The sequence below is a fragment of the Mucilaginibacter lutimaris genome, from assembly GCF_042676625.1.
GTDB classification, from domain to species: domain Bacteria; phylum Bacteroidota; class Bacteroidia; order Sphingobacteriales; family Sphingobacteriaceae; genus Mucilaginibacter; species Mucilaginibacter lutimaris.
The window spans coordinates 345,379-403,049 of the sequence record NZ_JBHTIA010000009.1 but is presented as its reverse complement, the minus strand read 5'-3'; the positions used below and the strand labels follow the sequence as shown (position 1 = coordinate 403,049).

44 protein-coding genes and 1 tRNA gene (2 of these 45 only partly in view) are annotated in these 57,671 nt (G+C 43.5%); 12 read left to right on the top strand and 33 right to left on the bottom strand.

Annotated features, from left to right (window positions below):
• A protein-coding gene (gene ettA, locus ACFQZI_RS14450; RefSeq protein ID WP_377143617.1) for an energy-dependent translational throttle protein EttA crosses the window boundary here: on the bottom strand, nucleotides 1-465 show its 5' end (the start). Its footprint begins 1,218 nt before the window's first position; only the first 465 of its 1,683 coding nucleotides appear in the window; its start codon is at nucleotides 463-465; the stop codon falls past the left edge of the window.
• A gap of 126 nt (nucleotides 466-591) precedes the next feature.
• On the opposite strand from ettA, the gene ACFQZI_RS14445 reads away from it, so the two are divergent.
• Both ACFQZI_RS14445 and ACFQZI_RS14440 read left to right on the top strand, forming a co-directional pair.
• The gene (locus ACFQZI_RS14445) at nucleotides 592-1,464 is read left to right on the top strand and encodes an FkbM family methyltransferase (protein ID WP_377143615.1); all 873 of its coding nucleotides are present in this window, start codon (nucleotides 592-594) and stop codon (nucleotides 1,462-1,464) included.
• Between the two features lie 450 nt (nucleotides 1,465-1,914).
• Nucleotides 1,915-4,446, top strand: coding sequence for an ATP-dependent Clp protease ATP-binding subunit (locus ACFQZI_RS14440; RefSeq protein ID WP_377143613.1), 2,532 nt, complete (start codon nucleotides 1,915-1,917; stop codon nucleotides 4,444-4,446).
• 57 nt (nucleotides 4,447-4,503) lie between these two features.
• Here the strand turns inward: ACFQZI_RS14440 and ACFQZI_RS14435 are convergent, their stop codons facing one another.
• Both ACFQZI_RS14435 and ACFQZI_RS14430 read right to left on the bottom strand, forming a co-directional pair.
• Nucleotides 4,504-5,568: a carboxypeptidase-like regulatory domain-containing protein gene (locus tag ACFQZI_RS14435; protein WP_377143611.1), complete on the bottom strand. Its 1,065-nt coding sequence runs from the start codon at nucleotides 5,566-5,568 to the stop codon at nucleotides 4,504-4,506.
• Between the two features lie 13 nt (nucleotides 5,569-5,581).
• Entirely contained in the window at nucleotides 5,582-6,661 is a 1,080-nt protein-coding gene (locus ACFQZI_RS14430) for a carboxypeptidase-like regulatory domain-containing protein (RefSeq protein WP_377143609.1), read from the bottom strand.
• Nucleotides 6,662-6,864: 203 nt separating this feature from the next.
• Here ACFQZI_RS14430 and ACFQZI_RS14425 point away from each other — a divergent pair, with 203 nt between their 5' ends.
• On the top strand, nucleotides 6,865-7,248 hold the full coding sequence (locus ACFQZI_RS14425) for a hypothetical protein (protein ID WP_377143607.1): 384 nt from the start codon (nucleotides 6,865-6,867) through the stop codon (nucleotides 7,246-7,248).
• 124 nt (nucleotides 7,249-7,372) lie between these two features.
• Here the strand turns inward: ACFQZI_RS14425 and ACFQZI_RS14420 are convergent, their stop codons facing one another.
• The 4 genes from ACFQZI_RS14420 to ACFQZI_RS14405 all read right to left on the bottom strand — a co-directional run bounded on the left by ACFQZI_RS14420 (nucleotide 7,373) and on the right by ACFQZI_RS14405 (nucleotide 13,075).
• Nucleotides 7,373-8,185, bottom strand: coding sequence for an enoyl-ACP reductase FabI (locus tag ACFQZI_RS14420; protein ID WP_377143605.1), 813 nt, complete (start codon nucleotides 8,183-8,185; stop codon nucleotides 7,373-7,375).
• Between the two features lie 584 nt (nucleotides 8,186-8,769).
• Entirely contained in the window at nucleotides 8,770-10,425 is a 1,656-nt protein-coding gene (recN, locus tag ACFQZI_RS14415; protein WP_377143604.1) for a DNA repair protein RecN, read from the bottom strand.
• 149 nt (nucleotides 10,426-10,574) lie between these two features.
• On the bottom strand, nucleotides 10,575-12,629 hold the full coding sequence (locus ACFQZI_RS14410; RefSeq protein ID WP_377143603.1) for a M56 family metallopeptidase: 2,055 nt from the start codon (nucleotides 12,627-12,629) through the stop codon (nucleotides 10,575-10,577).
• 68 nt (nucleotides 12,630-12,697) lie between these two features.
• Nucleotides 12,698-13,075, bottom strand: coding sequence for a BlaI/MecI/CopY family transcriptional regulator (locus ACFQZI_RS14405; protein ID WP_377143601.1), 378 nt, complete (start codon nucleotides 13,073-13,075; stop codon nucleotides 12,698-12,700).
• A 206-nt stretch (nucleotides 13,076-13,281) separates the two neighbouring features.
• Here ACFQZI_RS14405 and ACFQZI_RS14400 point away from each other — a divergent pair, with 206 nt between their 5' ends.
• Complete coding sequence (locus ACFQZI_RS14400; RefSeq protein ID WP_377143600.1) at nucleotides 13,282-14,052, top strand: MBL fold metallo-hydrolase; 771 nt, start codon at nucleotides 13,282-13,284, stop codon at nucleotides 14,050-14,052.
• On the opposite strand, the gene ACFQZI_RS14395 is transcribed toward ACFQZI_RS14400, so the two are convergent.
• The 5 genes from ACFQZI_RS14395 to gcvP form a co-directional block, all read right to left on the bottom strand.
• Nucleotides 14,049-14,468 (bottom strand): response regulator, encoded by a 420-nt coding sequence (locus ACFQZI_RS14395; protein ID WP_377143598.1) that lies wholly within the window; start codon nucleotides 14,466-14,468, stop codon nucleotides 14,049-14,051. The genes ACFQZI_RS14400 and ACFQZI_RS14395 overlap by 4 nt on opposite strands.
• A 375-nt stretch (nucleotides 14,469-14,843) precedes the next feature.
• Complete coding sequence (locus ACFQZI_RS14390; protein ID WP_377143596.1) at nucleotides 14,844-15,419, bottom strand: Crp/Fnr family transcriptional regulator; 576 nt, start codon at nucleotides 15,417-15,419, stop codon at nucleotides 14,844-14,846.
• A 15-nt stretch (nucleotides 15,420-15,434) separates the two neighbouring features.
• The gene (locus tag ACFQZI_RS14385; protein ID WP_377143594.1) at nucleotides 15,435-15,788 is read right to left on the bottom strand and encodes a hypothetical protein; all 354 of its coding nucleotides are present in this window, start codon (nucleotides 15,786-15,788) and stop codon (nucleotides 15,435-15,437) included.
• 2 nt (nucleotides 15,789-15,790) lie between these two features.
• Entirely contained in the window at nucleotides 15,791-16,147 is a 357-nt protein-coding gene (locus ACFQZI_RS14380; protein ID WP_377143592.1) for a nuclear transport factor 2 family protein, read from the bottom strand.
• Nucleotides 16,148-16,311: 164 nt separating this feature from the next.
• Nucleotides 16,312-19,221 carry an aminomethyl-transferring glycine dehydrogenase gene (gcvP, locus tag ACFQZI_RS14375; RefSeq protein WP_377143590.1) on the bottom strand — a complete coding sequence of 970 codons (2,910 nt, stop codon included), beginning with the start codon at nucleotides 19,219-19,221 and terminating at the stop codon, nucleotides 16,312-16,314.
• Between the two features lie 298 nt (nucleotides 19,222-19,519).
• Between gcvP and ACFQZI_RS14370 the strand changes: the two genes are divergently transcribed.
• Together ACFQZI_RS14370 and ACFQZI_RS14365 are read left to right on the top strand one after the other, a co-directional pair.
• A complete protein-coding gene (locus ACFQZI_RS14370) occupies nucleotides 19,520-19,702 on the top strand; it encodes a hypothetical protein (RefSeq protein ID WP_377143588.1) in 183 nt (60 codons plus the stop codon).
• Nucleotides 19,703-19,889: 187 nt separating this feature from the next.
• Entirely contained in the window at nucleotides 19,890-23,381 is a 3,492-nt protein-coding gene (locus ACFQZI_RS14365; protein ID WP_377143586.1) for a gliding motility-associated C-terminal domain-containing protein, read from the top strand.
• Here the strand turns inward: ACFQZI_RS14365 and ACFQZI_RS14360 are convergent.
• Complete coding sequence (locus ACFQZI_RS14360) at nucleotides 23,378-24,094, bottom strand: pyridoxine 5'-phosphate synthase (RefSeq protein ID WP_377143584.1); 717 nt, start codon at nucleotides 24,092-24,094, stop codon at nucleotides 23,378-23,380. The genes ACFQZI_RS14365 and ACFQZI_RS14360 overlap by 4 nt on opposite strands.
• A 116-nt stretch (nucleotides 24,095-24,210) precedes the next feature.
• Between ACFQZI_RS14360 and ACFQZI_RS14355 the strand changes: the two genes are divergently transcribed.
• Nucleotides 24,211-24,396 carry a hypothetical protein gene (locus ACFQZI_RS14355; RefSeq protein ID WP_377143582.1) on the top strand — a complete coding sequence of 62 codons (186 nt, stop codon included), beginning with the start codon at nucleotides 24,211-24,213 and terminating at the stop codon, nucleotides 24,394-24,396.
• 275 nt (nucleotides 24,397-24,671) lie between these two features.
• On the opposite strand, the gene ACFQZI_RS14350 is transcribed toward ACFQZI_RS14355, so the two are convergent.
• Nucleotides 24,672-26,276 carry an aminopeptidase P family protein gene (locus tag ACFQZI_RS14350; protein WP_377143581.1) on the bottom strand — a complete coding sequence of 535 codons (1,605 nt, stop codon included), beginning with the start codon at nucleotides 26,274-26,276 and terminating at the stop codon, nucleotides 24,672-24,674.
• A 132-nt stretch (nucleotides 26,277-26,408) separates the two neighbouring features.
• Between ACFQZI_RS14350 and ACFQZI_RS14345 the strand changes: the two genes are divergently transcribed.
• Complete coding sequence (locus tag ACFQZI_RS14345) at nucleotides 26,409-26,813, top strand: DUF5655 domain-containing protein (RefSeq protein ID WP_377143579.1); 405 nt, start codon at nucleotides 26,409-26,411, stop codon at nucleotides 26,811-26,813.
• 489 nt (nucleotides 26,814-27,302) lie between these two features.
• Here ACFQZI_RS14345 and ahcY read toward each other — a convergent pair whose 3' ends face one another.
• The 4 genes from ahcY to ACFQZI_RS14325 form a co-directional block, all read right to left on the bottom strand.
• Nucleotides 27,303-28,619, bottom strand: coding sequence for an adenosylhomocysteinase (gene ahcY / locus ACFQZI_RS14340; RefSeq protein WP_377143577.1), 1,317 nt, complete (start codon nucleotides 28,617-28,619; stop codon nucleotides 27,303-27,305).
• A gap of 134 nt (nucleotides 28,620-28,753) precedes the next feature.
• Complete coding sequence (locus ACFQZI_RS14335; protein ID WP_377143575.1) at nucleotides 28,754-29,140, bottom strand: hypothetical protein; 387 nt, start codon at nucleotides 29,138-29,140, stop codon at nucleotides 28,754-28,756.
• A complete protein-coding gene (locus ACFQZI_RS14330; protein ID WP_377143573.1) occupies nucleotides 29,141-29,323 on the bottom strand; it encodes a hypothetical protein in 183 nt (60 codons plus the stop codon).
• 134 nt (nucleotides 29,324-29,457) lie between these two features.
• Nucleotides 29,458-30,309, bottom strand: a complete 852-nt coding sequence (locus ACFQZI_RS14325) for a peptidoglycan DD-metalloendopeptidase family protein (protein WP_377143571.1) — start codon at nucleotides 30,307-30,309, stop codon at nucleotides 29,458-29,460.
• 212 nt (nucleotides 30,310-30,521) lie between these two features.
• Between ACFQZI_RS14325 and ACFQZI_RS14320 the strand changes: the two genes are divergently transcribed.
• Entirely contained in the window at nucleotides 30,522-30,932 is a 411-nt protein-coding gene (locus ACFQZI_RS14320; RefSeq protein ID WP_191177382.1) for a BrxA/BrxB family bacilliredoxin, read from the top strand.
• A 122-nt stretch (nucleotides 30,933-31,054) separates the two neighbouring features.
• On the opposite strand, the gene ACFQZI_RS14315 is transcribed toward ACFQZI_RS14320, so the two are convergent.
• The 5 genes from ACFQZI_RS14315 to ACFQZI_RS14295 form a co-directional block, all read right to left on the bottom strand.
• A complete protein-coding gene (locus ACFQZI_RS14315; protein ID WP_377143569.1) occupies nucleotides 31,055-31,687 on the bottom strand; it encodes a hypothetical protein in 633 nt (210 codons plus the stop codon).
• 4 nt (nucleotides 31,688-31,691) lie between these two features.
• Complete coding sequence (locus ACFQZI_RS14310; protein WP_377143567.1) at nucleotides 31,692-33,155, bottom strand: serine hydrolase; 1,464 nt, start codon at nucleotides 33,153-33,155, stop codon at nucleotides 31,692-31,694.
• 6 nt (nucleotides 33,156-33,161) lie between these two features.
• Nucleotides 33,162-35,564 (bottom strand): ABC transporter permease, encoded by a 2,403-nt coding sequence (locus ACFQZI_RS14305; protein ID WP_377143565.1) that lies wholly within the window; start codon nucleotides 35,562-35,564, stop codon nucleotides 33,162-33,164.
• A gap of 734 nt (nucleotides 35,565-36,298) precedes the next feature.
• Entirely contained in the window at nucleotides 36,299-37,675 is a 1,377-nt protein-coding gene (locus ACFQZI_RS14300; RefSeq protein ID WP_377143563.1) for a 3-keto-disaccharide hydrolase, read from the bottom strand.
• 21 nt (nucleotides 37,676-37,696) lie between these two features.
• The gene (locus ACFQZI_RS14295) at nucleotides 37,697-39,022 is read right to left on the bottom strand and encodes a Gfo/Idh/MocA family protein (RefSeq protein ID WP_377143561.1); all 1,326 of its coding nucleotides are present in this window, start codon (nucleotides 39,020-39,022) and stop codon (nucleotides 37,697-37,699) included.
• Nucleotides 39,023-39,189: 167 nt separating this feature from the next.
• Here ACFQZI_RS14295 and ACFQZI_RS14290 point away from each other — a divergent pair, with 167 nt between their 5' ends.
• The gene (locus ACFQZI_RS14290) at nucleotides 39,190-41,679 is read left to right on the top strand and encodes a M1 family aminopeptidase (protein WP_377143559.1); all 2,490 of its coding nucleotides are present in this window, start codon (nucleotides 39,190-39,192) and stop codon (nucleotides 41,677-41,679) included.
• A 159-nt stretch (nucleotides 41,680-41,838) separates the two neighbouring features.
• A complete protein-coding gene (locus ACFQZI_RS14285) occupies nucleotides 41,839-42,225 on the top strand; it encodes a hypothetical protein (RefSeq protein WP_377143557.1) in 387 nt (128 codons plus the stop codon).
• On the opposite strand, the gene cdaA is transcribed toward ACFQZI_RS14285, so the two are convergent.
• Both cdaA and ACFQZI_RS14275 read right to left on the bottom strand, forming a co-directional pair.
• A complete protein-coding gene (gene cdaA / locus ACFQZI_RS14280) occupies nucleotides 42,226-43,017 on the bottom strand; it encodes a diadenylate cyclase CdaA (protein ID WP_377143555.1) in 792 nt (263 codons plus the stop codon).
• Nucleotides 43,018-43,138: 121 nt separating this feature from the next.
• Nucleotides 43,139-44,110 carry a polyprenyl synthetase family protein gene (locus tag ACFQZI_RS14275; protein WP_377143552.1) on the bottom strand — a complete coding sequence of 324 codons (972 nt, stop codon included), beginning with the start codon at nucleotides 44,108-44,110 and terminating at the stop codon, nucleotides 43,139-43,141.
• Nucleotides 44,111-44,369: 259 nt separating this feature from the next.
• On the opposite strand from ACFQZI_RS14275, the gene ACFQZI_RS14270 reads away from it, so the two are divergent.
• Nucleotides 44,370-44,460, top strand: a tRNA-Ser gene (locus ACFQZI_RS14270).
• Nucleotides 44,461-44,595: 135 nt separating this feature from the next.
• Here the strand turns inward: ACFQZI_RS14270 and ACFQZI_RS14265 are convergent.
• The 8 genes from ACFQZI_RS14265 to ACFQZI_RS14230 form a co-directional block, all read right to left on the bottom strand.
• Nucleotides 44,596-47,805 carry an error-prone DNA polymerase gene (locus tag ACFQZI_RS14265; protein WP_377143550.1) on the bottom strand — a complete coding sequence of 1,070 codons (3,210 nt, stop codon included), beginning with the start codon at nucleotides 47,803-47,805 and terminating at the stop codon, nucleotides 44,596-44,598.
• Nucleotides 47,806-47,807: 2 nt separating this feature from the next.
• A complete protein-coding gene (locus ACFQZI_RS14260) occupies nucleotides 47,808-49,304 on the bottom strand; it encodes a Y-family DNA polymerase (protein ID WP_377143548.1) in 1,497 nt (498 codons plus the stop codon).
• A 3-nt stretch (nucleotides 49,305-49,307) separates the two neighbouring features.
• Nucleotides 49,308-50,033 (bottom strand): ImuA family protein, encoded by a 726-nt coding sequence (locus tag ACFQZI_RS14255; RefSeq protein WP_377143546.1) that lies wholly within the window; start codon nucleotides 50,031-50,033, stop codon nucleotides 49,308-49,310.
• A gap of 487 nt (nucleotides 50,034-50,520) precedes the next feature.
• On the bottom strand, nucleotides 50,521-51,735 hold the full coding sequence (locus tag ACFQZI_RS14250; protein WP_377143545.1) for a glycoside hydrolase family 76 protein: 1,215 nt from the start codon (nucleotides 51,733-51,735) through the stop codon (nucleotides 50,521-50,523).
• Between the two features lie 6 nt (nucleotides 51,736-51,741).
• Nucleotides 51,742-54,108, bottom strand: coding sequence for a GH92 family glycosyl hydrolase (locus ACFQZI_RS14245; protein WP_377143543.1), 2,367 nt, complete (start codon nucleotides 54,106-54,108; stop codon nucleotides 51,742-51,744).
• A 38-nt stretch (nucleotides 54,109-54,146) separates the two neighbouring features.
• The gene (locus ACFQZI_RS14240) at nucleotides 54,147-55,370 is read right to left on the bottom strand and encodes a glycoside hydrolase family 76 protein (RefSeq protein WP_377143541.1); all 1,224 of its coding nucleotides are present in this window, start codon (nucleotides 55,368-55,370) and stop codon (nucleotides 54,147-54,149) included.
• A gap of 66 nt (nucleotides 55,371-55,436) precedes the next feature.
• On the bottom strand, nucleotides 55,437-56,555 hold the full coding sequence (locus ACFQZI_RS14235) for a SusE domain-containing protein (protein WP_377143539.1): 1,119 nt from the start codon (nucleotides 56,553-56,555) through the stop codon (nucleotides 55,437-55,439).
• A gap of 22 nt (nucleotides 56,556-56,577) precedes the next feature.
• Nucleotides 56,578-57,671 carry the 3' portion of a RagB/SusD family nutrient uptake outer membrane protein gene (locus ACFQZI_RS14230; protein ID WP_377143538.1) on the bottom strand. Its footprint extends 538 nt past the window's final position, so the window shows 1,094 of its 1,632 coding nt (coding positions 539-1,632); its start codon lies beyond the right edge, outside the window; its stop codon occupies nucleotides 56,578-56,580.

Sequence of the window (57,671 nt, the reverse complement as noted above, 5' to 3'; positions counted from 1 at the left end):
CATAGCACGTTCCAATTTTACGTCAAGTTCCCAGGCGTTTACCGCATCTATCTGGTCCTGCAATTCACCCTGGCGGGCCATCAGCTTATCCATTTTATCGGCATCGCTGTAATATTCCTCTAAACCGAATTTTTCGTTTATCTCTTCGTATTCTTTTAACAGCGCGTTAGTTGCGGCAACACCTTCCTCTACAATTTCTTTAACGGTTTTATCGGGGTCAAGCTCAGGCTCCTGGCTCAGGTAGCCTACGGTATAGCCCGGCGAAAATACCACTTCGCCAATGTTGGTCTTATCAATCCCGGCAATGATTTTCAACAATGATGATTTCCCCGAGCCGTTTAAACCTATAACGCCGATTTTAGCTCCGTAAAAAAACGACAGGTAAATGTTTTTTAATACTGTTTTTTGAGGTGGGTAAACTTTGCTTACCCCTGCCATTGAAAATATAATCTTTTCGTCTGCCATTGTTGGTTATAATTTTAGAGGTAGCAAATATCATCTAAAAACCTAAATAATGCTACGGCATATCATTTTTTTGCCCCGTGTTATTTATGTTTAACAAACAATTGCTATAAAGTTCTATTTTGCACTATGCAACGCACAATAAAATTTGTTTTAAACCATCCATTTACCAAAGGGCGACCTATTGCTGCACTTGCTAAGCTGTTTAAATGGCAGTTATTATCACGTTTGAACAAAAGGCCGGTTATACACCAATTTACAAAAAACAGTAAACTATGGGTGTGGAAAGGGCTTACAGGCGCAACGGGCAACGTTTATTGCGGCTTGCATGAGTTTGAAGATATGGCGTTCCTGTTACACCTTTTACGCCCCGGCGACCTCTTTATAGACATAGGCGCAAATATTGGCAGCTACACCATATTGGCATCTGCTGAGGTAGGGGCACATTCAATTGCAATAGAGCCTGTTCCGCAAACCTTTACATACCTTACACAAAACATCCAACTCAATAGTATCGAAAATAAGGTAACAGTCTTAAATATTGGTTTAGGTAAAGAAAGTGGTTCACTAACTTTCACTAAAGGCTTTGATACCGGCAACCAGGTAGCAACAGCCGAAGATACAGATGTGATAAATGTAGCCGTTGATACGCTCGACAACATCCTCGATTACCAAACGCCATTATTATTAAAAATTGATGTGGAAGGCTTTGAGACAGAAGTATTGAACGGCGCTGCCCATACTTTAGCCTCACCCGGTTTAAGGGCCATAATTATAGAATTAAACAGTGCGGGTGATAAATACGGTTTTAATGAAGATGATATACACCAATTGCTAATAAGCCATGGCTTTAAAGTTGCCGGTTACCTACCGTTTAAAAGGGAACTAATTGATGCTACCCGTAAAACCGAACACAATACGCTGTACATAAGAGATGAGAATTTTATAAGATCCCGCTTAAATGCTGCCGGTAAAATATATGTACAAGGCAGGAAAATATAACGCCGGGGCGTTATTAACAGCATGTGCGTAATTTTCACCACAAATTCATCTTATAACTTGTATCTTTCAATGTAAATCGCTTGGTTTGTTAAAAGCGTTTATAACAGGCAAACATTTCTACAGTGTATGCCGTATTGTCATAACAATGACTATTTGCCTTGCTCAAAGCAGGCATTTACAAATTATTCGCAATAGGTTTAAACCATTTGGGCACCGGCCTATCAAATTGTGAGGGTTTAACCGTTTAATATTAGTACTCAAGCGTTTTGTAGTTCTGAAAAGCAAAATTGCGGCTCTTTCAATCTTATTTTAACAGGCCATATATCATAAAATTGTCTGTTTAACGTAAAGCAAAAAAGTTGGCAATATTGTTGATAAATGTTACAACAATCGTCTTGACAGATAAAAACAAATTTATAGATTAGGACGATCATAATCAGAAAGGTATATATGGAAGCTAAATTTTCGCCACGGGTTAAGGATGTGATACAATACAGCAGGGAAGAGGCGTTACGCCTTGGGCATGATTATATTGGAACCGAACACCTTCTTCTTGGCCTTATTCGCGATGGCGATGGTGTGGCAATTAAACTATTGAAAGGGCTAACCGTTGATACCGCTAAATTACGCCGCGCTGTTGAAGATGCTGTAAAAGGCACCATTGGCACTAACGTACATATTGGCAGCATCCCGTTAACCAAACAAGCCGAAAAGGTTTTGAAGATAACTTACCTTGAAGCTAAAATATTTAAAAGCGATGTGATAGGTACTGAGCACCTGCTGCTGTCTATCCTGCGCGACGAGGATAACATCGCATCACAAATACTGATGCAGTTTAATGTAAACTACGAGGTATTTAAAAGCGAGGTAGAATCAAACAAAAATGATGTTACCGACGAAATGCCGGGATCATCAACAGGTGGCGACGACGATTTTAAAGAGGACGACACCTTTAGCCAGCCTAAGAAAGTATCAGACATAAAATCCAAAACGCCTGTACTTGACAATTTTGGCCGCGACCTCACCAAAGCTGCCGAAGATGGTAAACTTGACCCTATTGTAGGCCGCGAAAAAGAAATAGAACGCGTATCGCAGATCTTATCGCGCCGTAAAAAGAACAACCCTATCCTGATAGGTGAGCCGGGGGTTGGTAAAAGCGCTATTGCCGAGGGCTTAGCCCTGCGCATAGTACAGCGTAAAGTATCCCGTGTATTGTTTAACAAACGCGTGGTTACCTTAGACCTTGCTTCGTTAGTGGCAGGTACAAAATACCGTGGCCAGTTTGAGGAGCGTATGAAAGCCGTGATGAACGAGCTGGAAAAATCTCCGGATGTGATCCTGTTCATTGATGAGATCCATACTATTGTTGGGGCAGGGGGCGCATCGGGCTCGCTGGATGCCTCAAACATGTTTAAACCGGCTTTGGCCCGTGGCGAGATCCAATGCATTGGCGCAACCACACTTGATGAGTACCGCCAATACATCGAAAAAGATGGCGCTTTAGACCGCCGTTTCCAAAAGGTAATGGTAGAACCTGCCACACCTGATGAAACTGTAGAGATACTTAACCGTATTAAAGAAAAGTACGAAGAGCACCACGGTGTAACTTATACCGAAGAAGCCATAAATGCCTGCGTTGCCTTAACTACCCGTTATATTACAGACAGGTTCTTACCGGACAAAGCTATCGATGCTTTGGACGAATCGGGTTCTCGTGTGCATTTGACCAATATCCACGTTCCGCAGGACATACTGGATATTGAGCAAAAAATTGAGCAGATCAAACTGGAGAAGAACAAAGTTGTACGCAGCCAGAAATACGAGGAAGCGGCTAAACTGCGCGATACCGAGAAACATTTGCTTGAAGAGCTTGAACAGGCTAAAGCCGTATGGGAAGCCGAAACAAAATCTAAACGTTACACCGTTACCGAAGATAATGTTGCTGAAGTAGTAAGCATGATGACCGGTATACCGGTACAACGCGTAGGCCAGGCAGATAGCGCTAAGCTATTGGCTATGGGCACTACCATATCTGGCAAAATTATTGGCCAGGATGATGCTATTAAAAAGCTTACCCGTGCTATACAACGTACCCGTGCAGGGTTAAAAGACCCTAAAAAGCCAATTGGTTCGTTCATATTCCTGGGCCCTACCGGTGTTGGTAAAACCGAATTGGCCAAAGAGCTTGCACGCTTTATGTTTGATACCGAAGATGCGCTGATACAAATTGATATGAGCGAGTACATGGAGAAATTCGCGGTATCACGTTTAGTGGGTGCGCCTCCGGGCTACGTGGGTTACGAAGAAGGCGGACAACTTACTGAGAAAGTACGCCGTAAACCATACGCTGTAGTATTGCTGGATGAGATAGAAAAAGCTCACCCCGATGTATTCAACATATTGCTACAAGTATTGGATGAAGGTCAATTAACCGACTCATTAGGCCGCAAGGTTGACTTCAGGAACACCATCATCATCATGACATCTAACATTGGTGCACGCCAGTTAAAAGATTTTGGTCAGGGTGTAGGCTTTACTACCAATGCTAAAACAACACAGGCTGAGCAACACTCACGCGGTGTGATAGAAAACGCCTTGAAACGCGCTTTCGCCCCTGAGTTCCTGAACCGTATTGATGACGTTATCGTGTTTAACTCTTTAGGTAAAGACGAGATCTTCAAAATTATCGATATCGAACTTTCATTCCTGTTTGGCCGTGTAAACAGCCTGGGTTACAAAATAGAGCTTACTTTGGCTGCCAAAGAGTTTATTGCCGAGAAAGGTTACGACTCGCAGTTTGGTGCAAGGCCGCTTAAACGCGCCATCCAGAAATACCTGGAAGACCCAATTGCCGAAGAGATCCTGAAAGGTGAAATGACCGAAGGCGACACCCTAATGGTTGACTACGACAAAGAAGCCGACCAGATAAAAGTGATCGACAAAAAGAATGAAGCTAAACCTGAAGAAGAAGAACAAAAATAACTTTTTCGGAAACGGATAACTTAATCCCCGCTTGTGATACAAGCGGGGATTTTTATTTCACTCCCTCTCCGGCGGCCAATAATCTGCAGGCAACAATTCAACTACTCTTATATTACCCCACATGAGGCCAAAGGTTACGGCCGAACGATTAAGTATTGTTGCGTTGGTATCAAAATAAAGATATTTATCATTGAAGATGATAGTAGCAACTTGCATCCCTGATACTTTACCGGTATACAACGGCGACAAATGGAGTGGGTTGTGTTGAACTAAAAATACCGTTAGATCGGCGCTGCTGCCCATTGCGTATATGCCTTTTTTTTCGGTTAGATGAATATACTGGGCCATACGCAACGTGTCATAAAATAGTTTGTTAGCTTCATTACGATGTTGCAGTACCAGAAAATTACTGTCGGCTCTATCAGCTAATACTTCACGCAAAAAATAAGTAGGCGTACGTATGTAGGCGTTTTGCCTGTATTTTCTCCAGCGGGCTTTTTGCAAATCAGACGTACTGATTTTCTCCTCAAAGCTTACCGAACCCTGGTAAGAAACCGTCCCTGCCTTTTTATCAAACACAAAATCATCCAACAAATACTTGACCTTGTAGCCAAGTATTTTATTGTCGATTTCTATCAATCCGTTTGATTTTGCGGTGAGGATCTGCTCGTTAGAACTGTAGTTCAACTCCAATACTTCCGGATTAAGGATTTTACATTCGCCAACCGCCAAATGGAAAGAGCCCATAAATTGCTCTGTAAACTCTTTCAACTTCCTTTTCCATTTAGGGTCGCTGCCTATTTGCACCTCTTTCATTATGGTTGTTTTGGGCAGCATTTTTATAGCGGGCACTGTGAGGTTGCCATTTACGGCTATGGTTTGGCGATGGGTTTGATAGCCTATTACACTCACTATCAGCTCGCACTGTCCGGTTGCTGATCTGTAAATGGCGAAACTTCCGTCACTCTCTGCTTTGGTGCCTATGGTGGTATTGTTGATAAATACGCTGGCATCAGGTATAGGTTTCCCGGTATCGGCATCAACAATTTTACCCTCAATTTTTAATTGGGCAACTGACGCTATCGGTATCAGAAAGAAAAGTAACAGGCTTAAATATTTCATTAACGTCCACAGGTTATTTCTCGTCCGGCCAGTAATCTATCGGCAGCAATTGGGCTACTCGGGTTACTGCCCAAGCGTTGTTAAAGCTGGCTCCCATGGGGTTTAATATAGTGCCGTTGCTGTCGAAGTATAAAAACTTGTCTATAAAACTGATGCCCGATCGCGAACTGTGGCCTGTAAACCTGGCTTTAGACTTTGCCCTGCCATAACGCCTGGTGGGGTAGTAACTTATAAAAAAGCTTCCTTCGTAGCCCATGGCATAAATACCGGGTCTTTCTGTGGGGTGGATATAATCCTTAACTTTTAGCGGTTTGGTGGTATTAGTTACCGAGAACGACTTGCTACCGCCACCGCCAGAGCGTGTGGATGATGACAAAACTTCTACCGAGTAACTGCTATCTACCCTGTTAGCCAATATCTCGCGCAAAAAATGTAAAGGCGAGCCAAAGTAAACATCGCGGCGGTTCCTGGCCCATTGCTCCTTTTGCTCTTCGGTGCCGGGCATCTCTTCAAACAATACATACCCCTCGTAGGCCACACGATCGCTGTCGCGATTTAGGGAGAAGTTGGATAACAAGTATTTTAGCTTATAACCTAAAGCGTTGTTAGCTATCTCTAAAAAATCATCTGCTTTACCGTTAAGTATCCCGCTGCTACGGCCATATTTAAGGTCTAAAACTTCGGGATTTATGATCTCGCATTGCTTGGCATATTGCGATGATCCGAGGAACTGCTCTGCAAACTCCTTAAGGGCTTTTTCCTTTTTTGGGTTGTAGGCAACCTTTAATTCGGCAAGCATGGTAGTTTTCAGCACGAGGTCAATATCGCCCAAAGCCAGATCGGCATTTACCATAAAAGTTTGATGGTATGTTTTAAACCCTACCATGCTTATAATAAGATCGTGCTGGCCTGCACTTAAGATACGCAGGGTGAATGTACCATCGTTAGCGCTTTTAGTGCCGATAGTTTCGTTATTTAAAAACACGCTGGCATCAGCCACAGGTTTGCCATCGTTTACAATACGCCCTGTAATTCTCAGCTGTGCTAAACAGGCAAGCGGGGCTAATAAAAGTATGAGTAAAAAGTATTTCATAATAGCCGGATGCTTAAATATACAAAACACTTTTTACTGAGGGGGTGCTGCTTATGAATTGATTACCTGCTTAGTTTATGTGTAAATTTTAAATTCATGTTAAACCTTTTCCGTTTTTTTTGTTCTTAGATATATAAAACTATCATAAATACGTTATGAATATGATCATGGCTTAGTTTATGGTTTAAAAAAAACAATCTTATATGAAAAAATTATTATCTATTATTTGTCTGTTTACCGTGGTGCTTACAGCAGCATCTTGTAAAAAAGAAACTATTGTTGGCCCGGGTGCCCAAACAGTATTTACTAAAGCCAATAATTGGGTTACTACCGATGGCGGCCGTACTTACACTGCAGATGTTGCTATGCCAGAAATTGACAGCTACTTTGACAACAACGGCGCCGTTTTAGTTTACAATGACCTTGGCAGCGGCGAGTACGAGCAATTGCCAAGCGTTTTTGAAGGTGTAACTTACAGGTTTACCTACACCGGTGGCCATGTTTATATTGATGCGCAAAGCAGCGATGGTACCGGAACTATCACCGTGCCCCCAACGCTTAACTTGAAAATTGTTTTGGTAGACTAAAAAAAATCAAGACCTACAAAAAAGGCCTCCGGAAATCCGGAGGCCTTTTTTGTATCCTTATCAGTGTCTGTCAAAGGTTTAGCATGCCAATGTTTCGACGGGCTCAACATGACAAATTGTTATATTATTTTTCCATTTGCTCTATCACAGCGGCAGTTACGCCGGTGAAAGAAAAACCACCATCGTGGAACAGGTTCTGCATGGTAACCATTTTGGTTAGGTCGCTAAACAGGCTTACGCAGTAATCGGCACATTGGTCGGCATCGGCATTACCAAGCGGACTCATTTTTTCGGCATAGTTTATAAAACCATCAAAACCTTTTACGCCGCTACCCGCAGTAGTGCGTGTTGGCGATTGCGATACGGTATTAACGCGTACGTGCTTTTTAACACCATATTGGTAACCGAAATTACGCGCTATGCTTTCCAAATATGCTTTATTATCGGCCATATCGTTATAGTCAGGAAATACACGTTGGGCGGCAATATAAGTAAGCGCCACAACAGACCCCCACTCGTTTATGGCATCAAGCTTCATGGCTGTTTGCAATACGCGGTGAAAGCTAAGTGCAGATATATCAAGGCCCTTGTGGGTAAATTCATAATTATTTTCGGTGTAGTGGATGCCTTTACGTACGTTAACACTCATACCTATAGAATGCAGTATAAAATCTACACCGCCGCCAAAATGCTCCATGCTTTTGGTAATGAGGTTGGTAACATCCTCATTGCTGGTAACATCCGCCGGGATAACAGGGGCATTACATTCCTCTGCAAGTTTATTTAGTTCGCCCATGCGTAAAGCCAGCGGCGAGTTGGTTAAAACTATTTCGGCACCTTCTTCATGGCAGCGTTGCGCTACTTTCCAGGCAATAGATTGCTCGTTAAGCGCACCAAAAATAATTCCCTTTTTACCTTTTAATAAATTGTAAGCCATTGTTTTTAGTTTTATAAGTGTGGCAAAGTTATAAAATTAGTTTGCAGTTTACAGTGGGTAGTTTGCAGTTAGTTTGTTGGCAGTTGGTGTTTATAGATTGGCTGGTTTAAAAATTTGGTAACCGCCAACTTGATACTGCCAACTTAATTTAGGGCGTTCCCGTTAGCCAACGGGCGGGCTATCCGCTCATACTGCACAGGCCTTAGCCACCGGCCGGTATCCGCTTCTACCCCTAACGCATTTGTCTGAACCAGGATTTATGGGATTAAAAGATTGACAGGATTTTTAAAAAGCGTTGGCCAAACGTCAAAGCGTGCGGGCCGGGAGTTGGCGGGAATGTCGGTTTAGCTTTCGAACTCGCGATAGCGGGAGAAAGCGTTAAGAACCGGCGGGGCGGGCGGAAGCATTCGCTTTGACTTGGCCTTTTCTTTTGGTTCGTTTTCTTTGTGGCTAAGACAAAGAAAATGAACTTCCACAGGCTAAGTATAAAATACCGAACCATTCCTAACGAAGAACTAATTACAGACTTGGCTCATCTAACAAGATTTCTCCTTGTACCTCGTTCATAGGATGACAAGTTGGTGTTACCCCGCCAACAGCTCCCTCGCGTTTTGCAACGCGCTTTCGCCGGGATTATCGCCGCTTAACATTTTAGCAATTTCGGTCACTCGTTCAGTATCGCTAAGTTTTTTAATGCGTGTTTTAGTAACAGATTCGCTGTCGTCCTTATAAACAAAATAGTGGCTTTTGCCCTTGCCGGCAATTTGTGGCAGGTGGGTTATAGTGATTACCTGCAGGTTTTGTGACAAGCGCTCCATTACCTGCCCCACCTTGTTGGCAACCTCGCCGCTTACACCCGTATCAATCTCATCAAAAATAATTGTTGGCAAGGCGGTGTATTCGGCAATGATAGATTTGATACTCAACATCAGCCTGCTCAGCTCACCGCCCGATGCCACTTTACTCATATCGGCCAGCGCATGCCCTTTGTTTGCCGAAAACATAAATTGAATAGCATCCATGCCTGTTGCGCTCAACTCCGTAAGCACGGCATCCTCTATTTCAAGCACCGAGTTTGGCATCCCCATTTCCGCAAGATTCGCCAAAACTTTCTCCTGTATCACCGGGATTGCCTTAGTACGATTAGCGGATAATTGCTGCGCGATAGTTTCTAATTCAGCTTTGTCGATAGCTATCTGCTTTTGTAATTTATCTACCGCCTCATCTCCAAACACAGCTTGTTGTATCTTGTCCGAAAGATCATTCTGTATATCCAGCAATTCCTGGTTGTTGTTAACCCGGTGCTTTTTTTGCAGGTTGTACAACATGCTTAAACGGGTGTTTACCTCTTCGGCACGCGCCTCGTTGGTAAAGGTGCGCTGCTCAATGGTTTCCATTTCGGCGGCAATGTCCTTAAGTTCTATTAAAGCGCTTTTCAGGCGTTCGTGCAGTTCTTCTATTTCGGGGTTATACTTCTCAATGGTAGAGATCTGCTGCCCGGCCTCGCGAAGCTGTATAATGGCCGATGTTTCGCCCTCGTGCATCAGGTAATGCGCACCCAACAGGTTACGCTTTATTTCTTCGGCATTGTTTAGCGTGGCCAGTTCTTTTTCCAATCCCTCCTGCTCATCGGCGGCAATGCCGGCTTTTTCCAGTTCATCAAACTGAAACTGGTAGTAATCAAGGTCGGCTTTGGCCTTATCGTTTTGCGCTATCAAATCATCCAACTGCTTAAGCGCTTTTTTGTAAGCGCGGTATTTAGTTTGATAACCTGCAAGCAACTCTTCATGCCTGCAAACGCCATCCACAACCAGCAGCTGAAAATCAGGATCATTTATTTCTCGTGTTGCGTGCTGCGAGTGGATATCAATTAGCTTTTCGCCAAGTTGCTTCAGGGTAGCGAGGTTCACCGGAGTATCATTCACAAAAGCACGCGATTTACCATCGGCCGAGATCTCGCGGCGCAGTACGGTCTCGCCTTCATAATCAAGGTCGTTATCTTCAAAAAAAACGCTAAGATGAAATCCTGCTATCTTGAACGCGCCCTCTATCACACACTTTTTTTGCTGATTAAAAAAGTAACGGCTCTCGGCACGCTGCCCAAGTATTAGCGATAGCGCACCTAAAATAATGGATTTACCCGCGCCTGTTTCACCGGTCATAATATTCAACCCTTTATCAAAGTTGATTTCGAGGTTATCTATAAGCGCGTAATTTTGTATGGTTAACCTTTGAAGCATAAAAAAGTATCCCCTTTTTGAGGATACTAAATTACTAATTTTAATAGGAATTGTTTGGTGAGTGGTTGAATAAGTTAAGTAGTGAGTGGTTCTCAAATCACAATCTCTATTCCACTATTCTCCAATCACCACCCAACCACTCACTAAACTTAATTGCTTTCAGCCGGTTCCGGTTTCTCGGGTGCCTCGGGCTTTTCGGCAGCCTCCGGCTTTTCATCGTTATTGTTGTTCCAGTTGTAATATTGCTCCGGATGCGCCTTCCTGTATTCGGCTACTTTCTTTTTAAACTCGGGCGTTTTAGTGTAAGCCCTAAGTTTTTCTGATGCCTCCCGTAAAGCCTTTTTCTCCTTTTCAATTTCGGGGTTGCGTGTAAAAGCGCGCATTTCACGGCCTGTTTTGCGCATCTCTTCCTGTTTCAGTTTAATATCCGGGTTGTTAAATGCTTCGCGCATCCTATCGCCTGCGGCACGCATTTCTTCACGTACTTTTTGCACTTCAGGGTCGTTGGTGTATGAGCGCATTTGCTTGCCCAGTTCCTTCATCTTATCCTGCTGCTGCAACACATCTGCAGGGATGTTCTTTTTAAGCTCATCCTGGTATTTACGGTAGTTTTCGTTATGGTCGCGTTCGTCGTAGGTGAACGTTCCGTTAACAGGCACACCATATTTTTTAGCTATACGGGCGTTCATATCCTTAAAATCCTTGGATTCGTAATACTTGCTCATTACCTCACCCGCTGCCGACATTTGCTTGCTCAATTCATCTATCTTTCCGCTGCGGCTACCCCATTGTCTCTCAAACTTGGCGGCAGCTTTTTCCTGCGCGGCAGTTGCCTGCTTTATTTTATCACTGTTGTAAAACGCGTCAATATCTTTACCCAGTTTATCCATTTGTTCGCTTTGGGCTTTAAAAGCAGCGCTCTCATAATATTTACCTATAGCGTCGCCATGTTTTGATACTTCTTTGCTCAGGCGGCCCAACTCAGGGTCGTTTAAGCCGTTATAGTTATAGTACACATGGCCGTTATTTTTTTCGGCAACTGCTTTAGCACTCCATTTAGCTTCGGCCTTTGCCTTTTGGGCCATAGCTTTAGTAGCCTTTGCCTGATATTTTACAGCCTTTTTTGCAGGAATGGTATCTGTTAAGATAGCTTTTATTGCCTCTGGCGTAATCTTTTTTACTGATATTTTACCTTGTGCAATCTGGGGGTTTAGCAACGCTAAGCTGCCAACACTTAAGGTTAGTATAAGCATGGCCACTAATGTTGGCCGCACGCTTGGGATTTGTTTTTTTGTTTTCATGATCCTTTCAATTCGGTTTAATAAATAATACTTTTTGCCTGTTACAGCCAGCGCTAACTGTAACTCGTTTTGGCGGTTTTGCTCCAGTTTAAACAGAGCTTTAGCATAAACAACAGGGTTTTGCGTAGCATCTACAACCATATCGTCGCAGCTGTTCTCGCGTTCTTCGCCTATTATTTTGTTGATAAGTAACACGCACGGATTAAAGAATAACAACGTGGTTACAACTTGCTGCAGCAGGTTAATAAGGTAGTCGTTACGTTTAATATGAGCCAGTTCGTGCATTAATATGGCTTCAATTTCTTCGGACCCAAGGTAGGTTGACAAAGTAAAGGGCAACAGGATAACCGGTTTAAAGTAGCCTACTATACAAGGCACGTCAACAAATTGGCTAAAGCCAACTTTTACGGTTCTGGTTATATCCATTTTTTTAGCAAAGGCGGTAATTTGCTGTTGCAACTGCACGCCAAGGCTCATGGTACGTTTAATAACGCGGATCTTGCGGTGGGCAAGCACTACCCTGACCATGTTTAATACCAAGCCTAAAGCATATACACCGGTTACGTAAGGCAGGTAGCGTTCGATACTATAATAATAACGGATGCTTTGATTGCCAAACTGCTGTATACTATGTGGGAAACTTGCCAACAATGGCATATTCTTAAGATCGGCGGGTTTAGCAAGCCAGTCATACAGTTGTATCTCAGCTATAAGGGTATATGCAAACCACCCGGTGATAGCCAACAGGCTGCTAACGGCAAATAAGTATTTTTTTGATGATGAAAGCCCGGTTGCCAACAGCAGCACAACTCTTAACAGGAAATAAATAAGCAGCCCCTGCCATAACGAATGGATAATGGTGATCCCCAATACCTGGCTGATGTTGTACAGTATGTTTTCCATATGGCTTAATTCTAAAACCTAAATCCTAAACTCTAAATGCTAAATCCTAATCTCTAATTAATTAACCTCTAATCTCTTCTACCCTCAAACTGATCTAAAAAGTTCTTTATGGCATCTATCTCATCTTTTGATGCACGGTGCTGGCCCAGGGCCTGTATCACCAGGTCGGACGTTGAACCCTTAAATACCGTTGATATAATTTTATCGAGCGCACCCTGCTGTGCCTGTTCGCGGGTTATCAGCGCTTTATATAAATGCGTTTTAGCTGCGGTATCGCGTTCTACCAAACCCTTTTCGTGCATTATTTGCATCAATTTTAACGTTGTGGTGTAGCCCGCATCTTTGTTTTTAGTCAATTCCTCGTGCACATCACGAACGCTGCACTGCCCTCTTTTCCAAATCACCTGCAATATTTCCAGTTCGCTTTCAGTCGGTTTTAAATCCATGTTGTAAAAGTTATACGAATTTCTTCGTACAAATATGTACGATAGTTTTCGTATATCAAAATTTTATTTAAAATATTTTATAAATCTGTTTATAAGTAGACGTAGTCTGATTAAAAACGTTACACATTAGTCAGCAAAACGTCCTTAAAATGGCCAATATTCGCCTGCTTAAAATTTGTGGGTTATATTTGCGCAAACATTACATTATGGAAATTTTTGCTTTAGGTGAGGGCTCGTATTCGGTTGATGCTACTAAAAAATTTATCCCCTTTAACCCCGAAACCGATAGCAAGCGCGACCGGCCGGGCTCACTTTTTATTCACGTGAACCCCTTCCTCATTACAACCGCGGATGACCTTATTGTATTAGATGCCGGACTTGGCTATAAAGACACCCGCGACGAGCTGTTGCTTCACCAGCACATTCGCAACGCCGGTTTCGATCCGGAGGATGTTACCCTTGTACTCATGTCGCACCTGCATTACGACCATTCGGGCGGTTTGGTTGTAGAACGTAACGGCAGATTAGAGCCAAGCTTTCCGCAGGCTACACACGTCATTCAAAAAGATGAGTTTGAATTTGGGTTAAGCGGTAAATCGACTTCATACCATGCAGAGATATTTGAGGCCCTGCAAAACAGCGCCAAAATAGATTTTGTAGAAGGCAGCGGTGAGTATAAACCAGGCATTAAGTATGAACTATCCGGCGGGCATAGTAAATTTCACCAGGTGTTTTGGATAGATATTGAAGGACAAAAGGTGTTCTTTGGCGGGGATGAACTTCCCGAACCGGAGCAGTTGATCAGAAAGTTTGTAGCCAAGTACGATTATGACGGGCACCGTTCGGCCGAACTAAGGATTAAATATGGCAAAAAAGCCGCGGCAGAAGGGGATATATGTTTATTTTACCATGCCCGCGCAACTGCCATTGGCACAGTTAGCTACCAAAACGAGGCATTTACCGTAAGCCCTGTTTAGTTAGGCGATACGCCAAAAAGCTCTTTAATTTTTTCTACGTTAAGCGGTTTTGAGATAAAATCCTTTACAAGGGGGTACGATCGGGCTTTGTTAATATCGTTACTAAAAACCGATGAGGAGATAATATAGATCTTGCTTTTACCCAATGGGTCGAGGTTAAGGCGTTTGTACTCGTCTAAAAACTCCCAGCCATTCATTATAGGCATATTTATATCCAGCAATATATAATCCGGCAGTTTATTCGGGTCTTTTTGCTGAATCTCAGCCAGTTGATCAATCGCGAACTTCCCATTTAGGCATGCCATAATATCTGTATTGGTCAAAGCCTTCTTTATCAACTTTATAGAGATAAAGTTATTTATTTCGTCATCATCAACCAATAAAACACTTACTGTTTTGTCGTTATTAGGGCTCATATTGTCTTTATACGGAAACGCAAATAAAAAAGTTATATTCCTTACAGTTGTAACGTTACATAATTTATTAGATTATCGTCACAAACGATAAAGAGTTTTCCCTTAGAGCATTTGCCTATCAATAGTTAAATTGAAGTAAAGGTATATTTACACACATACGCAAATGGTGTGTATTCAGATTGTTACAAAGCATTCCTATTCTAAGTTGCGGATGGTATTCTTAATGCATCAAATTTTACCGCTAAAAACTTTAAATGGCTGCGCAAGATTTGATTTATTAAAGTATGTCAGAGTTGAGGATACTAAGGTTAGTTTCTTTTAAAAAATTATCCCACCAAGCCGTTTTTTTAGCTATTGGGAATTGGGCTAAAAAAGTTATACCCTGCTCTCTTTGCGCATCATACTTAAGAATGCAGGTGTAATGCCTAAATAGCCGGCAATATGCTTTTGCGCGATGCGCTGCTCCAGGCCGGGGTATCGCTTACGAAATTCGAGATAGCGCTCTTCGGCCGTTTTATAAAGTTGTGAGGTTATACGGCGCTGATACAGTTCAAAGCCATTTTGCGTGAGGACACGGAAAAAGCGCTCAAACTTTGGGATGGTTTGGAACAGGTTCTCCAGCTTTTGTAACGATGTGTAATACACCTCGCTGTCTTCCAGTGCCTGAATGGCATTTGCTGAGGGCTTTTCTTTAAAAAAACTTACAATATCGCAGGCCCACCAGTTTTCGGGGTAGAAACCGATGTTATGCTCTTCGCCGCTTTTATCGGTATAAAACATGCGCAGGCAACCACGCTTTACAAAATAAATATAGCGGTCGGTTTCTCCGGCGTGCAGCAACCAGCTGCGTTTATTCACCTCCTTAATTTGAAAAAAGGAAAGCACTTGCTCCTGTTCAAGAGGGGCAAGTGCTATATGCATGGCAAAATTATTCAGAATAAGCTGGTGCATACGCTAATATAGGTATTACAACGCAACCCGGCGTGTCATGTATAATTTTAGGTCGGCAAGTGCGGCCAGGCGCAGCGGTTCGGCAATATCGCGGTAAGCATCGCTTTGCGCCACTTTTAAAAACGCCTCGGCACTGTCGTATTCAATAATAGCAATGGCATCCCAGTTTTCGTCTTTATCAGCTATAATACTTGCTAATACGTTACTTACGAGGTTAACTTTCGCTTCCATACCTAACATTTCCATCACCCGGTTAAAGGCGGGAATATATTCTTCCATGTAAAGGCGACGATCTGCAAATTTAAGCATATTCAACATCAGTATCGGTCCTGTGCCTTGCACGGTATCCGGGATAGTTACAACTCTCATACTTAAAAGAAGCCTACAATACGGGTAATATGGTTTTGCTCATCAAATTCAAAATAATCCATGCCCTCTACAGGATAACCTTCGGGGCGGATAGCCAGCCAACGGAAACGGCCGCTGCTGTGATGGGTAACCGGTTCATCAAGTACCTTAAAGGTGCGCGGGCCCATTTGATCGTACGAACTGACGATAAGATCGGTTATAGCGTCGCGCCCGGTAATGGTGTCTGTTAGCTTGTCGGTATATGTCCCGGCATCTGACCAGCATTGATCGATCTTTTCGCGGATGGCATTACGTTCAATCTCGTTCCACGCGCTGGTGTAGAGCTGAATGGTTTCTTCTATACTTTTTTTGTTTTCCATGATACAAAGGTCCACCTCCGCGGCAACAAAAAAGTTCAACTGGTTGAAGATTTTAAAAAAGTAAGATCGGCAAGTATGGGTACAAAAAAGGCCCCTTAAACAAGGAGCCTTAATTTAGTTATTTATCTGCACATCCGCATATCCACACATATGCACATCTATTATCAAGTTCCGTATTCCGGCGTAGTTACTTCGCTCTCTTCAAATTCGTAATCGGTAAGCGGCGGACAAGAGCAAATTAATGTCCTGTCGCCATAAGTATCGTTTACACGACCAACCGACGGCCAGAATTTAAACTGTGCTACGTAAGGCAGCGGGTAAGCCGCTTTTTGGCGGGTGTATGGATGCTCCCATTCGTTACCGGTAATTACAGCTGCGGTATGTGGAGCATTTTTCAACGGGTTATCTAATTTATCAGATACGCCATTAGCTACATCTTCTATCTCACCACGAATAGAGATCATGGCATCACAGAAGCGGTCAAGCTCATGCTTTGGTTCAGATTCCGTTGGCTCCACCATTACCGTACCCGCAACCGGGAACGATACTGTTGGCGCATGGAAACCATAATCCATTAAACGTTTGGCAATATCAGTAACCTCAACACCAAAGGCTTTAAACGAGCGGCAGTCCAATATCATCTCGTGGGCACAACGGCCTTTTGTGCCGGTGTACAACACGCTGTAATGGTCTTTTAAGCGGGTTTTAATATAGTTAGCATTCAGGATAGCGTAACGGGTAGCATTTGTTAAACCTTCGCCGCCCATCATAGCGATATACGCGTGCGAGATAATTAAGATAGAGGCCGAACCCCATGGCGCGGCAGATACCGCGTGGATGGCTTTGCCATTATCAATATCTACAACCGCGTGGCCGGGTAAATAAGGCACTAAGTGCTTAGCTACACCAATTGGCCCCATGCCCGGGCCACCGCCGCCATGCGGGATACAGAATGTTTTGTGCAGATTAAGGTGACAAACATCAGCGCCAATATTGGCAGGGCTCGTAAGGCCTACCTGCGCGTTCATGTTAGCGCCATCCATATAAACCTGACCGCCATTAGCGTGAATGATCTCGCAGATCTCGATGATGCTTTCCTCAAACACACCATGTGTTGATGGGTAAGTTACCATTAAGCACGACAGTTCGTTCTTGTACTGCTCGGCTTTGGCTTTCATGTCGGCAACGTCAATGTTACCGGCGTCGTCACATTTTACAACCACAATCTTCATCCCTGCCATAGCAGCAGATGCAGGGTTGGTACCATGTGCCGATGAAGGGATCAAAGCGATGTTACGGTGGCTATCGCCCCTGTCGTTATGATAAGCGCGGATAACCATTAAGCCTGCGTACTCGCCCTGTGCACCTGCGTTTGGCTGTAAGCTCATGGCCGCGAAGCCGGTAATTTCACTTAACCATTTATTTAATTCATCAAACAGCTGCATGTAACCACCAACCTGGTCGGTTGGTGCAAATGGGTGCATTTTACTAAACTCCGCCCAGGTAACAGGTACCATTTCGGTAGTAGCGTTAAGCTTCATGGTACATGAGCCTAAGGCTATCATAGAATGACAAAGCGAAAGATCTTTAGCTTCTAAAGATTTGATGTAGCGCAGCATCTCGTGCTCAGAGTGGTGCGAATTAAACAAACCATGGGTTAGGTATGCAGATGTACGCTGTAGCTCTGCCGGGATAACACCTTCAACACTTTCTTTCAGGCTTTCGAAGTTGGAGTCGGCAAGGGTTTTGCCTTTAACCTTGGCAAAGAAACGTACAATGGTTTTAATATCCTCGGGTGATGTAGTTTCATCAATAGAGATAGTTGCCACCGTACCTTTATAGTTAAGGTTAAGCTCGTTATTCAGCGCCTCAGATTTTATAGGGCCGGCCAATGCGCCAAGCTCAACTTTAAGGGTATCAAAGTAGGTATCATTCAACTGCTCGTAACCTAATTCTTTTAAAGAATTAGAAAGCAAAACGGTTAACCCGTGGATGCGTTCGGCAATTAATTTTAAGCCTTGCGGGCCGTGGTATACGGCATACATACCGGCCATAATAGCCAGTAACGCCTGTGCGGTACAAATATTTGAGGTTGCTTTATCCCTGCGGATGTGCTGCTCGCGGGTTTGCAAAGCCATGCGCAGTGCATAATTCCCTGCGCTATCAATAGTTACCCCAATAATGCGGCCGGGGATAGAGCGTTTGTATTCTTCTTTAGTAGCAAAAAATGCCGCATGCGGGCCACCAAAGCCCATTGGTACACCAAAACGTTGCGTGCTGCCCACTACAATATCGGCACCCCACTCACCCGGAGGAGTAAGCAGTATAAGGCTCATAATATCGGCAACAACGGTTAGCTTAATGTTTTTGGCGTGCAGTGCGTTGGCGAAATCGGTATAGTTGTAAACCGCGCCGTTACCCGCCGGGTATTGCACCATGGCACCAAACATATCATCAGTTAGTTCGGTAGTAGCATGGTTGCCTATTTGCAGCTTAATACCATAAGGCTCGCTGCGGGTTTTTAAAATATCAATGGTTTGCGGGAAAACCTCTTCACTCACAAAGAAAACATTGGCAGCGGTGTTTTTACGCAGGCTGTACTGCATGAACATCGCCTCGGCAGCGGCGGTACCCTCGTCAAGTAACGATGCGTTTGCAATTTCCATCCCGGTAAGGTCTATTACCATTGTTTGGAAATTTAACAAAGCCTGTAAACGGCCCTGCGCAATTTCGGCCTGGTAAGGCGTGTACTGCGTGTACCATCCCGGGTTCTCGAGAATATTACGCTGTATTACACCAGGCACAATTACATCATAATAACCCTGGCCGATGTACGATTTAAATACCTTGTTTTTTGAAGCTGTTTGCTTAAGCGTATTCAGGTAGTCGAACTCGCTTTTTGCAGGCGGCAGGTTCAAAGGTTTTTTTAACCTTATTTTCGCCGGTACGGTCTCATCTATCAATTCATCAAGCGAATTTACACCGATGGTTTTTAGCATTTTATCGGTGTCTGCCTGGTTTGGCGCTATGTGCCTTTGCTGGAATTTTTCCTGGTAATCTATGTTCAGCTTCATTGAAATGGGTATCCCTTAAAATTTACCGCAAAGGTACAAATTAGCCACCGAATAACAATTGGGTAATACGATAGTGACACTGGTTTTACAGGAGCACTAATATGCCAGGAAATTATTCTTAAAATTATTATCTAACAATTTTTGTTTCTTAACAATTACATTTATATTGCCTAATAGATAATATAATACTCAATTACGCAAGGTATTAATTTAACAGAAACCAGCTATATAACCTTTAAGCCGTGGCGTAATGTAAACTTACACCCTCAACAACGGAAACTAATAACAACTAAATAACATGAAACAATTAACAAGAACTGAAATGAAAAATGTAAGCGGTGGTAAATTACCTCCCCCTCCAGGATGCTCATGCCAGGCCCCGCCACCACTGTTAACTTATGGCTGTACTTATACACCAAACCAAATACAATATTGCCAAACAGGGCAAGACCTGGTTTGCTGCACCGACCCTAACGCTTAAATAAGCGACTATTACTAATCAACAAAGACTATTTTACTGAGTGAAATAGTCTTTGTTGTTTAAAAAGGGCGATAGCGGCGGGAGGTTTCCAATTTGATTGCTCCCTTTTTGCAAGCGTTTTCTCTGAGTATAATGCGCTGGTTTCTTAAGGAATATATATCTTTACGGGGCCTACTTGTTTATGCTTTTGAAAAAACCTTTACTACTCATCACAATTTTATTTTTCTGCTGCCGGCTATGTTTGGGCGCTACTTTTACGGTTACCAGCAATGCCGATGCCGGGCCGGGAACCTTCCGCGAAGCCTTAATTAATGCAGCCGCCAACGGCACTGCAACGCAGGACATTATTGTTTTTGCACTGCCCGGATCGTTGGTGTCAGACCGTGTCATCAGGCTAAAAACCCAGTTGCCTTATGTTTCATCAAACCTAATTATCGACGGCACTACACAAACAGGTGCTGTTTTTGGCGTATCAGATGCGAGGATTATTATCGAGCCGGAAACATCACCTGCTTATTATAATGCTTTAACAATTTATGGCGATACTTTTAACAGCGGAAACGCTGCAAAAGATATTGAGATCTACGGCTTATATATCCGTAATTTTGCCAAAATAACAAGCATTGTTAACCCCGACATGGGGCAGGGATCGGGTATTGTAATTGTTGGGCAGGCTTCGGGCATAAAGATAGGGGCGCCCGGTAAAGGCAACGTTTTATGCGGGAATATCAACGGCATTGTAAACACAAGCAACTATTATGATATGTCGGTATCTGACATTCAGGTACAAAGTAATATTATTGGTTTGCTTGACGATGGCTTTACCGCGTCGTCCAATATAACCGGTATTAATTTAACACCAACTTTTACGGTAACTATTGGTGGCGCGGTGGCTAACATGGGCAATGTCATATCGGCAAACGTTACGGGCATAAATATCTCAAATAATTATTCTACCACCTTCATGGTTAATATCTTTATCCAAAACAATAAGATAGGGACCAACTTTGCAGGTACCGCCGACTTTAAAAATCTACCCATTTTTCAGCAAAGCGCATTCGTAAAAACCTACGGTATTTTACTTACCATCCCCCGGTCGGCTGTTGCTATTTATAACAACCTTATATCGGGCCAGCGTACCTACGGCGTATATATCGAGAACGCTGATTTTACTATGCGGGCCAACAAAATTGGCACAGATATTACCGGTACGCAAGACCTTGCTAATGGCGAGGGTATACATGCCGGCATAAATTCCAAAAGTAACATTGGGGGCCCTGACCCGGGCGACCCTAATATTATTGGTTTCAATACTTACGGCATCGAAGTATTAAACAGCGCCCATACCTTAATTAGCCGCAACAGCATTTTTTGTAATAAAGATTATGGCATTAATGTAAGCAGCTTTTATTATCAGGTGCCCTTTGTAAAGGTGATCAGCTTTAGCAGCAGTACGGTATCCGGCGTTGCTACGCCAAACTCAAAAATTGAATTGTTTTATGCTGATGCATGCGGTTACACCAACTGCCAGGGTAAAACTTACATCACCACGGTAAACGCTGATGCCAATGGCCAATGGACCTATAGCGGCACCATCAGCAGCCCGGTTGTTGCAACCGCTACCGATGCCAACAATAACACATCGCCATTTTCGTCGTTAGAAATTGCCGACAGCGATATTGAGGTTAAACAATTCACCTGTGCTTATAATGGCAGTGTTACTATTAAACCCGCTTTTAACGGCTTGCTATTCCACTGGGACAAAAAAGAACAGAACGGTACGTTAACCCCGATAGCCGATACTAAAAGTGTTGCCAATCTACAGCCCGGCACCTACCAGCTAACTGTACAATACCCAGGTGGCTGCCAAAAAAGCACAAGGTTGTTTATTATAAACGACCAGCGGATAAAAGTGCAGAACATTATACAGCCCACCCCGGAATGCCGGCAAAAGTTCTTCCCCGTTGATGTTAATTATCAGGGAGGTACCGGTAATGTTACCTTTACGTGGAAAAACATAGCGGGCGAGATAAAATCAACTTCTAAACAGGGCATTGTACCCGCCGGCACCTATACAGTAACCATTGCCGATGAGGCCGGATGTGAAGTTACCGCGGGCGCCTTTACCATTACGCCAAAACCAGGGCCCGATTACGACCTCTCTACCATGAATGTTGCTACAGCCCGTTGTGGCATTGCCGAGGGGTCTATTAAAGACATAACTACTTATGTAGGGATAGGAACATTAAGCTATCAGTGGTACGATAGCAATAACAACCCCCTTCCCGGTAAAACAAGCAAGGACCTTGTGGGCGTTAAAGGGGGATATTATAAACTTGAGTTAAGGGACCAAAGCCAGTGCAGCCCCTACTCTACTCCGTATATTCAAATTCAGGAAACCAATTCGGTTAATATCTCAGACGCGTTCAGGACGCCTGCCACCTGTGGCCTTAATAACGGCGCCATTCAAAACGTGTATGTAGATAATGCCGACTTTTTCCAGTGGACAGGACCAAACGGCCCTATCCCTACTACTCCGGCAAATTATCATAACATTGGCCCTCTTGCCGAAGGACAGTACACCCTGTACGCAAAAAACACTTTAACCGGCTGTGACAACAGCAGGACTTTTACAGTAGTAAGGCTACAGCCCGAAGTGTTTAGCTACAGTCAAAATATCATACCTGCTACCTGCGATTTAAATAACGGCAGCATCAGCCTGCAATTTAGTGGCAATATTATACCCCAGGCACTGCAATGGGTAGATGCAGGTAATACGCCGAGAGGAAACACAAACCAAATAACCGGGCTTGAGCCGGGCGTATACACCCTTATAACTACCGATAAGTATAACTGCCAAAATACGCTTGGTTCGTTCGAGGTAAAAAAAACCGCTTTGCTTGCTTTTGCGGCCACCAATAACCCCACGCCAACTGCCGATGAGTGTAACCAAAAACTTGGCCATATTGATGGCATTGCCGTTACGGGTGGTATTGCGCCTTACAACTACAAATGGACCAACGAAGTAACCGGGCAGCCGGTTGGTGGTAATACACCCTCATTAAACGGTATTGGCAAAGGCACCTACCGCCTTGTAGTTACCGATGCTACCCCTTGCGCCATCCCGCTTGTGGCAGAACATATTGAGGTTGACAACATACAATTTATTCCGGCGTCGCCGGTATTGACGGATAAGAGGATCTGCTCACCGGAGACTGTTAACCTCGCCGTAACCAACAAGATAGAGGGTAACTATAACCTGTATGCCACCGCAACATCTACACAACCTTTACAAAAAAGCACAAAGGGCTCTTTTAATATTGCTGTTGCCGAAACCAGCGATTACTACGTATCATACAACATTGGCACCTGCGAAAGCCTGCGCACCAAAGTACATGTAGAGGTGGTTTTAGTTGATGTAAAGTTTGGCAACGCGTTTACCCCTAACCAGGATGGCATTAACGATTACTGGAAGATAACCGGGTTAGAAAAATTCCCGGGTAGCATGGTACAGGTATTTACCAGGGGTGGTGTAAAAGTGTTCGAGTCGAAAGAGTACGCAAAACCTTTTGAGGGCAAACAAGGCGCTACCGAATTACCTGCAGGTGTATATTACTACATTATTAACCTCAATACACCTTGCGATCTGCTCTCGGGAAGCGTTACTATTATACGTTAAGCTAACTGGCGCAGGTACATCTGGATGGTGTTTTCCAATCCGTAATACAAGGCATCGCTTATCAGGGCGTGGCCTATGCTCACCTCATCTAAAGCAGGGATGTTCTGCGCAAAATACTGCAGGTTTTGCAGATCGAGGTCGTGCCCGGCGTTTATACCGAGGCCAAGTTTATGTGCCACTTCGGCGGCCTTTACGTATGGCGCAACAGCATCCTTTTTATTAATATGATATTGGTGCGCGTAAGCCTCGGTATAAAGTTCAATACGGTCGGTGCCGGTAGTGGCGGCTGCTTCTACCATTTCAATTACCGGGTCAACAAAAATTGACACACGGATCCCGGCATCTTTAAATACTTTTATAATATCCTTTAAATAGTCTTGGTTCTTAATAGTATCCCAGCCATGGTTTGATGTTATCTGCCCCAATGCGTCGGGCACCAGGGTAACCTGCTCGGGCTTGCTGGCCAAAACCAGGTCTACAAATTTTTGCTCCTGGCAATTACCCTCAATGTTAAACTCGGTAGTCACTATCTTTTTCAGGTTAAAAACGTCCTGGTAGCGTATGTGCCTTTCGTCGGGCCTGGGGTGTACGGTGATACCCTGCGCGCCAAAACGTTCGCAATCTTTAGCAACATTTACCAAATTGGGATTGTTGCCACCACGCGAGTTACGCAGTGTAGCTATTTTGTTGATGTTGACAGATAATCGGGCCATGGCTTACAGGAGTTATTTGGGCAAATATCACTATTACATCAACAACAATAAAACATATTTATGATTTAAGAACGTATATTTGAAAGAACGGGAACCTGAAATTAATAGATCATAACATGACCGGCACCTTAATTTTATCTCTTGTAGTAATTTTAACATCGTTGTATAAGAATGGATCGAACGTTTACAGATCTATTATCAACCGTGATTATGACAGATTGAAAGGCGCAGCCTTATTTTTAAGCTTAACCATCGCTGTATCAATATGGCAGGTTTGGTTCATCACACAAAACTGGCTTTAATAACACTTAACCCATGTTGTATTAAATGCTGTTGGTTACAACACCAGCAATGGCAGGAAACATATATCCAATCTGTCATTTAGAACGAGGTACGAGGAGAAATCTTCTAAACCATGCTAATCGCCGACTTTGCATATCTAAAAAGATTTATCTTCGATGAGCTCCTTACAGTCGGTTCTCGTCGCTGCGCTTGCCTCGAAATGACACAGGATCTGAAATTGACATTAAACAAGAAAGCCCCGATAGATCGGGGCTTTCTAATATAGTAGTTAATCCTATTTAAGCGGCGGGAATTTCGCACCGTCAAATATACTTTTTTCAGCGGCCATTTTCTCAACATCCTGCCATTTTCTTGGCGCGTCCAATGATAGTATGGTACCTTTATCTTTGCCTATCACCACATCATCTTCTATGCGCACGCCAATGTTCCACCATTTTTTATCGCATTTGCTACCTGCAGGTATATAAATGCCCGGCTCAACGGTGATAACCATGTTTTCTTCCAGGTTGCCCGCATATGAGCCTTTATCATGCACATCCAAACCCATGTGGTGCGACACACCATGCGGATAATAGGTACGTAATTCTTTTGCTTCTTTTATAATGCCCAGTTTAATTAGCCCTGCTGCCAGTACCTCGCCTGTTTTTGCCTCAAGCGAGCTATAAGGCACACCTGCTTTACAAAGTTTAAACACTTCTTCCTGTGCTTCATAAACTACTTGATAGATGGCTTTTTGCTCCTCAGTGAATTTGCCGGTAGGCGGAATAGTACGGGTAACATCGGCAGAATAACCATGATACTCCGACCCTACATCAAGCAATACTAACTGGTTATTTAAAACAGTTTCGTTGTTTTCTTCGTAATGCAAAATGCAGGCATTGGCGCCTACACCAACTATTGGCGGATACCCCTCGTCTTCGGCACCATATTTTTTATGAACATAAAGCAGTATTCCTTCCAGTTCGCGTTCGCTCATATTTGGTTTTACGGCGCGCATTACCTCGGCATGTGCAATTGACGATAGTTGTACCGATTTACTTAGCAAAGCCAGTTCCTCGGGTTGCTTAACACCGCGTAGGGCTGTTGTATACTCGTTAAAAAGCCCCGCATCGCCATATGTGGCTGCAATTTTGGCCTTAACGCTGGCTAAAGTAACCGAATCTGGTTTAGCCATTAATTCCTGAATGATAGCGCTGCTTTTATGTGCTTCATCATTAGCGCGGGGTTTTATGTAATTTATGATCTGAGGGAGGTTTGCCGGGCGGGCGTATTTGCTAATTATATCCAGGTCGGCCTTCAATCCTTTATCCACATCAACAATTCCTGCTTTAGTTTTGAACGCGCTGATCAATTTTTTAAGATCTCCGCTGGCATCCTCGTTCAAATCATCATAAATAACAGTTTTAAACTTCTTAAAGTCGATAGGGAACTTGGCAAACTCGCTGCTGTTGTAAACACGTTTAAAACCTAACTGGGTTTTACCGCCTTCTACACCCAGACGGCGGCCGGTCCACTGCTCGCGCTGCGGGTCGCGCTTGCGCACAAATAGCACTTCGTTATAGCTGGTGTCACCACTACCCTGTTGGTCTTTAAAGATCAGCAACGCAGCGTCCGGCTCTTTGTAACCCGAGAAATAGTACAAATCAGGGTTTTGATGAAAAACGTAATTTACATCGTTAGAGAAAACCTGCTCGGGATAAGCAAATATAACCGCTACCGAATTTGAAGGCATCAATTTACGCAATGCCTCGCGCCTGCCGGAATGAAATTCTTTAGTTAAATAATCTTTAGGGACGTTTTGAGTCTCCTGCGAAAAGGCCGTTACCGCGCCCAGGCATAAAGCTGCAGCCGCGATAAATTTTTTGTTGATCAGTTTCATTATGCTTAGGTGTTTAAAACCGGCATAAGTTACAAAAACTAAGTAGTTTTATTTCGGTATCTAAGCATAAAGTACATTGTAAAACTCAAAGCTTATATTTATATTATTTATACGGATAAACTAACAAGCGCAATGCCATATACTTGCCCCAAATGCGACCGTGAATTAACCCGCGAAAGCCAGTGGCACCACTGTGCCCGTATAAACCTCGACGATCTTTTTAAAGGCAAATCGCCCGAGCTGGTGCTCACGTTTGATAAACTCCTTGCCGAGGTTTCCGACTGGCCCGATGTATTGGTAGGCGTTACGCCTAATTGCGTCACCTTTGTGCACAGGCAAACCTTCTTTGTTATACGCCCTATGCAAAAAGCTTTAGATCTTAAGTTTTATTCATCTGCAGAGATCAAACAACCACCTGTTATTAAAAGCACAGCGTCGGGCAAAAAACGCTTTGAGAACCACATCAGGCTGGGTGATGTGAGTGAGTTACGGCCGCAGTTGTTTGCGTGGGTGAGGGAGAGTTGGGAAATGTTGTAATGCAAACATCCCAGCCTGCTTTAGTTGGGATGCTTATTTGCAATATACTTTAATTAGTACACACAAATTTTTTGCATGCAGCTTGCCGACGAAAAGGGGCAGTGCACGAGTGTGCAGGATTCTGCACCGGCGGGACAATCGCTAACTGTTTCGCATTGATTATTGCATTTAGTACCACAATCAATACCGCCTGTAACTCTCCTCATTTCGGCACGGTTAAGTTTTTTAAATTTTTCCATGTTTTTAATTGTTTAGTTAGGTTAAATATTGCTTTAAGTTAATCATATCTACACAAAACAACAACAAGTTACCCTTAGAAATTATTGTTTAACAAAAAAGGGATACAGCCTAAAGCTATATCCCTTTTAATATGTATTGGTGGCGCAACTGTGTCAGTAGTTCAGAACCAAAGCTGCTGATGATAAGCAATTTGCAAAAAACAGGCTGGTTGTGCAAACGTGAACATGAACACAGAGCGTCATTTTTGGCTTAGTAGCGGTAGTACTCCGGTTTAAACGGACCTTCTACTGTAACACCTATGTACTCGGCCTGGTCCTGATCTAAAACTTCCAGTTCAACACCAATTTTTTCTAAGTGTAAACGGGCAACTTTTTCGTCGAGGTGTTTAGGCAGGGTGTAAACTTCGTTCTTGTAAGCCGCGCCGTTTGTCCAAAGCTCAATTTGAGCCAAAGTTTGGTTGGTGAATGAGTTACTCATTACAAAGCTTGGGTGGCCGGTAGCACAACCCAAGTTAACCAAACGGCCTTCTGCTAAAACAATAACGTCTTTACCGTCGATGGTGTATTTATCAACCTGTGGTTTAATTTCAATTTTTGAGCTGCCATAAGCGCTGTTTAACCAGGCCATGTCTATCTCGTTATCGAAGTGGCCTATGTTACAAACAATGGCCTTATCCTTCAACGCGCGGAAGTGCTCTTCGCGAACGATGTTTTTGTTACCTGTAGCGGTAACAACAATATCAGCTTCTTTAATAGCTGTACCCAGTTTCTTCACCTCAAAACCTTCCATAGCTGCCTGTAAAGCACAGATAGGGTCAATTTCGGTAACGATAACACGTACGCCCGAGTTACGAAGCGAATCTGCAGAACCTTTACCCACATCACCGTAACCACAAACAACAGCAACTTTACCTGCCATCATCACATCGGTAGCACGGCGGATAGCGTCAACCAACGATTCGCGGCAACCATACTTGTTATCAAATTTAGATTTGGTAACCGAGTCGTTTACGTTAATAGCAGGCATTGGTAAAGTACCCGCTTTCATACGCTCGTATAAACGGTGTACACCGGTAGTGGTCTCTTCAGATAAACCTTTTATCTCGCCTATCAATTCAGGGTAACGGTCTAAAACCATATTGGTTAGATCGCCGCCATCATCCAAAATCATGTTTAATGGTTTGCGGTCTTCGCCAAAGAAAAGGGTTTGCTCAATACACCAGTCAAACTCCTGCTCGTTCATACCTTTCCAGGCGTAAACTGACGTACCCGCGGCAGCAATAGCAGCAGCAGCGTGGTCTTGTGTAGAGAATATATTACATGACGACCAGGTAACTTCGGCACCCAGTTCGATCAAAGTTTCAATTAAAACGGCAGTTTGGATGGTCATGTGTAAACAACCTGCAATACGCGCGCCTTTTAATATTTGCAACGGCCCGTACTCTTTACGTAAAGCCATCAAACCAGGCATTTCTGCCTCGGCCAATTCAATCTCCTTACGGCCCCACTCGGCCAGTGAAAAATCTTTCACTTTATACTTAACGTATCCAGTTTCTACTGTCGACATATTTTTAATTTTTTTGAAAGGCAAAAGTAGTGAATATAAATATTTTAATGAAATAGGATGCAATAACATTACCCGGTAATTGCACAACTAAAGGCGATAATATTGTTTACAAACAGGGTTTAATGTAAGCCTTACTAAGTACTGATTCTTTTGGTAGAGAATTCATCGCTGGCGAAAACCAAAAACAGTAGCATAATTGCCATGGCAAACGCCCAGAAAAGGTTAAAGGCAAATAAGAACTGATCGCTGTTACTGCGTGCTTCGCCACCAAAAAATGGGTACAACATAACGCAGGCGAACGTAAGGCAATAAACTGCCGTGAAGATTATTAAATAGCGGATTTTGAAGGATAATTGCCTGTTATAAACCATCATTAAAAAACCAGCAATGCCTAAATACTGGCAAATATCCTTCAGGTTACTCATTTGAATGTAGTATAACCCGTTATGGGTACCCTGTATTAAAAAATTATACCCAACGCGGGTTAGTATTATCCAAAAACAAAGTATCCCTATTTTCATTTACGCGCACGGGGTAAAGTAGCCATCTTTGTCGCAATCGCCGCAACGGCCTACGTGGTCTGCCTCGCAACGTTCTTTGGGAGTTAGATCTGACAGAGCTCCTTTTATTTGTTTCATAGATTCGCGTGATAAACGACCGGTCTGACCTTCGTTTACAGGCTGATTTTTCAGGTAATTTTCCATTTCAGTAAAATTAGATTTGGTTAGCTAATATAAGTATTTATTACTAATACAAAATAATCTGCCAAAAGGTTTATTAGCTGTTAAGGTATTTATTTAAAACGGAATACAACCTTACAAAAAGCGTATAAACCGTATTACATATTTAAGCTTAAATATTGTTTTGGGTTAACCGGATGCCCATCCTTACGGATCTCATAATGCAAATGCGGCCCTGTTGAGCGGCCCGTCGAACCCACCTTACCTATCAGGTCGCCTACGGTTACACGCTGGCCTTCTTTCACATTAATTTTTGATAAGTGGCCGTACCATGTTTCGATATTATTGGCATGGCGTATTTTGATGCAATTGCCATAACCGCCGGCCTTACCTGCAAACACAACCTTACCACTTGCTGTACATTTAACCGGGTCGCCGCGATGACCGGAGAAATCAATACCGGGGTGGAACTCGCGCCCGCCAAAATCAAAAGGGTTACCGCGCGAGCCAAAAAACGAAGTAAATGAGCTTAACCTGGGGTAGCCCATTGGCACATAGGCAATGTTGTTTACCAGCTTATCCAGATAATTACTAAAGTCCGAATATAGCCTGGTGTCGCTTTTAGGCTTTTCGCCAACATTAAGCTTTCTGAAAGATAAACTGCGCAAACCCCGTTTGCTCATGTAATTATTTATGGTTTTAAGCTTTGCCTGTATATCTTGTATGTATGATACTGCCTTGCTGCGGTTGCCCTCTTTCTCAGCATTTATAAGCAATGCATCCTGCGATTCTTTGTCTAACTGACCCTGCAATGCAGCAATTTGCGATTGGAGGCGGCTGTTTTCCTGCCTTTGCTCTAAAGTTTTTGTACTTAAGCGCGCTATAGCCGTCATCAACACCATCACCACTATAAGTACTGCCGCTACGGTTACTTTTAACGAATTAAAATGCCTGGCTTTTACTTGTACAACACGTGGCTGAGGGTTATTTTTTTTCGTAATAATTCCCATACCTAAATCTTTAATTTTAAGTTTATTCTATAGTTTTAATTAGGGTTAAAACATTAAGGATGCAATATAGCAATCGCCGTTATAAATTCCTGCTCACTACCCCTGTTCGCTATTATAACGGAAACGTCAATTATTACGGATTATTCTAAACAAGGGTTGTTTTTATTTTGAATTTGGTATTTTTGTGTTGAAAATAAGCGAAGTAAAAAATTATGTATCCAGAATATTTAGTTGCCCCAATGAGGGAAGAATTAACCAAAGTTGGTTTCGAAGAGTTAAAAGATGCTGATGCAGTTAACGCGGCTATTAAAAGCGAAGGAACTGTATTTGTAATGGTAAATTCGGTTTGTGGTTGCGCGGCAGCTAACGCACGCCCTGCAGCGCGCGCCGCAGCAGCTAACGAAAAACACCCCGACCGCCTGGTTACTGTTTTTGCAGGTATGGAAACCGAAGCTGTTAACGCTGCACGTAACCTGATGCTGCCTTATCCGCCGTCATCACCGTCAATGGCTTTGTTTAAAGATGGTAAATTGGTTCACATTATAGAGCGCCACCAGATCGAGGGCCGCCCTGCGCAGATGATCGCGGATAACCTTATTGGCGCGTTTGAGCAATATTGTTAATTAGAATCAAGACTATTAGAGTCAAGAATCAAGACAGAAGAATGTTAAAATCCGGTGCATAAATTATACCGGATTTTTTGTTCGTTATTGTTTCGGTCTTAATTCTTGATTCTCGGCTCTCTTTATTTCGCGTCTGTAATTTTAAGGTTCTTCCAGCCGCCGGGCGAGCCGTTGCCAACCCAGTAGCCAATTTTGGTACCGCCTGTATTTACAAGGGGCTCAACCTTTAGCACCGCTTTAGATACGCCGTTCACAAATACCTCAACACTTTTTGGGCTAACAGTAATGCGGGCATGAAACCAGCCATTGGGGTTAGGCGCAGGAATAACCGCCTGCTCGTATTTATTCGGGAACCTCTCGCGCAGAACAGGCCAGTCGTATTTTGGCGATGCCATGTATTGCACACCATGACTTTTACGTACCGCATCTTCGGCTAAAAAGTTGAACGGCCTAAAGTAAACGCATTCGTATGTACTGTCACTCAATCCGTGGTAGGCAATACCTACAAAACTACCCTGCAACTTATCGTTCCCTTTTACATCAAACTCTATGGTGCCATAGTTAAATTGCCTGTTATTGATCCACGCGAAACCGGCGTTATCAGCCTCATCGAGATGCAAACTACCATCTGTACCAAAAGTTAGGTGGCGGTTGACAACTGTGAATTTATCCGCGCCGGGTGGACTTATTTGTGCAAAGCAGCTTAACGTACAAAAACATATTGCTGCTAAAAATACTGCCTTATATATTCTCATCGGATTACTCAATTTTTTTAGCATCGTGCGCGCCACCCTGGTATATTCTGCAAGTGATTACTTGCCCTTTTTCGTTTTTAATAAATTCTATCTCAACCGGCACCGTTTTCAAAAAGAATTTATTCTGCGTTTCGGCAAAAAGGTCAAGTTTACCCTGCCCCGTAGCTTGTCCAAATAATTTGTTGCCCTCGCGGGTAATATAGAGGATTCGGCCAGGGTTCATTTCGTACTTACCCACATATGTTTGCAAAACAGCGCTATCAACAGCTACTTCCTTGTAAACTTTAGAATGATACAAACCCTTAAAGTTATAAACCTTGGCTACGCTGTTTATGATCTCGTTCATAATACCGCCATCATCAGAGTTAACCATCACAACTACCCCGTTACCGCCCTCTAAACTGCCATAGTACTGGCACCTGAAACCTTCGTTTGCACCACCATGTTCAAAATACTTTGTGCCATCCATATCGTTTATAAAAACGCCAAGCGCTGCTGATTTATCCATATAAGGTGTAAGCCTTAATTTGGTATTGGCCTGGTTAAGCGCCTTGCCCGATTTGCCTTGTAAGGCCAATTGGGTTTCAATAATATATTTCGACAGGTCAGTAGGGTTGGTCCACAACCCGGCGGCGGCTTGTTCGGGGTAAATATTGTATTTACTCTTCATTTCGCTGCCATTACCACGGTATCCTTTAGCTAATAGTTCGGGCTTTGTATCAACGGGTGGCTGTTGGTAAGTACTACCGGTCATCCCCATTGGTTTCAGCACATTCTGATACATATACTTATCATAAGGCTGATGTGTTATATCCATTAATATCAGTTGCGATATAGTGATGCCGCCTCCCGAATACTCGGACCGTAAACCCGGGGCAAACATAGAGCGGATGGGGTCAGAATTAGCTGGCTTGGTTCCGTTCAATATCTGCACAATGGTTGGTACGCTATCCTTATTGTTATAACCTTCAAAGCCATGCACATTTGTGCCCGCTGTATGGCTAAGCAAGTTCTTTATATTAATGATCTTACCCTTCGCAACTGTATCATAAGGAAATTTCCAGGTGGTTAAATATTGGTTTATATCTTTATCCTGATCCAGCTTACCATCCTGCACCAGTTTCAATATACCAACACCGTTTAACGACTTACTTATTGATGCCGCCTGGAAGAGCGTTTTATTGGTAGCGGGTATCTTTTTTGCCGCATCGGCCCAACCATAAGCTTTTGCCCATTCCATTTTATAATTACGAATAACCGCCACACTAACACCATTCAGTTTATAATGCTCCATCCGCTCTTGAATGGACCATGATGGTTCCCCTTCTACCCGGATTGGCCCTACCAGGTTATTTTCTACAAGTCGGATATTTTTCTGAATAGTATCATTTGCAGATGTTTGTGCATTTGCAAATGATGTGGCTGTCATTAACAGCAATAGTAAAGCATGTTTAATTTTGTTCATCATATAATACTATTCTGTTTTTAAACTCTTTACCGGGTTTGTAAGCGCAGCCTTTATACTTTGGTAACTAACGGTTAAAATGGTGATGCCTATGGCCCCTGCGGCTGTAAGTACAAAAACCCACCACGAAAGCTCGGTATGGTATTTATAGTCCTGTAGCCAGCCGTTCATAAAATAATAAGCTGTTGGGATAGCTATAATTAAAGAGATTCCCACAAGGATAATAAAGTCGGTCGACATCAATTTCCAAAGATTAAATACCGATGCGCCCAGCACTTTACGTACACCTATTTCTTTAATGCGTTGTTCGGCCATAAAGGATGCCATGCCGAACAAGCCCATACAACTTATAAAAATTGCCAACAGCGTAAAAAAGCCTGCCAGTTTACCAACACGCTCTTCGTTGGCGAATTTTTGAGCGTACTCCTCATCAGTAAACTTATAATTGAACGGGCTGCCTGGATCGTATTGTTTAAAAACAGCTTCTATCTTTGTAAGCGCTTCATGGGTGCTTTTCTTAGGATTCAATCTCAGGCTGATGGTACCTTCGGGGCCGTTAGCCAACGTAAAGATGGATGGCTTAACCGGTTCGTATGGCGACGACATCACCATATCTTTTACCACGCCTATTATTTTATATTTGGTCCCCCAATCTATGATCTCACCTGTGGCGTGTTTAAAATTCATAAACTTCGCGGCAGATTCATTAATGATCATAGCGGTGGAATCACTCACATATTCGCGCGAAAAATCACGGCCCTCAAGCAATGTCCATCCGGCAACCTTACCATACTCGGGTGTTAGCCTGATGGTGGCAAAGTCGTCCTGCAGCCCCGGGGCTTTACCGCGCCAGTTAAGCCCGCTATTATTTGAATACACGCCTGTTAGCGGGCTATTGCTTTCGGCCATTTCCATGATGACACCGCTTTGCAGCAGGTCATTACGCACGGCGGTAAAGTTTTTATGGATATCGTCCGATTTCATGCCTACCTGTACCAATCCGGTGCGGTCATAACCTACCGGCCTGTTCTTAGTAAATTGCACCTGCCTGAAAACGATAATAGTGCCGATGATAAGTGTTGCCGATACAAAAAACTGTAATACTACCAATACTTTGCGTGGCAGTGCCGCGTACCTTCCTGCCTTAAACGTACCTTTTAATACCTTAACCGGCTGAAATGATGACAAATAGAAGGCCGGGTAACTTCCTGCTATAATACCTGTAAATAAGGCAAAGCCTAACCCCATTACCCAAAACAACGGGTTAGACCATAATATGGCTACCGTTTTAGAGGCAACCTGGTTAAACCAGGGCAGTATAAGCAGTACCAGTACGATAGATAATATAAACGCGAAGCACGAAACCATTAACGATTCACTGAAAAACTGGCCTATTAACTGGCTGCGTAACGAGCCTACCGTTTTGCGGATGCCTACCTCCTTAGCCCGTTTCTCGGAACGGGCGGTGCTGAGGTTCATAAAATTGATGCACGCCAGTAACAGCACAAATACACCAATAATACCAAACAGCCATACAAATTGTATGGCACCACCGGTATTTACACCGTTTTTAAATTCGGAGTAGAGGTGCCATTTGTTCATAGGGTTTAAAAACACCACAGGTTTGGCAGCCGCGCCTACCGAATCGCCCTGGGCCTGGATGTTTTTACGTTTTATTGGCGCTATGCGTTTATCAACGGTATTTATGTCAGCATGATCATTTAACTGTGCGAATAGCTGAAACGAATTGTTGCCCCACCTTGTAGCCGCACGTTGAAGCCAATCCTGGGTGGTCATGTAAAAGTCCCATGGCACAATGATGTTCACCTCATTCAGAGAAGAATTATGCGGGATGTCTTCATAAACCCCGGTTACTTTTAGCAGTTGTTTATTATCTATCTTGATGGTTTTATCCATCGGGTCGGCATTACCAAAGAGGGCTTTAGCTGTTTTGGCCGATAGAAGTATAGACGAAGGGTCTTTAAGCCCGCCGCGTGTGCCCTTAATCATTTTTAGCGTAAGCATTTCCGGCGCTTCGGGCTGCATGAAGTTGCCGGTCTCGGTTATCTTTTTATCCCCAATTGCAAGTATGTGCTCAAATGTCCAGCTGGACAACACCATGTATTTAAAGTCTTTGCCCTTACCGGTATAATCGTTACGCAGGGTGGTACCCAAAGGGATGGGTATAGCGGTTTGACTAAATATAGTGCCATTGAAGGTTTGATGCTGCCAAACCTGTACTATCTTATTGTGATTATCAAAACTTTTATCGTAAGACAGCTCATCCCAGATCCATAAACCAATAAGCATGGCCACAGCCATACCAACCGACAAGCCTGTTACATTGATAAACGTATGCGCTTTGTTTTTCGTGAGATTGCGCCACGAAATTTTAAGATAGTTTTTTAGCATGATAGTTAAGTTTAGTTGGCAATATGTAGCAAGCAAGCTTGCTACAAGCACAATAATATAACATACGTGCCAAAATCGCAACTTATTAATTATCAATTATTTATAATAAAACACTTTTGGTTAACTGTTCACAATCGGACGGTGTGGTGTTCGGTTATAAACGGGTAAGTGACTGACTGTTAATTAACCATAAAGTCGACGAATTAAAAAATCCTAAGATCATAAGCTTTAAAACTTAAGCATATGATTCTCACATCTGGCCGGTTAAGTAACCATATAAAAAAATAGTACTTAGAAAATATCCTAACATAACGAGTAGAATAAACAAGCTGTGGTTAAACCTTCCTAAAGGATGTTTTCGAATAAGAAACAGATATCTTTTCCGCCAAAATATTAAATAGTAGTTTATGATGTAAATGGATATAAATACTACCCCCATGTCCAAGATTAGGGGTAAATCTTCTCTCACAGTAGTAAAAATTCCAAATAACCCAAAATCATTTTGATACAAATGGAAATACTTCAGCCAAAGCATTGTGCTAAGCACAGCCAGTGCGAATACCCAGGAAACTAAGGCCAACGGTTCTACAACTTTTTCTTTTGGATGATGTTTACTAAAACGTTGAATACTATCAATCCAAAATAGATAATAATAATTTCTCATAATTTGATATGACAGCGAAAAATAGAGGGCACAAAACTTTGAGGCTTTGTGCTCTCTGTGGTTAAATTTCCTACTTCAACTCCTTTATCTTTACATTCCTGTAATCCACATCAAAGCCGTGGTCTTGCAGCAGGATGTGTCCTTGTTTGGCTTCTCCGAAATCTTTCCAAACCTTGTACTTGCTGATGGCTACCAGGTCGCGGTATTCCTTGGAGCCGCGGTCGTACTCCAGTACTTTTATACCGTTAAGGTAATGCGTAACATGGTTATTTGGCGATACCACAATACGGCCAATGTTCCAGGCACCAATGGGATGCACGAACCGGGCCTGCTTTTTAGCCGGGATAAGATCATATAATGAGGCTAAAGTGCGGTTACCGTCGCGGCCAAGTTTAGCATCGGGGTGCACGGCATCATCCAACACCTGGTACTCTAGCCCAATGGCCGAACCAACGGTTTTCTCAGACAGCGTTACAAAATATTTCACCCCGCTATTCGCCCCCTTGCTCATCCTGAACTCAAAAGACATATCGAAAGCGCTGTACTGCCCTTCGGTTATAATATCACCGCCGTTGGTGGCCTCGCCCCCGTTGGCACCAATTACCGAGAGCATCCCCTTCTCCACCATCCAGCCTTTCTCAGGAAAAGGCAGAGCAGATGCGCTGCGCCAGCCATTGTGCGTTGTGCCGTCAAACAAAAGCTTCCAGCCGTTTTGTTTTTCGTATGCCGATAGCATGTTAGGCTGCAGGTTAACCACATAAACATTTTTGGCAAAAGCTTCGGGTTTAAGGTTAGTGGTTTTTATCTGGACGTTTTTAAACCAGATCCTTTTACCGGCTTGCTTTTCATTATCAATAGCATGCACCTGTAAGCCTATGAAACCTTTGGCATCAACCGTATCAACCACATAAGCCGCGGCCACGCCATTTACCCATGTTTTGGTAGTGTTGCCAATGCACTCAATTTTGATGTGGTTAAACTCGCCGTTCTTCCATGCCGATTGCGCGGCGGCGTTAAGTTCCATAGGGTAAAGCCAGTCGCGGCGGCCTTCGTCATATATCCCACCGGTCCATTTGCGGTCGCTGGGATCTATCTCACATTGGCGGCCATAAACCAGGCCTTTGCCTTCGTGTCCGGCAGGGTTGTAATGACTACGCAGCTGGATGCCCGAGTTGGTAAGCGTGCTTTCTGTTTTGGCATCAAGCTCTAAAACAAAATCGCCGTATTCTTTCTCAGTCACCAAAAAAGTATTACCGCTGTTGAGCACCGCGGTACCGGTGATGCCACCGTCTTCTACTTTGTAATCGGCGTTGCCGGCCAGCTTCTTCCAGCCGTTAAGGTCCTTTCCGTTAAAAAGGTTGGTATAACCGGCTTTTGTTTGTGCCGATGCGGTTTGCAGGCCGGCAGACAAAGCCACTGCCAGCAGACAGATTTTAATGTTTTTCATAATATGTAAATGGCTGATGTGTTAAACTTTTAAATTCCATCCCGGTTCGTACTCACGGCCCCAAAGTTTGGCGGCCTCCGCATCGTGCAGGATGTGTCCGTTCGATGGATCGAGGTTAAGCACCCTACCTACCCTTTGCGCAATGTTACCTAACTGGGGAATCAGGGTCGATTTATGGCCGTTAATAATAGTCTGGTTTAATTTTTCATCACCACGAATGGCGTTCACAAAGTTTTGCAGGTGCACGCGGTCAAGCATCTCTGTAGGGCTAACCTTGTTTGACGCGTCAACCGGGGTTTCGTCTTTTATCTCTTTTACCAGTTTATTGTCGTAATCAAATACCTGGTAGCCATTGCCCCCGCCGTAATTGATGGTGCCATGATCGCCATAAAAAACTACTCCGCGGCCAACCCCTTCGGAGTTAAAGCCATTGCAGCTACGTCCTTCCCAGGATAGCGCCGTATTGTTTGGGAAGTTTGCCAGGATAGTTTGCGTATCCGGCGTTTCCCAATCATCCTTAAAAGCAAAACGCCCGCCAGATGAGGTTACCCTGTTCGGGAAATCAACACCCAGGCCCCAGCGCATTACGTCAATCTCATGCGTGCCGTTATTAAGCGCTTCGCCGGTGCCCCAGTTCCAATGCCAGTGCCAGTTGTAATGTATCAGGTTATCTACATAAGGCCTGCGCGGGGCATAGCCTTGCCATAGGTCGTAATTTAAATTTGCAGGCACGGGCACTTGTTTGCCCACACCAATGCTCTTGCGATTGTTTACATACCACCCACGCGCAAAATACGCGCGACCAATTATGCCGCTATGCAACTCGTTCACCATCTTTTGCACATTATCAAATGAGCGGCGTTGGCTGCCCATTTGTACCAGGCGGTTATATTTGGCGGCCGCCTGTATAGCCAGTTCGCCCTCGTGCGGGTTGTGGCTGCATGGCTTTTCTACATACACATGCTTACCTGCCTGGCAAGCCAGGATGGTTGCCGGCGAGTGCCAATGGTCGGGCGCGGCAATTACTAAGGCATCGAGGTCTTTCTTTTCCAACAGTTTGCGCACATCGGTAATGCCCTGTGGCTTCTTGCCGGTTTGTTTTTCTATTTCGGCAATGCATTTATTCATAGCGTTGCTATCCACATCGCATATATAGCCTATCTCAACATCGGCCAGGGCGGCAAACTTTTGGGCAAGGAATGCGCCGCGGCTATTTACCCCCATTACCCCTAATACTACCTTTTTTGCGGGCGATCCTTTGTAAATACCGGCTATTGCCGCGTTTGATCCTAATAGTAAACCGGTGCCTGTAACAGCCATACTCTGAATAAATTTTCTGCGTTGCATAACAAATAGGTATTGGGTGATGTATTATCGCAATAATTGGTAAAGGCTAATTTAGGAGTTTAATATTAATGTGCCTGTAACATTAATATTATTTAGCCGTCTTAAATCAAATAAAAACTAATATTTTAGCTTTTATTATGCATGCATATCATTCAAATTAAAACCATATGAAAACTCTTTACGCTGCCGTCCTTATCGGTAGTATCAGTGCCTGTGCGCTAAGCACAGCTGTAGCGCAAACCGCAGCGCCGGCGCCAGACCCGGCCCTAAGCATCTACCGCGAAACCACACCTAAGTACAACGACCTGGTGCACACCAAGCTCGACGTACGCTTCGATTACAAAAAACGCTTTATGTACGGTAAAGAATGGGTTACGCTAAAACCTCACTTTTACCCTACCGACTCTCTGCGTTTAGACGCTCAGGGTATGGATATTAAAAATGTATCCATTGTTAAAGCCGGTAAAAACACACCGCTAAAATTCACTTACGATAGCTTAACCATAAATATTAAGCTTGACAGGACCTACCGCAACAACGAGAATTACACCGTTTATATCGATTATACCTCTAAGCCAAACCAGTTAAAAGCACAGGGCAGCGCAGCTATAACCGATGCAAAGGGCCTTTACTTTATTAACCCGGATGGCACGGAAAAGGATAAGCCAACACAGATCTGGACGCAAGGCGAAACCCAAAGTTCGTCGGCCTGGTTCCCTACTATCGATAAACCGAACCAAAAAACTACCGACGAGATAGTGATGACCGTTCCGGCTAAGTATGTTACGCTGTCGAACGGCCGCCTGGCTTCGCAAAAAGTTAATGCCGATGGTACACGTACCGATACCTGGAAACAGGAATTACCGCACTCGCCATATCTGTTTATGATGGCTGTTGGTGATTTTAAGATCACTAAAGACACCTGGAAAGGTAAAGAAGTTAGTTACTACCTTGAACCTAAGTATGCACCTTACGCACGCGACATTTTCGGTTTTACACCGGAGGTAATGGAGTTCTATTCCAAAACTTTGGGTGTTGATTATCCATGGAATAAATACTCGCAAATTGTGGTACGCGATTACGTGAGCGGGGCGATGGAAAACACCAGCGCTACCCTGCACGGCGATTATGTGCAGGCTACCAAACGCGAGCTGATTGATGCTTACTACAGCCAGGGCCGCAGCACCATAGTTCACGAATTGTTTCACCAATGGTTTGGTGATTATGTTACTGCCGAAAGCTGGAGCAACCTAACTGTTAACGAATCATTCGCTGATTTCAGCGAAACCCTTTGGGCCGAGCACAAATACGGTAAAGATGCCGGCGACGCCCACATTAACGACGACAGGCAGAACTACCTGAGCCAGCCAAACCTTAAAACTAAGGACCTGGTACGTTTCCACTATAAAGATAAAGAAGAAGTATTTGACGCCGTTACCTATCAAAAAGGTGGTAGCATTTTATACATGCTGCGTAATTACCTGGGTAACGAAGCATTTTACAAAGGGTTGAACATCTACCTTAAAACCAATGCCTTTAAAAACGGCGAGGCACACCAGTTGCGTTTAGCGCTGGAAGAAGCAAGCGGCCGCGACCTGAGCTGGTTCTTTAACCAATGGTACTTTGGCGCCGGTCACCCCATATTGAACATTACCTACAAATGGGATGATGCTACTAAAACCCAAACTGTTTACATGAACCAAACGCAAGATGGCAACGCCTTTATCTTACCTATTGCTATTGATGTTTACGCAGGCGGCAAAATGGAACGCAAAAAATTCTGGATCCGCAATAAGGTTGACAGTTTAGTGTTTCACTCGGCTACCAAACCAAGTTTAGTAAATGTTGATGGTGATAAAATGCTTTTGGTTAAAAAAACCGACAGCAAAACGCTTGATGAATTTGTTTTCCAATACTTTAACGCGCCTTTATACTTAGACCGTTTTGAGGCCATCACTGCCGCTGTTAAACAACAAAGCAATGCAGGTGCACGCAAAGTGGTTATAGCTGCCTTGAATGATAAATACTATGAATTGCAGATAAAAGCCATCCGCGGTGCCGATATGAGCAACGATGATGTGCGCAATGCAGCACAGCCTATCCTGATCAAACTGGCACAAACCGACCCGAATACCTTGGTTAGAGCTGCTGCAATTACCGTATTAGGCAAGCTGAAAGCATCTGGTAACACCAACTTATTTAAAGATGCATTAAAGAGCCAATCGTACGCGGTACAGGGCGCAGCTTTAACCGCACTTGGCTTGTTAAACCCTGCCGATGCCTTAACGTTGGCTAAAACTTATGAAAAAGATAGCGAAGGTGCTTTAACACAAGCTATACTTAACGTGTACGCAACAAGCGGCAGCGACGAGCAATACGATTACGTTTACAAAGCATTTACCGAAGGCCAGCCGCAAACCCAGTTCAACATCATGAAAAAATTTGCTGACTTTACAGGCCGTATCAAAAATAACGAGCAGGCTTTAAAAGGCACTAATGCCATGATCGACTTTGGGATGAAGTACAAAAAATATGGCGTTGCCCCGCAAGTGGCTGGCATATTGGCAGAAGTAAAAGCCAACCGCGCCAAGCTAAACGATACTGCAACCGTTGCTGCTATTGATAAAGCTACTGTTGAGCTGAATAAAGCCGAATAGTTTACTTTAGTATAATAAACAAAGGCCTCTCTGGTTTCAGAGGTGCCTTTTATTTGCTATTTACTGGCTTTTAGCTTCAAATGTTAAAAAATATTTTTTAACATTTATCGATTTTACAATATGGTGCAATTAGCTAACTTAGTGTTAGCTAATACTGTTATGAAAAAAACTTTACTCCTGATAGCCCTGTTTTTTTGTGCGGGCAGGCTGATGGCTCAAGCGATTACATCACCTGCACCATTCGATACTACCTTTGGCGGCAAATTAGTCCAGCCATTTAAAGCGGATACTACCTGGCGCGTTACTCCGCCGGCGTTACCGGTTGATCAGTATTTTAAACAGCAAGATATTGATTTGAGCAAGCTTAAGGTCGAAAATCAAAGGCCACTACTTATTGCAGTAGAAGGTTACAAGATGCCTATCCTTAATTTAAATAACACTTCTAATATGCCGATTGTTGTGTTGGATGGCTATTCTAAAATGCCTGTTGCCGGCAAAGATATGACCAAGGCTAAGCGAGCTACATTGGCTACGCCTGTACCATAATTAAAAATCTTTATTCAAGAGCTTTTCGAGTTCGGCAAAGCTGATATCCATTTTAATGCGGCCTTGCTTGGCGTATGAGATTTCGCCGGTTTCTTCTGATACGATAATGGCTGTAGCGTCATTAGCCTCGGTAACACCTATACCTGCACGGTGGCGCAAGCCAAATTGAGCAGGCAGGTCGGCCTTTTCGGTTACCGGCAATATACAACTGGCCGATTTAATTTTATTCTCTGCTATCACCACAGCACCATCATGCAGCGGGCTGTTTTTTTGAAAGATGCTTTCCAACACGCGTTTAGAGATCCTGGCATCCAGCACTTCGCAACTGTTTTGGTAAAACTGCTCGTCGTAATATTTAGCAAAAACAATTAAGGCTCCCGTGCGGGTTTGCTTCATGCTTTTGCAGGCGTCAATAATAGGTTTTATACGGGCGTAGTTGTTCTTCTCTGTTTCTACCTTGCCAAAAAAATAGCGCCACCAGGCCTTGTTGCGCTGCAAAGAGGCATTCTTCCCCATCAGCAATAGAAACCTTCGTATCTCTTGCTGAAACAAAACTATTACGGCTATAATGCCTACATCAGCAACCTTTTTAAGTATACCTGCCAGTAAAGGCATTTTACTTTCGGGAACAATAAAATACAGCACATAAATTATAGCCAGCCCTATAAAAATATTAGCCGCGATAGTACCCCGTATCAGGTTATATAACTGATAAATTATTATCGCCAACAGCAATATATCCAGTATGGCAAATGGTGTTATCTTAAAGCTGCTAAAATCAAACGAAGGCATGTTACGAAGTTAGTAAGATTTGGGAAACATCAATAATCATGTCGGTTAGTTTACTCACCCCCGACATCACTTCGTTTGCCGACCCTCTCTGCTGCGCAAAGAGGGTTAGGAAAAAGATTTTCTATTTATTCCTTTCCGTGGTGTAGCGCACCAATTGCTCCAGCCCGGTTTTGGCTTCGCCGTCGGGGAAGGTATTGAGAATAGCAAACGCTTCATCCTGGTATTTCTGCATTTGGGTTTCCGAGTATTGTAATCCGCCCTTTTGCTTTACGAAATTGATGATCTCGGCTATCTTTTTAGGGTCGTCGTTATGGTTTTTAACCAACTGAACCATACGCTTGCGCTCACTGCTGTCGCTATTGTTAAGCGCGTAAATAAGTGGCAGCGTAACCTTCTTCTCCTTTATATCAATACCAAGTGGTTTACCCACATCATCGGTACCAAAATCAAACATATCGTCTTTTATCTGGAAGGCAATGCCAATCTTCTCGCCAAAAAGGCGCATTCTTTCGATGGTTTCATCATCCGCATTGGCAGATGCCGCGCCACAGGCACAACATGATGCAATAAGTGAGGCGGTTTTTTGGCGGATAACCTCGTAATATACAGCTTCGCTGATATCCATACGGCGCACCTTTTCAATCTGCAGTAATTCGCCTTCGCTCATTTGCTTAACAGCTTCAGAAACAATTTTAAGCAGCTTAAAATCCCCGTTATCTATAGAAAGCAGCAGGCCCTTGCTTAACAGGTAATCGCCCACTAAAACAGCTATCTTGTTTTTCCAAAGAGCATTAATGGAGAAAAACCCACGGCGCTGGTAAGAGTTATCAACCACATCGTCATGCACCAGGGTAGCGGTATGCAACAACTCCACTAATGCCGCCCCACGGTGCGTCGACTCATTGATACCGCCGCAAATGGTAGCCGAAAAAAATACGAACATGGGCCTTATTTGCTTGCCCTTGCGTTTTACAATGTAATGGGTAATACGATCCAGCAGCGGCACAGAGCTTTGCATAGAGGTTTTGAATTTCTCTTCAAAAACATCAATCTCGGCAGCTATAGGTTTTTTAATTTCGTTGATGTTTGGCATTGAAACAAAACATACTTTATGCAATTACCTTACCTGGCAATCCGCAGCAAACATAAGCTTTAAAAAATATATATGCATAAACCACAAATACTTTTACGTTGATTAAACCATTGCCCTAATTTACCCTCTATTATAATAGTTGTTAATAACTGCATATAAGTTTAGTTTTTGTGAGTTAAAGTTTTCGTTTTAAAAGCGGGGCCAAAAGGTTCCGCTTTTTTATTGCGGTTTATTTTTACATTTGCAATCCTTAAAAAACGGAGAGGTGTCTGAGTGGTCGAAAGAGCACGCCTGGAAAGTGTGTATACCTCAAAAGGGTATCGAGGGTTCGAATCCCTCCCTCTCCGCCAAATTACTAATTATTATACTCGCGATCCCTTAAATCAGTGAGAATAATAACATTACTACAAGTAGTTAAAACTAACATGCGTAAACTAAATTCGTAATGTTTTTAGTAATGTTTTCAGGCTTTTGCATTATAGAATTTACCTGAAATTCCGTCCTTTATAAAATACTTTCTCTTGTTTACCCGCTTGTTGTTCGCCTTTGTTACCACCATGGTGAGGCTTGGTCGTTTCATCTGCCCTTGCCATTAAGTATGGCAATTTGTCTTCAATAATTTGGGTTAAGCCACGTAACAGGCTATTTAGATTAAAACATTTGTTAGCTACCACATGGATCACTTCGCCTTCGATCTGTAATTTGCCCTGCACCATAAATAAACGTGACTGAATGATCTCTTTGCGATACTCATCAAACAAGTTTTGCCAAACTACAATATTGGCTGCCCCTGTTTCATCTTCAAGGGTCATAAACAATACACCTTTGGCTGTTCCCGGGCGTTGCCGAACGGTAATTAAGCCGGTTACTCGTACTGGATCACCATCTTTCATCTCTTTCAAGTCAGCAATTTTTGTATTATGCAGCAAAGCCAGTTTTTCACGTACCAATGCAACCGGGTGATTTTTAAGAGATAACCCTGTTGATGAATAATCCTGCACTACATGTTCACCTTCTGTCATTAATGGCAATTGAATTTGCACCTCTTTTACACTTTCTGAAGGTGTATCCTCAAATAAAGCCATTGGCCTATCCCCTAAAGCGGTTACTTCCCACAATGCTTTACGGCGATCTAAACCTAATGAACGAAAGGCATCTGCATCAGCCAGTATCTCCAAAGCCGCTGCTGAAATACCGGCAGTGCATAGTTGATTAACGTGGGTATATGATGCTTGGCGTGCAGCTATAAGTAATTGCATATCATCTTCACGCAAACCTTTAATTTGCCGGAAACCTAATCTTACTATATAATATTCGCCATTTTTTTCTTCTAAAATATTATCCCAAAAAGAGTAGTTTACATCAACAGGTAAAACCTTAACGTTGTGATCTATCGCATCACGTACTATTTGTGCCGGCTGATAAAACCCCATGGGTTGGCTATTGAGTAATGCCGCGCAAAACACATCAGGATAATAACATTTTAACCATGATGATATATATACTAATAATGCAAATGATGCCGCATGACTTTCGGGGAAACCATATCCTTCAAATCCTTGCAGCTGCTTAAATATGCGCCTTGCAAAATCTTCTTCGTACCCTTTCTTTTTCATACCATCCACCAGCTTTTTTTCGTAGAGGCCTAATTTGCCATTGGCTTTAAAACTGGCCATACTGCGCCTTAATTCATCAGCTTCTGCAGGTTTGAAACCAGCCGCAACAATGGCAATTTCCATGGCTTGTTCCTGAAATAAAGGAACGCCCAACGTGCGCTTTAATACCTCTTCTAACTCTAGTTTAGGATATTCCGGTAGTTCCTCACCATTTCGCCTACGTAAGTAAGGGTGCACCATGTCGCCTTGTATAGGTCCGGGGCGAACAATTGCTACCTCGATAACCAGGTCGTAAAAGCATTGTGGTTTAAGACGTGGCAACATGGACATTTGCGCCCGGCTTTCGATCTGAAAAACACCAATGGTATCTGCATGGCAAATCATTTCATACACCTTTGGATCATCCTGCGGCACATTAGCTAAGGTTAGCTTTTTGCCATAATGTTGATATACTAAATCAAATGCTTTACGGATCATGGTAAGCATGCCTAAACCTAAAACATCCACTTTTAAGATACCTAATGCTTCCAGGTCATCTTTATTCCACTCCAGTTGGGTGCGGTTTTCCATACGGGCATTCATTACAGGGCAAAGGTCTGATAGTTTATTATCGGTTATAACAAACCCGCCCGTGTGCTGCCCCAATTGCCGGGGGAAACCCATTAATTGTGTAGTTAATTGCAGCACCTTATGAATAAGCGGATCATGTGGGTTTAAACCCTGCTCTCGTAAGCGCTTTTCATCAAAACCTTCTTCACTAAAATCCCAAATAGTGGCACCAACACGTTTTATGGTATCCTCAGACAAGCCCATGGCCTTACCTGCATCACGAATGGCCCCACGATGCCTTTCCTGCGTTACAGTAGCAACAATGGCAGCATGTTCACGCCCATAATCTTCATAAATATACTGGATGATTTCTTCGCGTCTTTCATGTTCAAAGTCCACGTCAATATCGGGCCATTCCTCACGTGCATCAGACATAAAGCGAGAGAACAACAAGCGGGATTTCATAGGGTCAACCGCTGTAATGGATAGGCAATAACAGACCGTTGAGTTAGCTGCCGAGCCACGCCCCTGATGCAGGATACCCAATTCTTCGGCTTTTTGGGTGTATTTATATACGCGTAAAAAATAGGGGGCCAACTTACGGTTTTCAATAAAGGCGAGTTCGAATTTTATCTGGTCGGCAACCTTATCGGGTATACCGTCGGCATAACGTTTACTTGCCCCATCCCATGTGTATTTAGTTAGGCGTTGCTGTGGATTAAGCCCATCAATAATTTTTTCTTCTGGCTCGATGTACTTTAAAGTATCTAAGGAAAATTGGCAGGCATCCGCAATTGCCAATGCGTTTTCAATAGCTTCTGGATAGTCCCTAAACAATCGGTATATTTCATCTACGGGCTTAATAAACCGCTCGGCATTGGCATGCAGCTTAAAACCTGCTGTATATATGGTACATTTTTCGCGGATGCAGGTTAAAATATCTTGTAATTCGCGCCGGGCCAACTCATGATAATACACATCCCCTACGGCTGCCATGGGTATGCCTAATTTTGATAAACGCGCTAACCTTTTAGCATCATCGCCGTTGTAGGAACGGGTGGTTGCTATATACAATGAGTTTGTAAATCTATCTTTGTATTCCTTTACATCTCTTTTAAATTCATCATCATAATTAAATCTTGTGTTCAATTTATCCGGCGGGATAATGATAAACTTAATGCCTTCTTGGTGGGCATAAACATCTGCTTTATACAAATGGCACTCTCCTTTTTCGGCCCGTAAATTGCCAACCGTTAATAAGGCCGAAAGCCTGCCATAAGCATTACGGTCAGTAGGATATGCTAATAAACTTGGGCCATCCAAGAGGTCTAATCGGCAAGCAGGAATAAATTTAAGCTTTAGCTTTTTTGCTACAATATGTGCGCGAACAATTCCTGCAAGGCTATTGCGGTCAACTATGGCGATGGCATCATAGCCGTATAAAGCTGCCTGCTCAACCAGTTCTTCGGGATGCGACGCTCCCCGCAGGAAGCTAAAATTTGATGTCGTTTGTAATTCAGCGTACCTCATAACTATGCAAAAAAACCGTGTAAATACCATTGCGGTGCATCATCGTAATGGCCCAATCTAAACAGCCAGTAACGTTGCCCGTCAGCATCTTCAACCGCATAATAATCGCGGTGCGCACCCTTGTCTTGCCACCATTCGCGCTCGATACGTTCGGGGCCATCTGCCTTCTCTACTATATGCCGCTTGCCTTTATAAGTAAAAACCTTAGGTGGGTAATCGGGTAGTAGCGCCATTACTTCAACGGGTTCGGGGCGCTGTAATAGGCGTATAGGCCTTGGCCTGTCTGTTCGCCACTTAGTTGTCGGGATTTCTGTTAGGGATAAAGTTTGTTTAATTGCACGCTCGGGCCAGTAATTTTCTGAAGGTAAATAGCGATATATAGCTTTATTGCCAATTTTACCGGCTAACTTATCTAATAATTCTGCCAAGGCCGTATCATGTAGCCCTGGCTTACCAGCCCAGAGTTTTTCCTGTAGCGGATCAATATCTTCAACTTTGGGTGCTTCCAAAAGGAATAGCTCAATACCTAAAGCCGGTTCTATTTTACTGATCTGTAACTCAAAAAGTTTAAATAAATGTGATACACTATGCGAACCGCGATTGGTACTGATTTTTGCATGCACTATTATACCATCAATACGATAACATTTTAATATGGCCTTGCGTACTCCCTTGCCCTCAGCTTGCAACCTCGTGCACAATTCTTCCAGTAATTTATTGATAGCTATCTCAATAGCTTTTGCCGTTCTTACTGGTTCAAGGCAAGGCAAGCGCTCTGTATAAGGAACGGGTGGAATGAGTGGAGTAAGGTACTCTTCCTCCCCCCCTAAAGCCTGCGCCATCTTTAACAAAAAGCCATCACCAAATCGCCTTCGTAACACTGTACGCGGTATTTGCATAAAGCTTTTGATGGTAGCAAAACCTAATTTTTGTTGTTTTTGAAGGACGGTGCTTTCTAACCGTAAAGCTGCAGGAGGCAAATTAAGTAATGCCTGTGCCTGTGTTCCGCTTTCAATAATGGGTTTAGTTTTCCCATAATGGCTAATAGCCCAGGCGGTACCAATGGTATCGGCTATTGCCGCCCTCGCGTTATATCCTGCAGATCGCAGTTTATTTACTATCTCTTTTAAATAAGCACGTTCGTTACCCCATAAATGCGCGCATCCGGATATATCTAAAATTAAGTCATCAGGCAGATCAATTGCCACAATTGGTGTATATCTGATACACCATAAACCTAATTGCCTTAATAATTTAGCTTCCTTACCTTCTAAGTGATCTATTACCTGTAAATTGGTGGTAATAGCTTTGGCATCAGCCGCTGCCATGCCCCGGTATATGCCTTGCGCCTCTGCTATTGGGTTAGCAGCGGTAATAATAATACGGTTACGCTCCGGGGCAACAAAAGCAAAGGGTACATCCTTCAGTTCCGGTTTACGAAGCGTCAGCCAATCCGTCGTCAAATAACGAAACCATATTACCATGTAACGTTTTTGCATGGCTCATCCTACTTTTTGTATTTGATGTTTTATTTGTTCTTTCACAATAGGTGTAAACCCGCTATCCGACCATTCAACAACCCAACTACCCGGCTTGCCATTGCGTACACGTAACAGCTCAACCCGCCATCGTGGAAAGCCCAAGCCCGGCAGATCGTCTATTGGTTCGCTTGCTAAAGGTTTTATGTGCCAACGCGCAGCACAAGCTGTCGCTCCCATTTTATTTGATCGGTTGCGAAGAATAAAGCCGGTTACTCCACTCTGTTCAACTGCCAATTGTAAACGCCTCGATTGTTTAAAATCAACCTCAGATAATTCTCCTACAACCGCTGTTAACCCGGCGCATTTCAGGGCTTCTTCCATCACCCATAACACATCTTTATCTTTGTGGAGGTGTATAAAAATGATCCTGTCGGGCTCAACCTCAAATGATCTTAATGCTATCGGGTACATATTGCCCGATAGGCTTATCCATAAGCATACCCCACCATTCTGCATTAGTACAGATAGCAGCCCGCTTATAAAGCCACTTGAAGCAGTAGCCTGTTCTGTATTATCACAAACCATTTCATGTACAGCCCGAATAGGAAATACCCCATTTGGGAAGTTAACCTCAATGTTTCGTAAACCAAATGATTTTCTTTCAGCGATTGAAGGGGGCTTATAACCCTCCCATTGCAAAATATTTTTTTGCAAAGTGCTGATCAGTTCTCTTTTAGTATCGGCCATGACGAATGTTTACAAAGCAAAGTTATGCTAATATTTTTAGCATTTTGTATTATAATTACAAAATATTTTTCACTTTAGTTTTGTAACGAACAATCTTATTTAGTTAAAGATGCAAGGCCTGGTTAAGCGTATAAATTAACCTGATCAAGTTTTGTGTATAATAATTAAATAGCAGGGATGTGGCGTAATGTTAACTTTTGTAAAGGGAAACGCAGCTAACAATGTAAATAATTTAAATAAATTGCTATAAAGGATCGCCGGAGTGTTGAAATAATCACATCAGTCCATCCAATTAATGGCTATGATTATGTTTGACTATATTGAAAATAACTATCGTCTTAAGGTGTTTTTAACTTAAGCCTAGCTTATGGTTTGCAAATCACTTTCATTGGTAAGATGTTTATCAAAAAAATCAAAAGTAATAGCTGTACAACTAGCAAAAAAAACGCCACCGGCTCTCAACACCGGCAGCGTGTATACAAATCAACTAATCACTCTTGTTTTTTGCACCCTTAATTAAACTTAAGCGGGCGTACAACTCTGCTATGCAGGCTTCATCTAAAAGCCATTTTGGTTTGCTTAACTCATCCTTACGAGGCAGCCAGCTATGCGTGGTTAGCCCATACTTATCTTGTGATGTTTGCCAGGCATAGTTTAGGTCGTGTTCAATGGCAGCAATATATTTATAGTTCCCATCAATTTTGTAAAGCGCCTCATATCCTCTGAATAATACAGTAACAAACCAGGGCAGGTCAATATGTAAGGTCAGGTTTTTATCGTGCGTTACATTGCTGTAATACTTATAGCTGTCTGCTGCCAATTGCTGTGCCTGCTGCAGGTATTGCTTTTCGCCGGTAAACCTGTACAGCATTACAGCCGCTTCAATTAATGACCCTGTATTGTACGTCCAAAAAGTGCGGTTTTGCTTACCATTCAGCTTCACGTCATTAGTAATAACGCCGGTTGTAGTATCACGCAGGGTTTCGTACATCCATTTATAGAATCGTTTACCCTGTTCCAGGTAATATTTGTCCGTACAGCCCTGGTAAATTTTTAATGCGGTTAGCGTGGCCATACCATTGGTGCAAGCCGGCTTCTGATCGTTATGACCTTCAAGCCAGGTTACCCCGCCGCCAACATCATCATTCCAGCCGCTTAAAATAAACTTAAAAACATCTTTGGCACGCTGCAGGTACAAAGCGTTCTTTGTGTTAAAGTACGATTCCATGTAATCTATACCCACCAGTCCGTTATCATCGTAATACCTGTCGGCTTTTTCAAATTTAACCGGGTATGCCTGGTAACCCGCAGGCTTACGCACGGTATCGCGGTATTGCTCTATACCCAGCACCAGGCTATCCTGAAATGGCTTATATTTGTTTTTTAACCCGGGCGCCCTCATGAGGACATTGGTTGCCGAAAAAACACCCGAAAAAGGCCACAAAAAGCTCACTTCCTTCTCCTTTATACCCTCACCCTGAAAATAGTTAAGGGTATCGTTTTTGTTGGATGGATAATTTTCAGAAAACAACCCTGGTTGCGAAGGCACACGGTAACGCTTCCAGATGTTAGCATACATGGCCTCTGCCCGCTGTTGATATTTGGCAGACAACTTTTGCTGAGCAGACGAAATGTGTGAACTACTTGCAACAATTATTGCAGGTAGGAACAAACGGAATATAATGCTTCGTTGTAATAACATATTAAATTACTGTGCCGATGGCGGCGGTATTTTCACCCCCCAATTGGTATTTGGTTTGTCGCCCATAACAAACGTTAACTTACCACCCTTCATCAGTTCGTCGCGGTAAAGCCAGCAGTTGTTAAGCGGCTCGCCATTAAACTCTGCCGATTGGATGTACATGTTGTCTTTTGAATTATTTTTAGTCTCGATGGTAAGCGTTTTACCATTGCCAAGGGTAATGGTAGCTTTATCAAAAAGCGGGCTTCCTAATTCTACGATCGGGCGCAGATCTGTAAAACCTTTCACATCAAACAAACCCAGAGCGTTAATGACATACCATGAGCCAAGCTGCCCCTGGTCTTCGTCCTGCCCGTAACCGTAACCGTGGATAGGTTCAGTACCGTAAAAATCCCGGCCGATAAGTCTTGTCCATTTTTGGGTTAACCATGGCTTGCCCGAAAAGTTAAACAACCAGCTAATGTGCAAATTGGGTTGGTTACCATGGTTATAAATAGAATTAATGCCGGCAAAGGCATCAATTGTTTTGCCTCCGCCAAAACCCAGCTTTTCCGACACGGTGAAGATGCTGTCGAGCCTTTTGTTGAAGTTATCCTTACCAATAGCGTCGATCAACCCGGCGGGGTTTTGCGGTACGTAAAAGGTGTACTGCACAGCGTTACCTTCCTGGAAACCTCTCCAGGGTTGGTACGGGTCAAATTTGTCTATAAAATTACCGTTAGCCCTTTTTGGCTGCATCAATTTATTTTGCGGGTTAAAAATCTGTTGCCAGCCGTTTGATAGTTTTATCAGTTGGTTATAATCCTGCGTTTTGCCCATAGCCTTTGCCATTTGAGCCGCCGCGAAGGCGCTGTAGCTATATTCTAAAGTATGCGAACCGGCAAAATTTGAGCCCGTAGAGTCAGTCACAAAGTCGCGGCCCGTTTGGTCAAAAAACGGTACATAGCCATGATCTACAAATGCCTTGGTATCCAGTTTACCCGAACCAACAGGGCGGTTCTTATAATTTAATTCATTAGCCTTTACAGCTTCGTAAGCCAGGTTAACATCATAATTACGGATACCCACGTTATACGCGGAAGCTACAGATAAACCAACAAAATTGGTACCCACGCCGGATACATATTCGCTGTTTGCAACACCATCGCTAAACCAGCCCTTATCTTTATAGATCTGCAACTGGGTGTTCACAAAACTGCCATACCATTCCGGGTACGAGAGCGACCATAGTTGGGTAATATTCCAGAACCCGCCCCAAATAGCATCGGTATTTATAAACTCCGCTTTAAGGTTTTTATCAGTTTGCGCTGGTAATTGCCCTGTTTGGCCGCCATGTTTTGGATAATCGCCGTTAACATCACTTGCAATGCCCCTGCCTAATAAGGCATGGAATAAGCCCGTATAAAATTTTGTTTTGTCCTGAACATCGGTTCCTGTAACTGTAATTTTACTCAGTTGCTGTTCCCAGGTTGTTTGCGCTTTTGTTTTGGCTTGTTCAAATGACAACCCATTAGCCTCGGCCATAAAATTAGCCCTGGCATTTGCGGTTGAGGTGTAGGACAAGCCGGTTTTTACCTCAATTACCTCGCCTTGGTTGGTTTGATAATTAAGCACAAGGCCTGCACCTTTACCGGTAGCTGTGGTAGAGTTTTCTTTTACAACATCGCCTGCAAAAGCATATACGCTTTTAGGTTTTTTGCTCAGCTCTCCATAGAAGTACATATTTACTTTGCCTTGCGGATCATAGATCTTCACATATTTTGGATAAGTGCTTACAAAACCTTCAAAGTGTGTATCATCAAGCATTTTAATGCCGGCATCAGTTACGATGTCGCTTTCGCCCTGCTTGTTGCCAATATCCAGTATAACGTGCGACAGGTCATTCTTAGGAAAAGTATAGCGTTGGAAACCTACCCTTTTAGTAGCGGTAAGTTCTGCCGTAATGCCATAATCATCAAGCAAAACTTTATAATAACCGGGTTCGGCAACCTGGTTCTTCCTGTCAAACTTTGAGCGGTAGCCGGTGTTAGTACCTTCCAGATCGCCGGGTAGCACTTTTAAAGTGCCCGTTGTTGGCATATAGCTTACGCCGCCTACCTGCCACTCGTGAAAGTGTACAAAACCTTCTATCGAGTTTTGGCGCGTATCGTAACCAACCGCTTCCCAGCCCGATGGGTTACCATAATGCCCGTTTGTTGACGGCGCCAGCTTTGCCATACCATAAGGTACCGCTGCCGGCGTATAAAAAAACCAGCGACTATGAGCCGTACCGATATTAGGGTCAACGTATTTGGATACATTTTCGCGCTTAACACTGCAGCCTGCCAATAAAACAGCCAACAAAGCGGCACCAGAAATAAACTTAACTTTCATGTACATATTTTATAACGGCGGCCAGTGCCGCCGGTTAGTTACTTATCGTAAATTGCCATCATTGCCTGCACCCTTTGCATCCAGGCCTGGTCTACACCCTCAATCTCGGGCGAGCGGTTTGATGCATTAAAGCTTGCAAAAAAGTAGTAGGCTTTAGAATCGGCATTGCGGGTTGCCTTATTTAAGGCGTCAATATTATTACGGGCAAAGGTAAGCCACTTTGGGTCTTTATCCTGCTCGTATAACCTTATCATCCCCTGGCTGCCCCAGCCACACCAGGCCGGGTTAACACGTGTTTGAGTTGGGTCGGTATTAAAAATGTAGCCTTTGTATTGGGCATTCCAAAGCACGGTGTTCATGGCGTTGCCAATGGCTTGCGCTTTGGTTATGTATGATGCATCGTTAACCGCCTTGGCATAAAGGATATCGGCTTCTAACATCACAGCGTTATCGTAGGTAAATTTCTCAAAGTGTTTAGTACCGGCACCCGGGCCGTCTATCTTCCAGATGTATAAGCCACTTGCCGAATCGTACATGGTGCTACGCAGCCAGTTATTCACCTGGGTAGCCCAATCGCGATAAATCGTTTCGCCGGTAATGGTGTATAGTTTGGCAAATAACTGCATAGCCACACCGTTAGATTGTGTTGGTTTATCGGGCTTGGCTGTATTCCACCAGAAACCGCCGCCATAGGTATTATCCCACAGGCCGCTGTTAATAAGCCAGTCGGCACAAGCTTTTGCTTTAGCTAAATACGCGGCTTTATCTGCACCTGTTGTAATTTCGTAAGCCTCAAGGTACACCATACCTGTAAGGCCGTTATCATCAACATACTTATCGCCGCCGGCGCCACTGCCATCCAGGTTTACCGAGGCAAAGTAGCCGCCACGCAAATCGGCCTTATCCCAAAAGTTTTCCATAAACTTAAAGGTATTGTTCATATAGGGCAGGGCCGATGCATCACCGGCTGCCACTAAAGCTGCGTCAGCATAAATTTGGCTAACATTATACCACTCGTAGCAGTTGTTAGCATGCGATGTAGTATTTGCACGGTAGCTAAAGTTTGAGGTAAGCAGGTTATTGCTTATGAAACTGCGGGTTTGTTTGGCCAGGTCGAGGTAGTTGGTGGCTGTTACCGGCGGGTCTACCACCGGTGGTTTGGTACCGCCACCTCCTGTACCGGGCGATACTTGTTTATCTTTACTACACGATGCTGCCAGCAAAGTGGCTACAGCCATCATCCCAAATAATACTTTTTTCATATGATAGATTTTAACATAGCACCCGCGGCCATAGCCACGGGTGCATAATTGTTGTGCAACAAATTCTTACAGAACTGTTACTTTATGTGTATAGGCATTAGGCTGTAACATTACATCAACCTTAACATGTTTCTTGTCGGCCGATGGGTCGAATTTGTAGGTATTATCCCACTGTGCATTCGTAACAGGTACCAGGTAGAAGTATGATGCTGCCTGGCCTGCAGGCGATACGTTATTGGGATTTGTGCTGCCCTTGTACTCTAAGCCGGCCGCGGTGTGGAACACGAATTTGTAACGTTCATCACGCCCCCACGAGAACTGGTAAAATTCAACAGCAATATTCGGTGCTTCGAACACACTATTACCAATATAATTTAGCGTACCGATCTCGGTGTTATAGGCAGACATGTATAAACCGATAGATTGGATCTCTAAGGATTTAGTGGTAGCAGATGTAAAATCATAATTTAAACGGTAGGTTTTGGCCGCGCCGGTAACCGTAACTACAGATGAACCTTCTTTAATAATACCATTATCGATATAGTATTTTTTTCCACCATCAGTGTTTTTATCAGTAAGATAGTACTCGCCTGCTTTTAACGAAGTGTAAACCTCAAACACGCCTTCTTCGGTCTTTTTAAGTTTAACCGCTTTGCTTAGATCAGTACCGCCTTCGGTAGCCGAACCGGTTAGGTATAATTCTGTCGGGTTTTCCGCAAAACCGGCAGGTCTCTCTATCTGTAGCGTGCGCGACGCTGACGATGGTTTGGCATTAGTACCTTTAGAAGCAATAACGGTCCACTTCAGTTTACCGGTACTTGATGCCGCTATACCTGCCGAGTTGGCAATCTTATTCAGGTCTTTATGCGTCAGGGTGATCTCGGTCTTTACACCGCCGCCGTCAGATACTGCTTTGTAAACAGGCTTGCTAAAATCGCCGCCTTCTTTATCAAATGCTATTTCATAAAGTATGAGGCCTCCGTCATCCGTAGTTGCCGCGTCCCACTTGAACAGCACGTTTGCCGAACTGGTTGGGTCGAGTTTTACATCAGCATTATCATTAGGCGTAGCCAATGTACCCACAGGGTTAAGGCTAAGGTCTAACGGCCGGTTCTCTTTCTTGCATGAACTTGCTGCAATTACAGCCAGCAGCATTACACCTGCCAGCTTTATTATCTTCTTCATATCATTTAGTTTTTTAATTGGTTTATTGGGTATAACCCGGGTTTTGGGTAAGGTTTTTATTTAGGTCGATGTCATGAGCAGGGATAGCCCACAGGTAATCTCTGGCTGGATTAAACTTGCGTAATTGTGTGCGGATGTAACCATTATCGGTATTTTGATCTACCGAGAACTTGGCACCGTGGATATATCCGTTCATCACAACCTCAGCAGTTTTCCACCTGCGGATATCATCTGCACGCAGGCCTTCCATAGCCAATTCTACCCTTCTTTCGCGGCGGATGATGTTGGTCATATCAGCAGCGCCCGGATAATTTAACGCACCGGCATCGGTAAAGCCCGCTCTTGCACGTAGGGCACCAATGGTTTTGTTCCAAACGGTAGCGTCCATTTGGCCAAGACTTTGTTTTGCTTCAGCATAATCCAATAATACCTCTGCATATCTAATCAGGTGCAAATTATTACCTGATACAAAATTTGCCAGCGCGCTTGGGTCAAAGTATTTCCTCCAGTAATAAGCAGTAGCCGATGCTGCCTGCGAACCCGCGTTATACTCGTCTAAACCCGGCTGAACAGGGTCTGAACCCGGTTTTATGTAGATGGTTTTAGTTGTGTTGTTTGCATTAACCCAAGTGTATCGGTCATAAACCACAGTAGCAGTTAAACGTGGGTCGCGGTTTACATACGGGTTGCTTTCTACATAGCCCGAGCCTGTTTCCTTAATGCCTTTACCATTGAGCATAATATAATCATCAACCAGTTCCTGTGTTGGGGCCATGTTGCTTACGCGGCCACCAACTGTACGCGGAGCAAAATCCCAAAAGTTGTTCCATGTGCGCAAGGTTGGAACGTATTGCAGCGAAAGGATGCTTTCCTTAGTGTTCTTATTGATATTAGGATCACTAAACAATGCACTGTAACTGCTTTCTAAACCGTAGCTGCCGTTTGTACCCTGGTCGTTCATCAATTTTTCACAAATGGTTACTACATCGGCCATGCGGTTACCCTGGTATAATAGCACCCTTGCTTCTAAGGCTAATGCGGCACCTTTAGTGATGCGGCCGTTTTCTGTTGCCGGAATGGCGTCTTTAGATGGAAGAACATTAGCTGCTTCTTCTA

What these genes read in the sequence shown, in the direction of transcription:
- ACFQZI_RS14300 (WP_377143563.1), bottom strand. Translation starts at nt 37,675, where the DNA reads ATGAAAAACATTAAAATCTGTCTGCTGGCAGTGGCTTTGTCTGCCGGC.
- ACFQZI_RS14440 (WP_377143613.1), top strand. Translation starts at nt 1,915, where the DNA reads ATGGAAGCTAAATTTTCGCCACGGGTTAAGGATGTGATACAATACAGC.
- ACFQZI_RS14360 (WP_377143584.1), bottom strand. Translation starts at nt 24,094, where the DNA reads ATGGCCCGATTATCTGTCAACATCAACAAAATAGCTACACTGCGTAAC.
- ACFQZI_RS14400 (WP_377143600.1), top strand. Translation starts at nt 13,282, where the DNA reads ATGGAAATTTTTGCTTTAGGTGAGGGCTCGTATTCGGTTGATGCTACT.
- ACFQZI_RS14285 (WP_377143557.1), top strand. Translation starts at nt 41,839, where the DNA reads ATGAAAAAAACTTTACTCCTGATAGCCCTGTTTTTTTGTGCGGGCAGG.
- ACFQZI_RS14305 (WP_377143565.1), bottom strand. Translation starts at nt 35,564, where the DNA reads ATGCTAAAAAACTATCTTAAAATTTCGTGGCGCAATCTCACGAAAAAC.
- ACFQZI_RS14310 (WP_377143567.1), bottom strand. Translation starts at nt 33,155, where the DNA reads ATGATGAACAAAATTAAACATGCTTTACTATTGCTGTTAATGACAGCC.
- ACFQZI_RS14260 (WP_377143548.1), bottom strand. Translation starts at nt 49,304, where the DNA reads ATGCAAAAACGTTACATGGTAATATGGTTTCGTTATTTGACGACGGAT.
- ACFQZI_RS14395 (WP_377143598.1), bottom strand. Translation starts at nt 14,468, where the DNA reads ATGAGCCCTAATAACGACAAAACAGTAAGTGTTTTATTGGTTGATGAT.
- ACFQZI_RS14265 (WP_377143550.1), bottom strand. Translation starts at nt 47,805, where the DNA reads ATGAGGTACGCTGAATTACAAACGACATCAAATTTTAGCTTCCTGCGG.
- ACFQZI_RS14325 (WP_377143571.1), bottom strand. Translation starts at nt 30,309, where the DNA reads ATGGGAATTATTACGAAAAAAAATAACCCTCAGCCACGTGTTGTACAA.
- ACFQZI_RS14405 (WP_377143601.1), bottom strand. Translation starts at nt 13,075, where the DNA reads ATGGATTTAAAACCGACTGAAAGCGAACTGGAAATATTGCAGGTGATT.
- ACFQZI_RS14370 (WP_377143588.1), top strand. Translation starts at nt 19,520, where the DNA reads ATGAAACAATTAACAAGAACTGAAATGAAAAATGTAAGCGGTGGTAAA.
- ahcY (WP_377143577.1), bottom strand. Translation starts at nt 28,619, where the DNA reads ATGTCGACAGTAGAAACTGGATACGTTAAGTATAAAGTGAAAGATTTT.
- ACFQZI_RS14410 (WP_377143603.1), bottom strand. Translation starts at nt 12,629, where the DNA reads ATGGAAAACATACTGTACAACATCAGCCAGGTATTGGGGATCACCATT.
- ACFQZI_RS14330 (WP_377143573.1), bottom strand. Translation starts at nt 29,323, where the DNA reads ATGGAAAATTACCTGAAAAATCAGCCTGTAAACGAAGGTCAGACCGGT.
- ACFQZI_RS14355 (WP_377143582.1), top strand. Translation starts at nt 24,211, where the DNA reads ATGACCGGCACCTTAATTTTATCTCTTGTAGTAATTTTAACATCGTTG.
- ACFQZI_RS14335 (WP_377143575.1), bottom strand. Translation starts at nt 29,140, where the DNA reads ATGAAAATAGGGATACTTTGTTTTTGGATAATACTAACCCGCGTTGGG.
- ACFQZI_RS14315 (WP_377143569.1), bottom strand. Translation starts at nt 31,687, where the DNA reads ATGAGAATATATAAGGCAGTATTTTTAGCAGCAATATGTTTTTGTACG.
- ACFQZI_RS14345 (WP_377143579.1), top strand. Translation starts at nt 26,409, where the DNA reads ATGCCATATACTTGCCCCAAATGCGACCGTGAATTAACCCGCGAAAGC.
- ACFQZI_RS14245 (WP_377143543.1), bottom strand. Translation starts at nt 54,108, where the DNA reads ATGAAAGTTAAGTTTATTTCTGGTGCCGCTTTGTTGGCTGTTTTATTG.
- ACFQZI_RS14385 (WP_377143594.1), bottom strand. Translation starts at nt 15,788, where the DNA reads ATGAGAGTTGTAACTATCCCGGATACCGTGCAAGGCACAGGACCGATA.
- ACFQZI_RS14380 (WP_377143592.1), bottom strand. Translation starts at nt 16,147, where the DNA reads ATGGAAAACAAAAAAAGTATAGAAGAAACCATTCAGCTCTACACCAGC.
- cdaA (WP_377143555.1), bottom strand. Translation starts at nt 43,017, where the DNA reads ATGCCTTCGTTTGATTTTAGCAGCTTTAAGATAACACCATTTGCCATA.
- ACFQZI_RS14430 (WP_377143609.1), bottom strand. Translation starts at nt 6,661, where the DNA reads ATGAAATACTTTTTACTCATACTTTTATTAGCCCCGCTTGCCTGTTTA.
- ACFQZI_RS14390 (WP_377143596.1), bottom strand. Translation starts at nt 15,419, where the DNA reads ATGCACCAGCTTATTCTGAATAATTTTGCCATGCATATAGCACTTGCC.
- ACFQZI_RS14445 (WP_377143615.1), top strand. Translation starts at nt 592, where the DNA reads ATGCAACGCACAATAAAATTTGTTTTAAACCATCCATTTACCAAAGGG.
- ACFQZI_RS14275 (WP_377143552.1), bottom strand. Translation starts at nt 44,110, where the DNA reads ATGCCAAACATCAACGAAATTAAAAAACCTATAGCTGCCGAGATTGAT.
- ACFQZI_RS14420 (WP_377143605.1), bottom strand. Translation starts at nt 8,185, where the DNA reads ATGGCTTACAATTTATTAAAAGGTAAAAAGGGAATTATTTTTGGTGCG.
- ACFQZI_RS14435 (WP_377143611.1), bottom strand. Translation starts at nt 5,568, where the DNA reads ATGAAATATTTAAGCCTGTTACTTTTCTTTCTGATACCGATAGCGTCA.
- ACFQZI_RS14240 (WP_377143541.1), bottom strand. Translation starts at nt 55,370, where the DNA reads ATGAAAAAAGTATTATTTGGGATGATGGCTGTAGCCACTTTGCTGGCA.
- ACFQZI_RS14255 (WP_377143546.1), bottom strand. Translation starts at nt 50,033, where the DNA reads ATGGCCGATACTAAAAGAGAACTGATCAGCACTTTGCAAAAAAATATT.
- ACFQZI_RS14250 (WP_377143545.1), bottom strand. Translation starts at nt 51,735, where the DNA reads ATGTTATTACAACGAAGCATTATATTCCGTTTGTTCCTACCTGCAATA.
- ACFQZI_RS14235 (WP_377143539.1), bottom strand. Translation starts at nt 56,555, where the DNA reads ATGAAGAAGATAATAAAGCTGGCAGGTGTAATGCTGCTGGCTGTAATT.
- recN (WP_377143604.1), bottom strand. Translation starts at nt 10,425, where the DNA reads ATGCTTCAAAGGTTAACCATACAAAATTACGCGCTTATAGATAACCTC.
- ACFQZI_RS14290 (WP_377143559.1), top strand. Translation starts at nt 39,190, where the DNA reads ATGAAAACTCTTTACGCTGCCGTCCTTATCGGTAGTATCAGTGCCTGT.
- ACFQZI_RS14350 (WP_377143581.1), bottom strand. Translation starts at nt 26,276, where the DNA reads ATGAAACTGATCAACAAAAAATTTATCGCGGCTGCAGCTTTATGCCTG.
- gcvP (WP_377143590.1), bottom strand. Translation starts at nt 19,221, where the DNA reads ATGAAGCTGAACATAGATTACCAGGAAAAATTCCAGCAAAGGCACATA.
- ACFQZI_RS14425 (WP_377143607.1), top strand. Translation starts at nt 6,865, where the DNA reads ATGAAAAAATTATTATCTATTATTTGTCTGTTTACCGTGGTGCTTACA.
- ACFQZI_RS14320 (WP_191177382.1), top strand. Translation starts at nt 30,522, where the DNA reads ATGTATCCAGAATATTTAGTTGCCCCAATGAGGGAAGAATTAACCAAA.
- ACFQZI_RS14295 (WP_377143561.1), bottom strand. Translation starts at nt 39,022, where the DNA reads ATGCAACGCAGAAAATTTATTCAGAGTATGGCTGTTACAGGCACCGGT.